This is a genomic window from Pseudonocardia sp. Ae717_Ps2, from assembly GCF_001932475.1.
Taxonomy (GTDB): Bacteria; Actinomycetota; Actinomycetes; order Mycobacteriales; family Pseudonocardiaceae; genus Pseudonocardia.
On record NZ_MCIS01000001.1, the window covers coordinates 4,478,281 to 4,534,588 of the forward strand.

General features: G+C 74.0%; 52 protein-coding genes and 2 tRNA genes (2 of these 54 running past the window's edge). 20 read left to right on the top strand and 34 right to left on the bottom strand.

Annotation, left to right across the window (positions count from 1 at the left end; translation table 11 throughout):
• Positions 1 to 463, bottom strand: partial view of a 3-isopropylmalate dehydratase large subunit gene (gene leuC / locus Ae717Ps2_RS20610; protein WP_020625106.1) — the 5' portion only. Its footprint begins 965 nt before the window's first position; 463 of the gene's 1,428 nt are visible here — the first part of the coding sequence; the start codon lies at positions 461 to 463; its stop codon lies beyond the left edge, outside the window.
• 65 nt (positions 464 to 528) lie between these two features.
• On the opposite strand from leuC, the gene Ae717Ps2_RS20615 reads away from it, so the two are divergent.
• The 4 genes from Ae717Ps2_RS20615 (at position 529) to Ae717Ps2_RS20630 (ending at position 5,030) form a co-directional block, all read left to right on the top strand.
• The gene (locus Ae717Ps2_RS20615; RefSeq protein WP_051050238.1) at positions 529 to 1,233 is read left to right on the top strand and encodes an IclR family transcriptional regulator; all 705 of its coding nucleotides are present in this window, start codon (positions 529 to 531) and stop codon (positions 1,231 to 1,233) included.
• Between the two features lie 133 nt (positions 1,234 to 1,366).
• On the top strand, positions 1,367 to 3,130 hold the full coding sequence (locus tag Ae717Ps2_RS20620) for an Hsp70 family protein (RefSeq protein WP_075334335.1): 1,764 nt from the start codon (positions 1,367 to 1,369) through the stop codon (positions 3,128 to 3,130).
• A 62-nt stretch (positions 3,131 to 3,192) separates the two neighbouring features.
• Positions 3,193 to 3,633, top strand: coding sequence for a MarR family winged helix-turn-helix transcriptional regulator (locus tag Ae717Ps2_RS20625; protein ID WP_043279813.1), 441 nt, complete (start codon positions 3,193 to 3,195; stop codon positions 3,631 to 3,633).
• Positions 3,630 to 5,030: an MFS transporter gene (locus Ae717Ps2_RS20630; protein ID WP_075310678.1), complete on the top strand. Its 1,401-nt coding sequence runs from the start codon at positions 3,630 to 3,632 to the stop codon at positions 5,028 to 5,030. The genes Ae717Ps2_RS20625 and Ae717Ps2_RS20630 overlap by 4 nt, the downstream gene beginning before the upstream one ends.
• Before the next feature lie 90 nt (positions 5,031 to 5,120).
• On the opposite strand, the gene Ae717Ps2_RS20635 is transcribed toward Ae717Ps2_RS20630, so the two are convergent.
• The 3 genes from Ae717Ps2_RS20635 to gltX all read right to left on the bottom strand — a co-directional run bounded on the left by Ae717Ps2_RS20635 (position 5,121) and on the right by gltX (position 6,902).
• Positions 5,121 to 5,187, bottom strand: a tRNA-Glu gene (locus Ae717Ps2_RS20635).
• Positions 5,188 to 5,296: 109 nt separating this feature from the next.
• A tRNA-Gln gene (locus Ae717Ps2_RS20640) sits at positions 5,297 to 5,368 on the bottom strand.
• Between the two features lie 55 nt (positions 5,369 to 5,423).
• Positions 5,424 to 6,902: a glutamate--tRNA ligase gene (gene gltX, locus Ae717Ps2_RS20645; RefSeq protein ID WP_075333785.1), complete on the bottom strand. Its 1,479-nt coding sequence runs from the start codon at positions 6,900 to 6,902 to the stop codon at positions 5,424 to 5,426.
• A 122-nt stretch (positions 6,903 to 7,024) separates the two neighbouring features.
• On the opposite strand from gltX, the gene Ae717Ps2_RS20650 reads away from it, so the two are divergent.
• Entirely contained in the window at positions 7,025 to 7,333 is a 309-nt protein-coding gene (locus Ae717Ps2_RS20650; RefSeq protein WP_020625275.1) for an EthD family reductase, read from the top strand.
• A gap of 43 nt (positions 7,334 to 7,376) precedes the next feature.
• On the opposite strand, the gene Ae717Ps2_RS20655 is transcribed toward Ae717Ps2_RS20650, so the two are convergent.
• Complete coding sequence (locus Ae717Ps2_RS20655) at positions 7,377 to 8,417, bottom strand: 3-isopropylmalate dehydrogenase (protein ID WP_020625276.1); 1,041 nt, start codon at positions 8,415 to 8,417, stop codon at positions 7,377 to 7,379.
• A gap of 242 nt (positions 8,418 to 8,659) precedes the next feature.
• Between Ae717Ps2_RS20655 and Ae717Ps2_RS20660 the strand changes: the two genes are divergently transcribed.
• Positions 8,660 to 9,670, top strand: a complete 1,011-nt coding sequence (locus tag Ae717Ps2_RS20660; protein ID WP_075312899.1) for an LLM class flavin-dependent oxidoreductase — start codon at positions 8,660 to 8,662, stop codon at positions 9,668 to 9,670.
• A 28-nt stretch (positions 9,671 to 9,698) separates the two neighbouring features.
• Here the strand turns inward: Ae717Ps2_RS20660 and Ae717Ps2_RS20665 are convergent, their stop codons facing one another.
• The 5 genes from Ae717Ps2_RS20665 to Ae717Ps2_RS20685 form a co-directional block, all read right to left on the bottom strand.
• Positions 9,699 to 9,959, bottom strand: coding sequence for a hypothetical protein (locus tag Ae717Ps2_RS20665; RefSeq protein ID WP_020627336.1), 261 nt, complete (start codon positions 9,957 to 9,959; stop codon positions 9,699 to 9,701).
• A gap of 85 nt (positions 9,960 to 10,044) precedes the next feature.
• Entirely contained in the window at positions 10,045 to 11,655 is a 1,611-nt protein-coding gene (serA, locus tag Ae717Ps2_RS20670; protein ID WP_075310674.1) for a phosphoglycerate dehydrogenase, read from the bottom strand.
• Positions 11,656 to 11,914: 259 nt separating this feature from the next.
• Positions 11,915 to 12,919 (bottom strand): ketol-acid reductoisomerase, encoded by a 1,005-nt coding sequence (gene ilvC / locus Ae717Ps2_RS20675; RefSeq protein WP_075310672.1) that lies wholly within the window; start codon positions 12,917 to 12,919, stop codon positions 11,915 to 11,917.
• 54 nt (positions 12,920 to 12,973) lie between these two features.
• A complete protein-coding gene (gene ilvN, locus Ae717Ps2_RS20680; RefSeq protein ID WP_060712994.1) occupies positions 12,974 to 13,483 on the bottom strand; it encodes an acetolactate synthase small subunit in 510 nt (169 codons plus the stop codon).
• Entirely contained in the window at positions 13,480 to 15,276 is a 1,797-nt protein-coding gene (locus tag Ae717Ps2_RS20685; RefSeq protein WP_233147791.1) for an acetolactate synthase large subunit, read from the bottom strand. The genes ilvN and Ae717Ps2_RS20685 overlap by 4 nt, the downstream gene beginning before the upstream one ends.
• Before the next feature lie 426 nt (positions 15,277 to 15,702).
• On the opposite strand from Ae717Ps2_RS20685, the gene Ae717Ps2_RS20690 reads away from it, so the two are divergent.
• The 4 genes from Ae717Ps2_RS20690 to Ae717Ps2_RS20705 all read left to right on the top strand — a co-directional run bounded on the left by Ae717Ps2_RS20690 (position 15,703) and on the right by Ae717Ps2_RS20705 (position 20,776).
• Positions 15,703 to 16,251: a PH domain-containing protein gene (locus Ae717Ps2_RS20690; protein WP_075333786.1), complete on the top strand. Its 549-nt coding sequence runs from the start codon at positions 15,703 to 15,705 to the stop codon at positions 16,249 to 16,251.
• 178 nt (positions 16,252 to 16,429) lie between these two features.
• Positions 16,430 to 18,271, top strand: a complete 1,842-nt coding sequence (gene ilvD, locus Ae717Ps2_RS20695) for a dihydroxy-acid dehydratase (protein ID WP_020627342.1) — start codon at positions 16,430 to 16,432, stop codon at positions 18,269 to 18,271.
• 68 nt (positions 18,272 to 18,339) lie between these two features.
• On the top strand, positions 18,340 to 19,338 hold the full coding sequence (locus Ae717Ps2_RS20700; RefSeq protein ID WP_075310668.1) for an aldo/keto reductase: 999 nt from the start codon (positions 18,340 to 18,342) through the stop codon (positions 19,336 to 19,338).
• A gap of 55 nt (positions 19,339 to 19,393) precedes the next feature.
• Entirely contained in the window at positions 19,394 to 20,776 is a 1,383-nt protein-coding gene (locus Ae717Ps2_RS20705; protein ID WP_075310666.1) for an NAD-dependent succinate-semialdehyde dehydrogenase, read from the top strand.
• 19 nt (positions 20,777 to 20,795) lie between these two features.
• Here the strand turns inward: Ae717Ps2_RS20705 and Ae717Ps2_RS20710 are convergent, their stop codons facing one another.
• The 9 genes from Ae717Ps2_RS20710 to Ae717Ps2_RS20750 all read right to left on the bottom strand — a co-directional run bounded on the left by Ae717Ps2_RS20710 (position 20,796) and on the right by Ae717Ps2_RS20750 (position 29,903).
• Positions 20,796 to 22,028: a glycosyltransferase 87 family protein gene (locus Ae717Ps2_RS20710; protein ID WP_075310664.1), complete on the bottom strand. Its 1,233-nt coding sequence runs from the start codon at positions 22,026 to 22,028 to the stop codon at positions 20,796 to 20,798.
• Between the two features lie 75 nt (positions 22,029 to 22,103).
• Entirely contained in the window at positions 22,104 to 22,766 is a 663-nt protein-coding gene (locus tag Ae717Ps2_RS20715) for a response regulator transcription factor (protein ID WP_139320104.1), read from the bottom strand.
• Positions 22,763 to 23,962 carry a sensor histidine kinase gene (locus Ae717Ps2_RS20720; protein ID WP_075333787.1) on the bottom strand — a complete coding sequence of 400 codons (1,200 nt, stop codon included), beginning with the start codon at positions 23,960 to 23,962 and terminating at the stop codon, positions 22,763 to 22,765. Before Ae717Ps2_RS20720 ends, Ae717Ps2_RS20715 begins: the two co-directional genes overlap by 4 nt.
• The gene (locus Ae717Ps2_RS20725) at positions 23,955 to 24,842 is read right to left on the bottom strand and encodes an aminoglycoside phosphotransferase family protein (protein ID WP_075310662.1); all 888 of its coding nucleotides are present in this window, start codon (positions 24,840 to 24,842) and stop codon (positions 23,955 to 23,957) included. The genes Ae717Ps2_RS20720 and Ae717Ps2_RS20725 overlap by 8 nt, the downstream gene beginning before the upstream one ends.
• A complete protein-coding gene (locus Ae717Ps2_RS20730; RefSeq protein WP_075333788.1) occupies positions 24,839 to 25,441 on the bottom strand; it encodes a DoxX family protein in 603 nt (200 codons plus the stop codon). The genes Ae717Ps2_RS20725 and Ae717Ps2_RS20730 overlap by 4 nt, the downstream gene beginning before the upstream one ends.
• A gap of 71 nt (positions 25,442 to 25,512) precedes the next feature.
• Positions 25,513 to 26,772 carry an MFS transporter gene (locus tag Ae717Ps2_RS20735; RefSeq protein WP_075310658.1) on the bottom strand — a complete coding sequence of 420 codons (1,260 nt, stop codon included), beginning with the start codon at positions 26,770 to 26,772 and terminating at the stop codon, positions 25,513 to 25,515.
• Positions 26,769 to 27,782: a histidinol-phosphate transaminase gene (locus tag Ae717Ps2_RS20740; RefSeq protein WP_139320106.1), complete on the bottom strand. Its 1,014-nt coding sequence runs from the start codon at positions 27,780 to 27,782 to the stop codon at positions 26,769 to 26,771. Before Ae717Ps2_RS20740 ends, Ae717Ps2_RS20735 begins: the two co-directional genes overlap by 4 nt.
• The gene (locus Ae717Ps2_RS20745; RefSeq protein ID WP_075310656.1) at positions 27,779 to 29,017 is read right to left on the bottom strand and encodes a cytochrome P450; all 1,239 of its coding nucleotides are present in this window, start codon (positions 29,015 to 29,017) and stop codon (positions 27,779 to 27,781) included. Before Ae717Ps2_RS20745 ends, Ae717Ps2_RS20740 begins: the two co-directional genes overlap by 4 nt.
• Before the next feature lie 49 nt (positions 29,018 to 29,066).
• Positions 29,067 to 29,903: a TauD/TfdA family dioxygenase gene (locus Ae717Ps2_RS20750; protein ID WP_075333789.1), complete on the bottom strand. Its 837-nt coding sequence runs from the start codon at positions 29,901 to 29,903 to the stop codon at positions 29,067 to 29,069.
• 163 nt (positions 29,904 to 30,066) lie between these two features.
• Here Ae717Ps2_RS20750 and Ae717Ps2_RS20755 point away from each other — a divergent pair, with 163 nt between their 5' ends.
• Positions 30,067 to 31,083: a methyltransferase gene (locus Ae717Ps2_RS20755; RefSeq protein ID WP_075310652.1), complete on the top strand. Its 1,017-nt coding sequence runs from the start codon at positions 30,067 to 30,069 to the stop codon at positions 31,081 to 31,083.
• Between the two features lie 11 nt (positions 31,084 to 31,094).
• On the opposite strand, the gene Ae717Ps2_RS20760 is transcribed toward Ae717Ps2_RS20755, so the two are convergent.
• The 4 genes from Ae717Ps2_RS20760 to Ae717Ps2_RS20775 are packed head-to-tail and all read right to left on the bottom strand — an operon-like array spanning position 31,095 to position 36,118.
• Positions 31,095 to 32,411: an NAD(P)/FAD-dependent oxidoreductase gene (locus tag Ae717Ps2_RS20760; protein WP_083695213.1), complete on the bottom strand. Its 1,317-nt coding sequence runs from the start codon at positions 32,409 to 32,411 to the stop codon at positions 31,095 to 31,097.
• Positions 32,408 to 34,084 carry a prenyltransferase/squalene oxidase repeat-containing protein gene (locus tag Ae717Ps2_RS20765; protein ID WP_075310650.1) on the bottom strand — a complete coding sequence of 559 codons (1,677 nt, stop codon included), beginning with the start codon at positions 34,082 to 34,084 and terminating at the stop codon, positions 32,408 to 32,410. Before Ae717Ps2_RS20765 ends, Ae717Ps2_RS20760 begins: the two co-directional genes overlap by 4 nt.
• The gene (locus tag Ae717Ps2_RS20770; protein WP_233147640.1) at positions 34,081 to 35,097 is read right to left on the bottom strand and encodes a UbiA family prenyltransferase; all 1,017 of its coding nucleotides are present in this window, start codon (positions 35,095 to 35,097) and stop codon (positions 34,081 to 34,083) included. Before Ae717Ps2_RS20770 ends, Ae717Ps2_RS20765 begins: the two co-directional genes overlap by 4 nt.
• Entirely contained in the window at positions 35,087 to 36,118 is a 1,032-nt protein-coding gene (locus Ae717Ps2_RS20775; protein ID WP_233147641.1) for a polyprenyl synthetase family protein, read from the bottom strand. The genes Ae717Ps2_RS20770 and Ae717Ps2_RS20775 overlap by 11 nt, the downstream gene beginning before the upstream one ends.
• A gap of 412 nt (positions 36,119 to 36,530) precedes the next feature.
• On the opposite strand from Ae717Ps2_RS20775, the gene Ae717Ps2_RS20780 reads away from it, so the two are divergent.
• Entirely contained in the window at positions 36,531 to 37,730 is a 1,200-nt protein-coding gene (locus Ae717Ps2_RS20780; RefSeq protein WP_075332982.1) for an IS701 family transposase, read from the top strand.
• Complete coding sequence (locus Ae717Ps2_RS38395; protein ID WP_170917006.1) at positions 37,727 to 37,894, top strand: hypothetical protein; 168 nt, start codon at positions 37,727 to 37,729, stop codon at positions 37,892 to 37,894. Before Ae717Ps2_RS20780 ends, Ae717Ps2_RS38395 begins: the two co-directional genes overlap by 4 nt.
• Here Ae717Ps2_RS38395 and Ae717Ps2_RS20785 read toward each other — a convergent pair whose 3' ends face one another.
• On the bottom strand, positions 37,895 to 38,758 hold the full coding sequence (locus tag Ae717Ps2_RS20785) for a 2-hydroxyacid dehydrogenase (protein ID WP_075333790.1): 864 nt from the start codon (positions 38,756 to 38,758) through the stop codon (positions 37,895 to 37,897).
• A gap of 55 nt (positions 38,759 to 38,813) precedes the next feature.
• Here Ae717Ps2_RS20785 and Ae717Ps2_RS20790 point away from each other — a divergent pair, with 55 nt between their 5' ends.
• Positions 38,814 to 39,911 carry a sorbosone dehydrogenase family protein gene (locus Ae717Ps2_RS20790; RefSeq protein WP_233147642.1) on the top strand — a complete coding sequence of 366 codons (1,098 nt, stop codon included), beginning with the start codon at positions 38,814 to 38,816 and terminating at the stop codon, positions 39,909 to 39,911.
• Positions 39,912 to 39,956: 45 nt separating this feature from the next.
• On the opposite strand, the gene Ae717Ps2_RS20795 is transcribed toward Ae717Ps2_RS20790, so the two are convergent.
• The 4 genes from Ae717Ps2_RS20795 to gatC all read right to left on the bottom strand — a co-directional run bounded on the left by Ae717Ps2_RS20795 (position 39,957) and on the right by gatC (position 44,381).
• On the bottom strand, positions 39,957 to 40,913 hold the full coding sequence (locus Ae717Ps2_RS20795) for an ABC transporter substrate-binding protein (protein WP_075333791.1): 957 nt from the start codon (positions 40,911 to 40,913) through the stop codon (positions 39,957 to 39,959).
• 137 nt (positions 40,914 to 41,050) lie between these two features.
• Positions 41,051 to 42,553 (bottom strand): Asp-tRNA(Asn)/Glu-tRNA(Gln) amidotransferase subunit GatB, encoded by a 1,503-nt coding sequence (gene gatB / locus Ae717Ps2_RS20800; protein WP_020622202.1) that lies wholly within the window; start codon positions 42,551 to 42,553, stop codon positions 41,051 to 41,053.
• On the bottom strand, positions 42,550 to 44,058 hold the full coding sequence (gene gatA, locus Ae717Ps2_RS20805) for an Asp-tRNA(Asn)/Glu-tRNA(Gln) amidotransferase subunit GatA (protein WP_075333792.1): 1,509 nt from the start codon (positions 44,056 to 44,058) through the stop codon (positions 42,550 to 42,552). Before gatA ends, gatB begins: the two co-directional genes overlap by 4 nt.
• Positions 44,055 to 44,381, bottom strand: a complete 327-nt coding sequence (gene gatC / locus Ae717Ps2_RS20810; RefSeq protein ID WP_020622204.1) for an Asp-tRNA(Asn)/Glu-tRNA(Gln) amidotransferase subunit GatC — start codon at positions 44,379 to 44,381, stop codon at positions 44,055 to 44,057. The genes gatA and gatC overlap by 4 nt, the downstream gene beginning before the upstream one ends.
• Before the next feature lie 333 nt (positions 44,382 to 44,714).
• Here gatC and Ae717Ps2_RS20815 point away from each other — a divergent pair, with 333 nt between their 5' ends.
• Positions 44,715 to 45,371: an amino acid-binding protein gene (locus Ae717Ps2_RS20815; protein WP_075310640.1), complete on the top strand. Its 657-nt coding sequence runs from the start codon at positions 44,715 to 44,717 to the stop codon at positions 45,369 to 45,371.
• Between the two features lie 59 nt (positions 45,372 to 45,430).
• Here the strand turns inward: Ae717Ps2_RS20815 and Ae717Ps2_RS20820 are convergent, their stop codons facing one another.
• Positions 45,431 to 46,150: a 3-keto-5-aminohexanoate cleavage protein gene (locus Ae717Ps2_RS20820; RefSeq protein WP_075333793.1), complete on the bottom strand. Its 720-nt coding sequence runs from the start codon at positions 46,148 to 46,150 to the stop codon at positions 45,431 to 45,433.
• A 246-nt stretch (positions 46,151 to 46,396) separates the two neighbouring features.
• The gene (gene ligA, locus Ae717Ps2_RS20825; protein WP_075310638.1) at positions 46,397 to 48,841 is read right to left on the bottom strand and encodes an NAD-dependent DNA ligase LigA; all 2,445 of its coding nucleotides are present in this window, start codon (positions 48,839 to 48,841) and stop codon (positions 46,397 to 46,399) included.
• Positions 48,842 to 48,899: 58 nt separating this feature from the next.
• Here ligA and Ae717Ps2_RS20830 point away from each other — a divergent pair, with 58 nt between their 5' ends.
• From Ae717Ps2_RS20830 to Ae717Ps2_RS20845, 4 genes are read left to right on the top strand one after another with little or no spacing between them, the layout of a single operon-like run.
• Complete coding sequence (locus Ae717Ps2_RS20830) at positions 48,900 to 49,283, top strand: ankyrin repeat domain-containing protein (protein WP_020627726.1); 384 nt, start codon at positions 48,900 to 48,902, stop codon at positions 49,281 to 49,283.
• 3 nt (positions 49,284 to 49,286) lie between these two features.
• Positions 49,287 to 49,685, top strand: coding sequence for a VOC family protein (locus Ae717Ps2_RS20835; protein WP_075333794.1), 399 nt, complete (start codon positions 49,287 to 49,289; stop codon positions 49,683 to 49,685).
• A 9-nt stretch (positions 49,686 to 49,694) separates the two neighbouring features.
• A complete protein-coding gene (locus tag Ae717Ps2_RS20840) occupies positions 49,695 to 51,326 on the top strand; it encodes a peptide chain release factor 3 (RefSeq protein WP_020627724.1) in 1,632 nt (543 codons plus the stop codon).
• Positions 51,327 to 51,360: 34 nt separating this feature from the next.
• Positions 51,361 to 52,200 (top strand): DMT family transporter, encoded by an 840-nt coding sequence (locus Ae717Ps2_RS20845; protein ID WP_255407973.1) that lies wholly within the window; start codon positions 51,361 to 51,363, stop codon positions 52,198 to 52,200.
• A 74-nt stretch (positions 52,201 to 52,274) separates the two neighbouring features.
• On the opposite strand, the gene Ae717Ps2_RS20850 is transcribed toward Ae717Ps2_RS20845, so the two are convergent.
• The gene (locus tag Ae717Ps2_RS20850) at positions 52,275 to 52,682 is read right to left on the bottom strand and encodes a hypothetical protein (protein ID WP_075310632.1); all 408 of its coding nucleotides are present in this window, start codon (positions 52,680 to 52,682) and stop codon (positions 52,275 to 52,277) included.
• Between the two features lie 105 nt (positions 52,683 to 52,787).
• Here Ae717Ps2_RS20850 and Ae717Ps2_RS20855 point away from each other — a divergent pair, with 105 nt between their 5' ends.
• Positions 52,788 to 53,567: an isocitrate lyase/phosphoenolpyruvate mutase family protein gene (locus Ae717Ps2_RS20855; RefSeq protein ID WP_075310630.1), complete on the top strand. Its 780-nt coding sequence runs from the start codon at positions 52,788 to 52,790 to the stop codon at positions 53,565 to 53,567.
• Positions 53,568 to 53,718: 151 nt separating this feature from the next.
• On the opposite strand, the gene Ae717Ps2_RS20860 is transcribed toward Ae717Ps2_RS20855, so the two are convergent.
• From Ae717Ps2_RS20860 to mnmA, 3 genes are all read right to left on the bottom strand, one after another.
• On the bottom strand, positions 53,719 to 54,753 hold the full coding sequence (locus Ae717Ps2_RS20860) for a methionine synthase (RefSeq protein WP_075312891.1): 1,035 nt from the start codon (positions 54,751 to 54,753) through the stop codon (positions 53,719 to 53,721).
• A 409-nt stretch (positions 54,754 to 55,162) separates the two neighbouring features.
• The gene (locus Ae717Ps2_RS20865) at positions 55,163 to 55,621 is read right to left on the bottom strand and encodes a nitroreductase family deazaflavin-dependent oxidoreductase (RefSeq protein WP_075310628.1); all 459 of its coding nucleotides are present in this window, start codon (positions 55,619 to 55,621) and stop codon (positions 55,163 to 55,165) included.
• Positions 55,622 to 56,154: 533 nt separating this feature from the next.
• A protein-coding gene (gene mnmA / locus Ae717Ps2_RS20870; protein WP_075333795.1) for a tRNA 2-thiouridine(34) synthase MnmA crosses the window boundary here: on the bottom strand, positions 56,155 to 56,308 show its 3' portion. Its footprint extends 929 nt past the window's final position; only the last 154 of its 1,083 coding nucleotides appear in the window; the start codon falls outside the window, past its right edge — the gene reads right to left on this strand; the stop codon is at positions 56,155 to 56,157.

The following is a 56,308-nucleotide window of genomic DNA, read 5'->3' on the forward strand; positions in this document are numbered from 1 at the left end:
CCTCGGAGGTGCCGATGCCGAAGGCCATCGCGCCGAACGCGCCGTGGGTGGAGGTGTGGGAGTCCCCGCAGACCACCGTGGTGCCCGGCTGGGTCAGCCCCAGCTGCGGGCCGACCACGTGCACGATCCCCTGCTCGGGGTCGTTCATCGGGTGCAGCCGGACGCCAAACTCCGCGCAGTTGCGCCGTAGGGTCTCCACCTGGACCCGCGACACCTCGTCCGCGATCGGGGCGAGCACGTCGAGGGTGGGGACGTTGTGGTCCTCGGTCGCGATGGTGAGGTCCGGACGCCGGACCGGGCGGCCGGCGAGCCGGAGACCGTCGAACGCCTGCGGACTCGTGACCTCGTGCACCAGGTGCAGGTCGATGTAGAGCAGGTCGGGCTCGTCACCCTCGCCCTTGCGGACGAGATGCCGGTCCCAGACCTTCTCGGCCAGCGTGCGCGGCTTGTCTGCGGTGGTCACGCCCGCCTCCCTCTGTGATCTGATCGCGGTGGACTTCCCAGATCGTGGGAAGTTAGTATCGGAACGTGGGACAGTCTAGCGGGATCGGCGTGCTCGACAAGGCCGTGGGGGTTCTCCGGGCGACGGCGGAGGGGCCGTGTGGCCTGGCGGAGCTCTGTGAGCGCACCGGGCTGCCCCGGGCGACGGCGCACCGGCTCGCCGTCGGCCTGGAGGCACACGGGATGCTGCTGCGCACCCCGGACGGGCGCTGGCACCCCGGCCCCACCCTCGGCCAGCTCGCCGGCGGGCGGCCGGACCCGCTGCTCGACGCCGCGGCCGCGGTCCTGCCCCGGCTGCGCGACATCACCGGCGAGAGCGTGCAGCTCTACCGCCGCGACGGGATCCACCGGATCTGCATCGCGCACGCCGAGCCGCCGTCCGGGCTGCGCGACACCGTGCCCGTCGGCTCCCGGCTGCCGATGACCGCGGGCTCGGGGGCCAAGGTGCTCGCCGCCTGGTGCGACCCGGCCACCCAGCGCCTCATCCTTGCCGACGCCAGCTTCTCCGAACGCGTCCTCGTCGACGTCCGCCGCCGCGGCTGGGCACAGAGCGTCGCCGAACGGGAGGCCGGTGTGGCGTCGGTGTCGGCCCCGGTGCGCGACGCGGCGGGCCAGGTCGTCGCCGCGGTCTCGGTGTCGGGACCGGTGGACCGGATCGGGCGCCGGCCGGGGGTCCGCTGGGCCGCCGACCTGCTGGCCGCCGCGGACGCCCTGCAGCACCGGCTCGTCTAGGGGGCGCCCCTGCCGAGCCGCACCCCCTCCCACGTCCCGAGTCGGTCGAGGTCGTGGTTCCGGGCTCCACTACCGTGTGGTGGTCCGGCACCGGGCCGGACCCTTCGGACATGGTCGGCACACCGGGGAGACGATGGGTTACCTGCTGGGCATCGACGTCGGCACCACTCGGACGGCGGCCGCGGTCATCCACGCCGGCACCGTCGAGATGGTCACGCTCGGTGACCACTCGGTCGACATCCCGTCCGTGGTCTACGTGGCACCGGACGGCGGGCTGCTGTTCGGCGATGCCGCCGAACGCCGGGCCCTGACCGAGCCGGACCGCGTCGCACGCGAGTTCAAGCGGCGCATCGGCGACCCGACGCCGATCCCGCTGGGTGAGCAGTCCTTCGCCCCCGAGCAGCTGTCCGCGCTGCTGGCCGAGCACGTCGTCGACGTCGTCGCACGCACCGAGGGCGGCGCACCCGACCGCATCGCGGTGACCCACCCGGCGTCCTGGGGAATGCACAAGTGCGACCTGTTCGCCGCCGCCCTGGCCGAGCGCGGCCTGACCGTCACCTTCCTCACCGAGCCGCAGGCCGCCGCCCTGCACTACGCGACGAACGAGCGGGTCGAGCCCGGCGCGACGGTCGCCGTCTACGACCTCGGCGGCGGCACCTTCGACGCCGCCGTCGTCCGCAAGGAGGCCGCGGGCGGCGGGTTCACCCTGCTCGGCAGGCCCGAGGGTGTCGAGCAGCTGGGCGGCGCCGACTTCGACCAGGCCGTCGTCGACCACGTGCGCGACGCCGTCCCGGCCGCCTTCGAGGGCCTCGACGAGACCGACCCGAACGCCCTGTCCGCGATGGCCCGGCTGCGCCGCGACTGCCGCGAGGCCAAGGAGGCCCTGTCGGCCGACACCGAGGTCTCGATCCCGGTGTGGCTCGGCGAGGTCCGCACGACGGTGCGCCTGCACCGCAGCGACTTCGAGGAGCGCATCCGGCCCCGCCTGGAGGAGTCGGTCGAGGCGTTGCAGCGCGCGATCGCCTCGGCCGGGCTGGCCGCCTCCGGGCCGTCGGTGGTGCTGCTCGTCGGCGGGTCCTCGCGGGTCCCGCTGGTCGCCGAGCTGGTCTCCACCGGCCTCGGACGTCCCGTACAGGTCGACGCGGACCCGAAGAACACCATCGCGAAGGGCGCCGTCGTCGCGCTCGGACCGCCCGACCCCGTGCCCGGCACCGGCTCGGGCGGGTTCGGCGCGGTGTCGACGAGCAGCGGTCTCGCGCTGGCCCCCGACCCCGGCCCGCTGCCCTGGGAGAACCCGGACCCGGTCACCGACCGGATGCCGACCGGCGGCACGACCCAGCTCGACGGCGACCGCACCGCCTACCTGGAGAGCGCCCGCGCCGACCCGCCCACCGACCGCCTCCCCGTCGTCCCGCCGGTGGGCTACGACCAGACCGCCGTGCACGGCTACGGCGGGTACGGCGGTTACGACGACGGCGAGACCACCATCGCCCCCGGGCCGGCACCCGTCCGCCGCTCCCCCGCGCTGCTCATCGGCGCCGGCGGGGTCGTCGCGGCGCTGGCCGTGCTGGGCACGGTGTTCTTCTGGCCGCAGGACCGCACGATCAGCAACGCGACGCCCGAGCTGCCGGCGATCCCGACGACGACCCAGGCCCCGCCCCCGACGACCGTCGATCACGAGCCGGTGCGACAGCCGGAACGGACCCGGGAGCGGCCGACCGAGGCCGTCCCGACGACGACCGACGCGCCGATCCCCGAGCCGCCGCCGGTCGTCATCACCACGACGTCCGCTCCGCCTCCGCCGAGCTCGTCGTCCTCGTCGTCCTCGGCACCGCCCCCGCCGAGCAGCTCGACGCCGAACCCGCCGGAGGGGAACCCGGTCCCGCCGGGAACCTGATCCCACCGACAGATCGACAGTTTGGATTGATTAATCCGGACTGTCGACCTATCGTGGGTTGCATGTCGCAACCACCTACGGGGACCGCCGCCTCCACTGCCCGCGCGGTCCGGATCGGCGTCGGCCGGCTGCGCCGCCGCATGCGCGAGCACTACGACCGCGACCAGCTGACGGCGTCGCAGATCGCGCTGCTCGGCCGCCTCGACCGCGGTGGCCCCAGCACCGCCGCCGCACTCGCCGCCGCGGAGGGCGTCCGCCCGCAGTCGGTCGCGATGTCGATCGCCGCCCTGGAGGAGCGGGGCATGGTCGAGCGCCGCCCGGATCCGTCCGACGGGCGCCGGCAGATCGTCTCGGCCACCGACCTCGGCCGGCGGTTCACCGCCGACGCCCGGTCCGCCGGCGAGGACTGGCTCGCCGGGGCGCTCGCCGACCGGCTCAGCGCCGACGAGCTGCGCACCGTCGACGAGGCCATGCGGCTGCTGGAACGGGTGACCGAGCGATGACGCCGCGCCGGGGCCGCCGTACCGGGCCGTCCACGTTCGACCGCCGGCTGCTCCTCCCCATGATCGGCGGGGCCGTGCTGAACCCGGTGAACTCGTCGCTGATCGCGGTCGCGCTGGTGCCGATCGGGCTCGCCCTCGGGGCCCCCGCGACCGAGACCGCCTGGCTGGTGTCCGGGCTCTACCTCGCGACCGCGGTCGGCCAGCCCGTCACCGGACGCCTGGTCGACCTGTACGGGCCGCGGCCGCTCTACCTGGCCGGCGCCGTGCTGGTCGGTGTCGGCGGGGCCCTCGGAGCGCTCGCCCCGGACATCTGGTGGCTGGTCGCGGGGCGGGTCGTCATCGGGCTCGGGACGTGTGCGGGCTACCCGGCGGCGATGGCGCTGATCCGCGGCGAGGCCGACCGCACCGGCACCGACAGCCCGGAGGGCGTGCTGACGGTGCTCTCGATCGCGACGTCGACGATCGCCGTCGTCGGGCCGAGCCTGGGAGGTCTGCTCCTCGGGGTCTCGGGCTGGCGGGCGGTGTTCGTGGTGAACATCCCGCTGGCCCTGCTGTGCCTGGTGCTCGGTGCGCTGCGGCTCCCCCGTACCCGGGTCGCCCACCGGGGCGTGCGGGCCGCGCTGCGCCGGGTCGACCCGCCGGGCATCGCGCTGTTCGCGGTCACCACCGTCGCGCTGCTGCTCGCCCTGCTGCACCCCGACGCCGGCGCGGTCGCCCCCGCGCTGGTGGCCGTCGCCGCCGGGGCGGGGCTGGTGGTGCGCGAGCTGCGGACCCCCGAGCCGTTCCTGGACCTGCGGGTGCTCGGCGGGAACCTGCCGCTGCTGCTGACGTTCGTCCGGGCGCTGCTCACCGCGACCGTGTCCTACTGCGTGCTCTACGGCTTCACCCAGTGGCTGGAGCAGGGCCGCGGGCTCACCCCCGCGACGGCCGGGCTGGTCCTGCTGCCGATCTTCGTCACCGGGATCGGGGTGACCGCGCTGACCGGCAGGCGGCGCGCGATCCGGGGCAAGCTGCTCGTCGGCGGGGTGGCGCAGGTGCTGCTCGCCGCCCTGCTGTTCGCCCTCGGGCCGGCCAGCCCTGTCTGGGTCATCGTCGTGGTCGCGCTGCTCGCCGGGCTGCCGCAGGGCCTGAACAACCTCGCCGTGCAGAACGCGGTCTACCGGCAGGCCGACCCGGAGCGGGTCGCGTCCTCGGCCGGGCTAATGCGCACCTTCTTCTACCTGGGCGCCATCGCCGCCTCGGCCGCGGGCGGGATCGCCTTCGGCGGCAGTACGGCGGGCGACGGCCTGCCGGTCCTCGCCGCGGTGATGCTCGTCGCCTCGACGCTGTTCGTCCTGCTCACCCTCGCCGACCGTTCACTGGCCCGGCTCGCCGGGCCGGAAGGAGCACCGTCGTGACCGACCGACCGGCTCCCCGGGCTGCTCGGCGCGACCTGACCCGGACACGACGAAGGCCCCGCTCCGGAGAGCGGGGCCTTCGTGGAGTAGTCCCGACGGGATTTGAACCCGCGCTACCGCCTTGAGAGGGCGGCGTCCTAGGCCGCTAGACGACGGGGGGGGGGGGGGGGGGGGGGGGGGGGGGCCTAGGCCGCTAGACGACGGGACCTTGGACGAGACCGTGCCGATTGTCAGAAATCGTCATTCCGAAGAAGTCGCGATTTCCGCTGGGGTACCAGGACTCGAACCTAGACTAACTGAACCAGAATCAGTCGTGCTGCCAATTACACCATACCCCATCGAAAAGCGGGCCTCGTTCCGGAGCGAGGCCCGCTCTCCGTTGATGTCAGTACTCTAACCCATGCTCCGGGAGCGTCGGACACCGGCCCCCAGGCGGGCGAGCGACCGCTCGCGGCCCAGCAGCTCCATGCTCTCGTAGAGCGGGGGGGACACCGTGCGGCCGCTGATCGCGACGCGGACGGGGGCGAACGCCTTCCGCGGCTTGAGCTCCAGACCGTCCACGAGCGAGGTCTTGAGCGACTCCTCGATCGCGGGGGCCGACCACTCCGGCAGGTCCGCGAGCCCGGCGACCGCGGCCTCCAGCACCGGGGCCGCGTCGGAGCCGAGGTTCTTCGCGGCGGCGTCGTCGTCGGGGGTGAAGGCCTCCTCGTCGCGGAAGAGGAAGGCCAGCATCCGGGCCGCGTCGGACAGGACCTGGCTCCGCTCCTGCACCAGCGGCGCGGCGGCGGCGAGCACCGAGCGATCGGGGTCGGTGATCCCCTCGGCCGCGAGGTAGGGCACGACCCGCTCGGCGAAGTCGTCGGGGGCGAGCAGGCGCAGGTGCGCGGCGTTGATCGCCTCGGCCTTCTTCAGGTCGAAGCGGGCGGCGTTGCTCGACACCCGGGACACGTCGAAGGCGGCGACCATCTCGTCGAGGGAGAACACGTCGCGGTCCTCGGCGATCGACCAGCCGAGCAACGCGAGGTAGTTGAGCAGCCCCTCCGGTACGAACCCGCGGTCGCGGTAGTGGAACAGGTTCGACTGCGGGTCCCGCTTGGACAGCTTGCGGCTGCCCTCACCGGTGACCAGCGGGAGGTGGGCATAGGTGAAGGGGCCGTGGCCGATGCCGACCCGGGCCAGCGCCTCCAGCAGCGCGATCTGCCGCGGGGTGGACGCCAGCAGGTCCTCCCCGCGCAGGACGTGCGTGATCTCCATCAGCGCGTCGTCGACCGGGTTGGTCAGCGGGTACAGCGGCGTGCCGTCACCACGGGCCAGCACGAAGTCGGGCACCTGCCCGGCCTTGAACGTGATCTCGCCGCGGACGAGGTCGGTGAAGGTGATGTCGTGGTCGGGCATGCGCAGCCGGTAGACCGGCGCCCGGCCCTCGGCACGGAAGGCGGCGCGCTGCTCGTCGGTGAGGTCGCGGTCGGCGTTGTCGTAGCCGAGCTTCGGGTCGCGGCCCGCGGCGCGGTGCCGGGCCTCGATCTCCTCGGCGCTGGAGAAGGACTCGTAGACCTCCCCGCCGTCGATCAGCCGGCGCAGCGCGTCGGCGTAGACCTCGCCGCGCTCGCTCTGCCGGTACGGCCCGTGCGGACCGCCCTTCTCGACGCCCTCGTCCCAGTCGAGGCCGAGCCACTCCAGCGCGTCGAGCAGGGACCGGTAGGACTCGTCGGAGTCACGGGAGGCGTCGGTGTCCTCGATCCGGAACACCAGTGCCCCACCGTGGTGACGGGCGTGGGCCCAGTTGAACAGGGCGGTGCGGATGAGACCGACGTGCGGGGTACCGGTGGGCGACGGGGAGAACCGCACCCGGACCTGGGCTGGAGTACTCATGGTCGGTCCAGCGTATCGACCCCGTCCGGAGGGGTGGTGCACGCGGGCGCCGGATGGGCCAGGGTGGAGGGTGCCGCGGCGCAGCGAGGCGCCGCACGACGCCCCCTCAGGAGGGAACACCCGTGTTCCAGCTGACCGCCCTGTACAACCACCCCGAGGACGCCGCCGCGTTCGACAAGCACTACGACGAGGTGCACGCCCCGCTGGCGAAGAAGATCCCCGGCGTGGCCCGGGTCACCGTCTCCCGTCCGGTCCCGGGGCCGGACGGCGCGCAGCCGCCGTACCACCTCGTGGCGGTCCTGGAGTTCCCGGACGCCTCGGCGTTCCAGGCCGGGATGGGCGGCCCCGAGGGCCAGGCCGCCGTCGCCGACCTCGACAACTTCGCCGGGGCCGGGGTGACCCTGCTGACCGGGCCGTCGAACCAGGTCTGAGCCGGTGGGTGGCCGCCGGGACCCGGCGGCCACCCGTACCGCGTCAGTTGGTGGCGACCTCGCGGCTCGACACGAGCGCGGCGAGCCGGTCCCCGATCGACGACGTGTTGCCGGTCGCCGCGTGGTCCCGGGTGGCCAGGTCGAACGCGACCGCGGCCTCGATGCGGCGGGCCGAGTCGCGGTCGCCCATGTGGTCGAGCAGCAGCGCGACCGACAGCACGGCGGCCGTCGGGTCGGCGATGCCCTGGCCCGCGATGTCCGGGGCCGAGCCGTGCACCGGCTCGAACATCGCCGGGTGGGTACGGCTGGCGTCGATGTTGCCGCTCGCCGCGAGGCCGATGCCGCCGGTGACCGCCGCCGCCAGGTCGGTGAGGATGTCGCCGAACAGGTTGTCGGTGACGATCACGTCGTACCGGCCCGGGTCGGTGACCAGGTGGATCGTGGTCGAGTCGACGTGCTGGTAGGCCACCGACACCTCGGGGTACTCCAGCGACACCTCCTCGACGATCCGCGACCACAGCGCGCCGGCGAAGGTCAGGACGTTGGTCTTGTGGACCAGCGTCAGGTGCTTCTTCGGCCGCCGCTGGGCGCGGGCGAACGCGTCGCGCACGACCCGGTCGATGCCGAACGCGGTGTTCTGGCTGACCTCGGTCGCGATCTCGTGCGGGGTGTCCTTGCGGAGCAGGCCGCCGGTACCGACGTACGGGCCCTCGGTCCCCTCGCGCACGACCACCAGGTCGATCTCCGGGTTGCCGGCCAGCGGGCCGCGCACCCCCGGGTAGAGCCGCGCGGGGCGCAGGTTCACGTGGTGGTCCAGCTCGAAGCGCAGGCGCAGGAGCAGGCCGCGCTCGAGGATGCCGCTGGGCACCGACGGGTCGCCGACAGCGCCCAGCAGGATCGCGTCGTGCTGCTTGATCTCGGTCAGCACCGTCTCCGGGAGCAGCTCGCCCGTGGAGTGCCAGCGGGCGGCACCGAGGTCGTACTCGGTCGTCTCCACGTCGCGGGCGACCTCGCCCAGGACCTTGAGTGCCTCGTTGATCACTTCCGGGCCGATGCCGTCACCGGGGATGACCGCAAGGCGCATGACCTCGTCCTCTCGTCGTACTGCTGGCCGCACGCTACCGCCTGCCGACGCAGGGTCATCGTTCGGCCACCCACTGGGGTGGTCCCGTCCGGGTGAGGTGTGCGCCGCACGCGGTCGGAGTACCCCCGACACACGGCCGTTCCGGGGACACCGGCGCGTGTCGAGGGGTGCGACGACGACCGCGACGGTCACCCGTCCGGGTGACGGGGAAGAAGCGCGACGACGGCGTCGTTGCCCCGGACGTGCCCACGCCCGACCGCCCGCTGCGTCGCCTCGGCTTCCTCACCATCGGCTCCTTCGACGGCGACGACCCGCGCCCCGGACACGAGACGACCCTGGAGATGATCGCCCTGGGCGAGCGTCTGGGCTTCGACTCGGCCTTCGTCCGGCACCGTCACCTGCAGTTCGGCATCTCCTCGCCGGTCGCGGTGCTCGCCGCGGCGACCCAGCGGACCTCACGGATCGAGCTCGGGACGGCCGTGGTCCCGCTCGGCTGGGAGAACCCGCTGCGTCTCGCCGAGGACCTGGCGACCGTCGACGTGCTCTCCGGCGGCCGGCTCAACCCGGGCGTCTCGGTCGGGCCGCCGATGCAGTGGGAGCACGTGCGGGACGCGCTCTACCCGGACACCGCCGACGTCGAGGACTTCGGCCGCGAACGGGTGTCGAGGCTGCTGCGCCTGGTCCGCGGGGAGCGGGCGAGCACCTTCTCCGGGACGGTCGGGATCGAGTCCTTCTCCGAGCGGGTGCAGCCGCACTCCCCCGGTCTGGCCGGACGCATGTGGTACGGCGCGGGCAGCGACTCCTCCGCCGTCTGGGCCGCGGAGCAGGGGCTCAACCTGCTCACGAGCAACGTGGTCCGCAGCGGCGGGGAGAGCGACTTTGCCGCGATCCAGTCCCGGCAGATCCGCGCCTACCGCGCGGCGAACCCGGCGGGACGGGTGTCGCAGGGGCTGGTCGTCGTCCCCACCGACTCCGCGACGCCCGCCCAGCGCGAGCGCTACGCCGCCTACGCCCGGGAACGCGACGCCAGGGTCGGCGTCCCGCAGGGCCCGGCCGGGCTGCTGTTCGCCCGCGACCTGGTCGGCACCTCCGCCGAGATCGCCGAGCGTCTGTGGGCCGACGCCGGGTTCCGGGAGGTCGACGAGGCGGTGTTCGCGCTGCCGTTCGGCTTCCCGCACGACGACTACGTCCAGATCGTCACCGACATCGCCGGCGCGCTCGGACCGGCACTGGGCTGGACCCCGCGCGGCTGACCCGCCCCGGCGGGCGGCCGCCCCGGGCTCAGTGCCCGGCGCGCGGCAGCGACCGGCGGGCCCGCACCCGGCCCGGCGCCTCGATCAGCCCGACGAGCGCGGCGAGGACCACGAGCATGCCGGGGCCGATCGTCATCGTCGCCGACGGCGGCCCGGTCACGATCGCCATCACCGACACGACGTAGGGCACGGTCAGCGACAGCCCGGTGACGAACCCGACGCCGAGCAGCACCAGGCACGCGACGCCGATCGCCGCACCGGCCAGCACCAGCGCCCGCAGCCAGCTCACTGGAGTACTCCCTCTCGACGTGGCGAGCGGACACGATCCCACGCCGGGCCCGGCCGGCACAGGTCCGTTCCCGCGATCCGGGACGTCAGTCGTCGAAGGAGATCAGCCGGATCGTCCGGGCGCCGACCGAGGCGCCGATCGGCTCCAGCACCGCCGGGTCGATCTGGCGGTCCACCCGCAGCAGCATGATGGCGTCGGTGCCGTCGGTGGTCTGCGAGATCTGGGCGGCCTCGATGTTGACCGCGGCCTCCCCCAGCAGCGACCCGACCCGGCCCATCACGCCGGGGCGGTCGGCGTACTCCAGCAGCACGACCTCGCCCTCGGCGCGCAGGTCGAAGTGCCGTCCGTTGATCTCGACGAGCTTCTCGACCTCGGCACGGCCGGTCAGGGTGCCGGACACGGTGACCTTCTCGCCGTCGGGCATGGCACCGCGCAGCTGCACCACGCTGCGGTGGTTGGCGCTCTCCGGACTGGTGGTGATCTCCACGGCGACCCCGCGCTCCTCGGCGAGCTGCGGCACGTTCACGAAGGTCACCTGGTCCTCGACGACGTGGGTGAACACCCCGCGCAGCGCGGCCAGGCCGAGGACCTGGACGTCCTCGCTGGCCAGCTCGCCCGCGACGTCGACGGTGACCGAGGTCGGGGTCCGCCCGGCGACGGCGTGCAGCGTGGTGCCCAGCTTCTGCACCAGCGGCAGCCAGGGCCGGACCTCCTCGCCGACGGCGCCGTGGATCTGCACGTTGACCGCGTCCGGCACGAACTCCCCGGCAAGCGCCAGCTGCACCGAGCGGGCCACGTCGGTCCCGGCCCGGTCCTGCGCCTCGGTGGTGGAGGCACCCAGGTGCGGGGTGACGACGACGTTCTCCAGCTCGAACAGCGGGCTGGACGTGGTCGGCTCGGTGACGTAGACGTCGATCCCGGCGCCACCGACGTGCCCGGAGCGGACCGCCTCGGCCAGGGCGTCCTCGTCGATCAGGCCACCGCGGGCGGCGTTGACGAGGAGCACCCCGGGCTTGGTGAGCGCGAGCTGGTCCTTGCCGATGAGCCCGAGCGTCTCCGGGGTCTTCGGCAGGTGCACGGTGATCATGTCCGCGGTGCGGAGCAGGTCGTCGAGGTTCAGCAGCTCGATGCCGAGCTGGGCGGCGCGCGACGGCGCGATGTAGGGGTCGTAGGCGACCAGCGTCATGCCGAACGCGGCGAGGCGCTGCGCGACGAGCTGCCCGATCTTGCCGAGACCGACGATGCCGACGGTCTTGCCACCCAGTTCGACCCCGCCGTAGGACGAGCGCCGCCACTCGCCGGACCGCAGCGCGGCGTCCGCCGCCGGGATGTGGCGCGCGGTCGCGAGCAGCAGCGCGATGGCGTGCTCGGCGGCGGAGACGATGTTGGAGGTCGGGGCGTTGACGACCATCACCCCGCGCGCGGTGGCGGCGGGGACGTCCACGTTGTCCAGGCCGACCCCGGCACGCGCGACGACCTTGAGCCGGCCGGCCGCGGCCAGCGCCTCGGCGTCGACCCGGGTGGCGGACCGGACCAGGAGCGCGTCGGCGTCGGCGAGTGCCGCCAGCAGGGCCGGACGGTCGGTGCCGTCGACGCGGCGGATCTCGACGCCGTCACCGAGCAGCTCGACGGCGGAGGGCGCGAGCGTCTCCGCGAGCAGGACGACGGGACGGTGGTCGGTGGCTGCGGTGCTCACGGTGTGCGAGTGCTCCCCGAGGTCGGTGCGCGAACGTCGACCATCCTAGGACCGCGCGGGCCGTCGCGGACCGGGACGGACGGACGGGTCGTCGCACGGCACACCCCGAACGCGCGAAACCCCCGCCCGGTGTCGCCGGTACGGGGGTTTCGCGTCGCCTGGTCCGGATGGGTGCGTCCGGACCCGGGCATCCGCGGGCCGTCTGGGGCCCGGGCGGATTCATCCTGCCGGACGCGTCCGGCAGAGGGTCATACGAGGGTCACTTGGCCTTCTCGCCGACCCAGCTCATCAGGCCGCGGAGCTTCTCGCCGACCTGCTCGATCGGGTGCTCGGCGCCCTGCTGCTGCAGCTTGGTGTAGTTGCCGCGGCCGGCCTCGTCCTCGGCCACCCACTCGCGGGCGAAGGTGCCGTCCTGGATCTCGCCCAGGATCTTCTGCATCTCGGCCTTGACCGCGGGCGTGATGACGCGCGGGCCGCGGGTGAGGTCGCCGTACTCGGCGGTGTCGGAGATGGAGAAGCGCTCGTTGGCGATGCCGCCCTCGTACATGAGGTCGACGATCAGCTTGAGCTCGTGCAGGCACTCGAAGTAGGCGATCTCCGGGGCGTAACCGGCCTCGGTCAGCACCTCGAAACCGGTCTGGACCAGCGCGGCGGCACCGCCGCAGAGCACGGCCTGCTCACCGAACAGGTCGGTCTCGGTCTCCTCCTTGAAGGTGGTCTCGATGACGCCCGCGCGGGCACCGCCGATCCCGGCCGCGTAGGAGAGCGCGAGTGCCTTGGCGTTGCCCGAGGCGTCCTGCTCGACGGCGATCAGGGCGGGGACGCCCTTGCCGTCGACGAACTGGCGGCGGACCAGGTGGCCCGGGCCCTTCGGGGCGACCATGGCGACGTCGACGCCTCCCGGGGGCTTGATCAGCTCGTAGCGGATGTTGAAGCCGTGCCCGAAGAACAGCGCGTCGCCGTCCTTCAGGTTCGGCTCGATGTCCTGGGCGTAGATGAAGCGCTGCTTGGTGTCGGGCGCCAGGACCATGATCACGTCCGCCCAGGCGGAGACCTCGGCCGGCGTGCCGACCTCGAGCCCCTCGTCGGCGGCCTTCTGCCGGGACTTGGAGCCCTCGGGCAGACCGATCTTCACCTCGACCCCGGAGTCACGCAGCGACAGCGAGTGCGCGTGCCCCTGGGAGCCGTAGCCGATCACGGCGACCTTGCGGCCCTGGATGATCGACAGGTCGGCGTCGGCGTCGTAGTAGATGTTGACACTCATGGCTCTGGGACGGTTCCTCTCAGGGGGTGTGTAGCCGTCGGCTACGCGGTCTGTCTAACGGACGGCCGCGGCGGTGATGGACCGGGGGCCGCGGCCGACGGCCACCATCCCGGACTTCACCATCTCGCGGATCCCGTAGGGCTCCAGCATGCGCAGGAGCGCGGTGAGCTTGTCGGCCGAACCGGTGGCCTCGACGGTCAGTGCCTCCGGCGAGACGTCGACCACCTTGGCGCGGAACAGCTGCACGGTCTCGACGACCTGGCTGCGCACCGTGGCGTCGGCCCGGACCTTGACCAGCAGCAGCTCGCGCTGCACCGAGGCGTCCGGCTCCAGCTCGACGATCTTGATGACGTGCACCAGCTTGTTGAGCTGCTTGGTGACCTGCTCCATCGGGAGCTCGTCCACCTCGACGACGATCGTCATCCGGGAGACGTCGGGGTGCTCGGTCGGGCCCACGGCGAGGGAGTTGATGTTGAACCCGCGCCGGGAGAACAGCCCGGAGACCCGGGCCAGCACGCCCGGCTTGTCCTCGACCAGGACCGAGAGGGTGTGGAGCTCGCTCACTTCTCGCCCTCCAGGGCCTGCTCGGTGACATCGGCGACCGCGTCGACCGAGGCGGCCAGCTCGTCGTGCTCGAACTCCGGCCGGATGTCGCGCCGGACGTTGATCTCGTCGTTGCTCATCCCCGCGGCGACCATCGGCCACACCTGGGCGTCGGCGCCGACGACGAACTCCACGACGACCGGCCGGTCGTTGATCTCCATGGCCTGGTGGATGACCCGGTCGACGTCGGACTTGGACTCGACCCGCAGCCCCTCGCAGCCCATCGCCTGCGCGAGCATCGGGAAGTCCGGGATGCGCAGCTTGTGGGTGTTGAGGTCGGTGTTGGAGTACCGCTCGCCGTAGAACAGGTTCTGCCACTGGCGGACCATGCCGAGGTTGCCGTTGTTGATGACGGCGACCTTGATCGGGATGCCCTCGATCGCGCAGGTGGCGAGCTCCTGGTTGGTCATCTGGAAGCAGCCGTCGCCGTCGATGCACCAGACGACGGTGTCCGGCGCGCCGACCTTGGCGCCCATCGCGGCCGGGACCGCGTAGCCCATGGTCCCGAGCCCGCCCGAGTTCAGCCAGGTCCGCGGCTTCTCGTACTTGACGAACTGGGCGGCCCACATCTGGTGCTGGCCGACCCCCGCGGCGTAGATCGCGTCGGGCCCGGCGATCGCGCCGATCCGCTCGATCACGTACTGCGGGGACAGCGCACCGTCGCTCGGCTCGTCGTAGCCGAGCGGGTAGCGGTCGCGCAGCCCGCCGACCTGCTTCCACCAGGAGGACAGGTCCGGCTCGCCGTGCTCGGCGCGGTCGGCACGGACGGCCTCGACCAGGTCGGCCAGGACCTCCTTGCAGTCCCCGACGATCGGCACGTCGGCGCGCCGGTTCTTGGAGATCTCGGCCGGGTCGATGTCGGCGTGGATGATCTTCGCCTCGGGGGCGAAGCTCTCCAGCTTGCCGGTGACCCGGTCGTCGAACCGGGAGCCGAGGGCGACCAGCAGGTCGGCGCGCTGCATCGCCGCGACCGCGGCGACGGTGCCGTGCATCCCGGGCATGCCCAGGTGCAGCGGGTGGCTGTCGGGGAACACACCGCGCGCCATCAGGGTGGTGACGACGGGCGCCCCGGTCAGCTCGGCCAGCTCCCGAAGCTCTTCGGCGGCCTCGGCCTTGAGGACGCCGCCGCCGACGTAGAGCACCGGCTTGGCCGACTCGCGGATGAGCCGGGCGGCCTCGCGGATCTGCTTGCCGTGCGGCCGGGTCGTCGGCCGGTAGCCGGGCAGCTGCAGCTCCGGGGGCCAGGAGAACGTGGTCTGCTCCTGCAGCACGTCCTTCGGGATGTCCACCAGGACCGGACCGGGCCGGCCGGTGGACGCCAGGTGGAAGGCCTCGGCGATCGCGCGCGGGATCTCCGTCGCGTCGGTCACCAGCATGTTGTGCTTGGTCACCGGCATGGTGATGCCGGTGATGTCGGCCTCCTGGAAGGCGTCGGTGCCGATCAGCGGCCGGGTCTGCTGACCCGTGATGGCCACCAGCGGCACCGAGTCCATGTGCGCGTCCGCGATCGGGGTGACCAGGTTCGTGGCCCCCGGTCCGGACGTCGCCATGCAGACCCCGACCTTGCCGGTGGCCTGCGCGTAACCGGTCGCAGCGTGTCCGGCGCCCTGCTCGTGGCGGACGAGGATGTGACGCACCTTCGTCGAGTCCAGGAGCGGGTCGTAGGCGGGCAGGATCGTCCCGCCGGGCAGCCCGAAGACGACCTCGCAGCCGATCTCCTCGAGCGAACGCACCAGGGACTGGGCGCCGGTCATGGGCTCGTCCACGATCCGCGGACCGGGGACGGCAGTGTCGGCGAGCGCAGAGGTGTGACTGCGGGACGTCGTGGTGCCGGCCGGAGCGGCGGACCGGCCGGGCGGCGGGCCCGGCTTCGGGCCGGACGAGCCGGACTTGGCGGGGACGGTGGTCATCTGGGTCTGCCTCGCTGGAGATCGTGTCGATCAGATGCCGGACATGGGCTGGACATGAAAAAAACCCCCGCCGCCCGGTTGCTCCGGGCGCTGCGAGGGTGAGCGCGTCGTCGTTCGAGATGGTCGAACTCAGGCGACGACGCGCCCAAGAAGTACGAGAATTCGAACGGCGAACATGCGTCGACGCTAGCACGCGTCCCACGGACGGAGTCAAACGACCCCACCCGTCCGGGCCGCCGTCACCCCGCCCCCGTTTGCCACACTGGGGTCGTGAGCAGCACCGACGACCACGCCGTCCCCGCCGACACCACCTCCGCCGCCGCGCCGCGGGCCACGGCGGCGTCCCAGCAGGTGGACAGCGAGCTGGCGTGGACCCCACGGGTCCGCGACGAGGGCCGCAAGCTCCGCGTGGGCTCGCGCGCGCTGGTGTTCAAGCCGAGCCGGCTGACCATCTTCGCCATCCTGGTCGCGGTCGTCGGGTCGACGCCGCTGGTGTTCAGCCTGCCGTGGTTCTGGGTCGTGCTCGTGCTCCCGGTGGCGGCGATCGCCTGGATCCTGCGGGTCCGCACCACCGTGGACCCGGAGACGCTGACCGTGCGCAGCGCGTTCTCCTCCCGCACCGTGGACTGGGACGACGTGCGCGGTCTGCGGATCGGCTCGCGCTCGCGGGTCAGCGCGGTGCTGGGTGAGGACGACGACCTCGTCCTGCCCGCGGTGCACGCACGCGACCTGCCCGCGCTCTCGGTCGCCAGCGGCGGCCGCTTCGCCGACCCGGCCGCGATGACCGAGCCGGAGGAGGACCCGGCCGAGGGTCACTGACGACACCGACGCCCGTCGCGGGGCGTACGGTTGCGGGCGATCGGCCCGCCGGCCGACGGGACGCGACCCGCCCCGCCGCCGTCGCGCCGCACCCCGGGCGGCTCGCGCCCACGCTCCGCGACGCGCCCACCGGGGTCCCCTCACGAACCACCACGGAAGACCCGGCTGGAGAAGACCGATGCCCGCCCTGCGTTCCCGCGTCACCACCCACGGTCGCAACGCCGCCGGAGCGCGTTCGCTCTGGCGCGCGACCGGCATGGGTGACGACGACTTCGGCAAGCCGATCGTCGCGATCGCCAACTCCTACACCCAGTTCGTGCCCGGCCACGTGCACCTCAAGGACATGGGTGACCTCGTCGCGGGCGCGATCAAGGAGGCGGGCGGGGTCGCCAAGGAGTTCAACACGATCGCCGTCGACGACGGCATCGCGATGGGCCACGGCGGGATGCTCTACTCGCTGCCCAGCCGCGAGATCATCGCCGACGCGGTGGAGTACATGGTCAACGGCCACGCGGCCGACGCCCTGGTCTGCATCTCCAACTGCGACAAGATCACGCCGGGCATGCTGAACGCCGCGATGCGGCTGAACATCCCGACCGTGTTCGTCTCCGGCGGGCCGATGGAGGCCGGCAAGGCGGTCGTCGTCGGCGGCGTCGCGCAGGCCCCCACCGACCTGATCACCGCGATCTCGGCGTCCGCGTCGTCGGAGGTGGACGACGCCGGCCTGGCCGAGGTCGAGCGCTCGGCCTGCCCGACCTGCGGGTCCTGCTCCGGGATGTTCACCGCGAACTCGATGAACTGCCTCACCGAGGCCCTCGGGCTCTCGCTGCCGGGCAACGGCTCCACCCTCGCCACCCACGCCGCGCGCCGCGAGCTGTTCCTGAACGCGGGCCGCACCGTGATGGACCTGGCGACCCGCTGGTACCGCGACGACGACGCCTCCGCGCTGCCCCGCAACATCGCCACCCGCGAGGCGTTCGAGAACGCGATGGCCCTCGACGTCGCGATGGGCGGCTCCACCAACACGGTGCTGCACATCCTGGCCGCCGCCCAGGAGGGCGAGATCGACTTCGACCTGGCCGCGATCGACGCGATCTCCCGGCGGGTGCCGTGCCTGTCCAAGGTCGCGCCGAACTCGGACTACCACATGGAGGACGTCCACCGGGCCGGTGGCATCCCCGCCCTGCTGGGCGAGCTGTGGCGGGCCGGGCTGCTCAACACCGGGGTGCACGCGGTGCACTCCCCCTCGCTGGAGCAGTGGCTCACCGAGTGGGACATCCGGTCGTCGGCACCGTCGGAGACCGCGATCGAGCTCTACCACGCCGCGCCGGGCGGGGTCCGGACCACGCAGGCGTTCTCCACCGAGAACCGCTGGTCGAGCCTCGACACCGACGCCGCGGGCGGCTGCATCCGCGACATCGAGCACGCCTACTCCGCCGACGGCGGCCTGGCCGTGCTGCGCGGCAACCTCTCGGTCGACGGCGCCGTGATCAAGACCGCGGGCATCCCCGAGGACATCTGGGAGTTCGAGGGCCCGGCCGTGGTGCTGGAGAGCCAGGAGGAGGCCGTCTCGGCGATCCTCAAGAAGGAGATCAAGCCCGGCGACGTGCTGGTCATCCGCTACGAGGGCCCCGCAGGCGGGCCGGGTATGCAGGAGATGCTGCACCCGACCGCGTTCCTCAAGGGCGCCGGGCTGGGCAGGGTCTGCGCCCTGATCACCGACGGCCGGTTCTCCGGTGGCTCGTCGGGCATCTCGGTCGGCCACGTCTCCCCCGAGGCGGCCGCCGGCGGCACGATCGGCCTGGTCGAGAACGGCGACCGGATCCGGCTCGACGTCCGCGCCCGGTCCCTGGAGCTGCTCGTCGATCCCGAGGTGCTCGCCGACCGGCGCGCCAAGATGGAGTCCTCCGAGCGGCCGTGGCAGCCCGTGGACCGGCAGCGCGTCGTGTCGAAGGCGCTGCGCGCCTACGCCCACATGGCGACCAGCGCCGACACCGGGGCGGTCCGCCGCATCCCCTGATCCGCACGTCACGACGGCCCCGGTCCGCGCCCTGCGGACCGGGGCCGTTCGCGTCTAGGTTGATTGGCATGGCTACCGGAACCGGCCTCGGAACCCGTCGACTCGGCGATCTCACCGTCTCCGCCCAGGGCCTGGGCTGCATGGGCATGAGCCAGGCCTACGGCGACACCTCCGACCGCGCCGAGTCGATCGCGACGATCCACCGCGCCCTCGACCTGGGCGTCACCCTGCTCGACACCGCGAACGTCTACGGCGACGGCGCCAACGAGGAGCTCGTCGGCGCCGCGATCGCCGACCGGCGCGACCGCGTGGTCCTGGCCACGAAGTTCGGCATCACCCGCGACGCGGACGGCAACCAGGGCGCCCGGGGCGACGCCGCCTACGTGCGGCAGTGCGTCGAGGAGTCGCTGCGGCGCCTGCGCGTCGACCACATCGACCTGTACTACCAGCACCGGGTCGACCCGGACACGCCGATCGAGGAGACCGTCGGCGCGCTCGTCGGGCTGATCGAGGAGGGGAAGATCCGCCACTACGGCCTGTCCGAGTGCGGCGCGGACACGCTGCGCCGCGCGCACGCGGTGCACCCGCCGGCCGCGGTGCAGTCGGAGTGGTCGCTGTGGACGCGTGACATCGAGCGCTCCGTCGCGCCCACCTGCGCGGAGCTCGGTGTCGGCATCGTGCCGTTCTCCCCGCTGGGCCGCGGCTTCCTGACCGGCGCGATCACCTCGACCGGCCAGTTCGGCGAGGGCGACATGCGCCGCGGCCTGCCCCGCTTCTCCGAGGAAAACCTGGCCGCCAACCTCGCGATCGTCGACGCGCTGAAGGCCGTCGCGCAGCGCCGTGGGGTCACCGCCGGGCAGCTCGCGCTGGCCTGGGTGCAGAGCCGCGGGGAGCACGTCGTCCCGATCCCGGGCACCAAGCGCCGGACCTACCTGGAGCAGAACGTCGAGGCGGCGACGCTGGAGCTGACCGCGCAGGAGCTCGCCGAGATCGAGGCCGCCGCACCGGCGTCCGCGGTCGCGGGCGAGCGCTACCCGGAGCACCTGCAGCGCAACGTCGGGCGTTGACCCTGCGATGACTCTGCGATGTTTGCCCGTTTCCGAGGAAGGACACCCGTCGTACATGACCTCCTACGTCACGACCAACCCCGCCACCGGGAAGACCGAGAACGAGTTCCCCGAGCTCACCGACGCCGAGGTCGGTGACGTCCTGCGCCGGGTCACCGAGGCGTTCCCGTCCTGGCGTTCGACCCCGGTCGGGGACCGGGCGCAGATCCTGGTCCGGGTCGCCGAGGCCTACGAGGCCCGCCGTGACGAGCTCGCCACCCTGATCGCGACCGAGATGGGCAAGCCGGTCCGGGAGGCCGCGGGCGAGGTGGCGCTGGCGGCGTCGATCTACCGCTGGTACGCCGAGCACGGCCCGGAACTGCTGGAGCAGGAGACGCTCGACCCGCAGGGCGCCGCGGAGTCGGTGGTGCAGACCGAGCCGGTCGGGCCGCTGATCGGCGTCATGCCGTGGAACTTCCCCTACTACCAGGTGGCGCGCTTCGTCGCGCCGAACCTGATGGTGGGCAACACGATCGTCCTCAAGCACGCCCCGATCTGCGCGGCGTCGGCCGCGGTGATGGCCGAGATCTTCCACGACGCCGGCGTCCCGGCCGACGTCTACGTCAACGTGTACGCGACCAACGACCAGATCGCGGAGATGATCGCCGACCCGCGGGTGCGCGGGATCTCGCTGACCGGCAGCGAGCGGGCCGGTGCCGCGGTCGCCGAGACCGCGGGCCGGAACCTGAAGAAGGCCGTGCTGGAGCTGGGCGGCTCGGACGCCCTCATCGTGCTCGACGACGCCGACATCGCCCGCACCGCGAAGGTCGCCGCCCGGGCCCGCCTGATGAACGCCGGCCAGGCCTGCAACTCCCCGAAGCGGATGATCGTGCCGAACGACAAGGTCGAGGAGTTCGTGTCGGTGCTGGTCTCGACGTTCGAGTCGACCGAACCGGGCGACCCGACCGACCCCGGCACCCGGCTCGGCCCGCTGTCCTCGGTCACCGCCCGCGACGGCGTCGCCGAGCAGGTGCGTCGCGCCGTGCAGCAGGGCGCCACCCTGCACACCGGCGGCGACGTCGTCGACGGCGACGGCGCCTTCCTCCGCCCCGCGGTCCTGACCGGCGTCACGAAGGACATGGACGCCTACTCCGAGGAGATCTTCGGCCCGGTCGCGGTGGTGTACGGCGTCGACTCCGTCGACGAGGCCGTCTCCCTGGCCAACGACGTGGACTTCGGGCTCAGCGGGTCGGTGTGGAGCACCGACTCCGACCGCGCCCGGGAGGTCGCCGACCGCCTCGATGTGGGCATGGCCTACGTCAACGAGCACGGCACCACGCTGCCCGGACTCCCCTTCGGCGGGGTGAAGCGCTCCGGCTTCGGCCGCGAGCTGGGCCGCTGGGGCATGGGCGAGTTCGTCAACACCCGGCTGCGCCGTACGGCCGAGGCCCGCGACTGAGGGCACGCCGAGAGGCACCTCAGGGCCGTCCGCGGACGCGCCCGGCAGCCGTGGGGTGCCTCTCGGCGACCGTGTCCCGGCGCAGGGACCACGCGATCGCGACGAGGACGGCGAGTCCCCAGAGCGGCAGATTGGCGGCGACCAGCTGGTCCAGCACACCGCCGCTCCCGTTCCGGACCAGCCAGTGGGGCCCGATCGCGAACAACGGCACACCGGCGAGGAGCACCCCGCACAGCGCTCGGGAGCGGCTCCGCCGCGCGTGCTCGACCAGGACGGGCCCGAAGGCCAGGACCCAGACCCAGTGATGCGACCACGAGATCGGCGAGACCAGCGCCCCGGCGACGGCCAGTACCGCCGCCCCCACCAGCGGGAACCCCTCCCGTATGCAGCGCCGGGCCAGGACCAGTGCAGCCGCGCCCACCGCGGCGGCCGCCACGCACCACAAGCCGATCGTCACGGTGCCGGTCGCACCGGACCGGACCAGGATCCCGCGCAGGCTCTGGTTCTCGACGTAGCCGAGATCGAGCGGGATCCCGACCCCGCTGAGCCGCTCGGACCAGAAGGCGACCGAGTCCGCCGGAGCGAGCACCGCACCGAGCACGATCGACGCCGCGAAGGTGGCCAGCGCGACGACGGCCCCCCGGCGGTCACCCCGCATGACCAGCCAGACCACGAAGACCAGCGGCGTCAGCTTGACCGCCGCCGCGAGCCCGATCGGCACCCCGCGCCACCGGTCCCAGAACGCACCCCGGGCGAGCAGCCCGGCAGCGACCAGGCCGACCAGGAGGATGTTGACCTGGCCGAGGAACAACACCAACCGGACCGGGTCGGTCAGCAGCACCACCGGAGTCGCCGCCGCGAGCCACCGGGCCCGGACCGGTCGGCCCACCGCGCGCTGCATCGCCGCTCCCACGACCGGCACCAGCGCGGCCGACACCACGGTCAGCAGCGTGGCCGCGAGCGGCATCGGCACCGACGTGAGTGGGACGAACAGCACCGCCGCGATCGGCGGGTACACGAACGGCAGGGGCTCGCCGTACCCGGTCGGGAACACCTCGGTGTAGAGCGGTCGTCCCGTCAGCCACGCCTGGGCCGCCTGGCGGTACACGTCGAGGTCGATCCGGTACTGGGCCGTCCACCCGGTCGACAGGAGCCCGATGCCCTCGATCCCGTGCAGGAACAGGAAGGCCACGCCCACCGATGCGGCGAACGTCGCGAGCGGGAGCAGCGGTCCGTGGCGCGAGAGCAGCATGACGGCACCCTCCGGTGGTGGAGGGGGCCGAGGCGTCACCCCGGGGCGGGAACCCCGTCCGGCTCTCCAGGGGGATCAGCGCCCCGGTTCGACCAGTCCGCTCTCGTAGGCGACCACGACGGCCTGGGCCCGGTCGCGCAGGTGCAGCTTGGAGAACAGCCTCCCGACGTGCGACTTGACCGTCTCCTCCGCGACGACCAGGTCGGCGGCGATCTCGCGGTTCGACAGGCCGCGGGCGATCAGCCGCAGCACGTCCCGTTCACGGGAGGTGAGTGCGGCCAGGCGTGCGGTCTCCGCGCGTGACGGCGGGCGGTGGGCCGCGAACCGCTCGATCATCCGGCGCGTCACCGACGGCGCCAGCAGTGCGTCGCCTGCGGCGACCGTGCGCACCGCGGTGGCGAGCACGTCCGGCGGGGCGTCCTTCAGCAGGAACCCGCTCGCCCCGGAACGGAGCGCCTCGTAGACGTAGTCGTCGACGTCGAAGGTCGTCAACACGACGACACGGGGGCGATGGCCACGCGCGTCCGCCAGCAGCTCCCGGGTGGCCGCGATGCCGTCGAGGACCGGCATCCGGACGTCCATCAGAACCACGTCGGGACGGCGGTCCCGGACGACGGCGACCGCTTCCCGTCCGTCGGCCGCCTCGCCGAGGACGGTGATGTCCGGTTCCGCGTCCAGCAACGCCGCGAAGCCGGCACGCACCATGGCCTGGTCGTCCACCACCACGACACCGATCACGTCGTCCCCCACGGCAGACGGGCCCGGACGACGAACCCGCCGTCGTCGGTCGGGCCGCTCTCCAGCGTCCCGCCGAGCAGACGGGCACGCTCGGCCATGGCACGCAGCCCGGTCCCCGCCCCCGGTGCCGGCACGGGCGGTGCCGGCGGGCGGGCGTTGGTGACCTCGATGCACACCGGTCCGCCGGGCGTGGCCGTGACCCGGACATCGATCGCGGCGCCCGTCGCGTGCCGGACGGCGTTGGCCAACGCCTCCTGCACGATCCGGTGCACCGAGACGGCGACGACGTCGGGGACGCGGTCGCCGCCGTCCACGTCGAGGGTGACCGGGCAGCCGGCTCCCCGGGTGGCCTCGACCAGGGCCGGCAGGTCGGAGAGACCGGGCTGGGGCGCGTTCCCGGCCCGGTGCGGATCGTCGTCCGGGTCGTCGTCGCGCAGCACCCCGACCAGGCGACGCATGTCGGCGAGAGCGGACCGGGACAGGGCGGCGAGCTCGTCGAACTCGACGGCGGCCGAGTCGGGGACGCCCGGGATGCGTCGGGTCGCGCTGGCCGAGCGCACCGCCAGGACCGACAGGTGGTGGGCGACGACGTCGTGCAGCTCCCGCCCGATACGGTCCCGCTCCGTCCGGAGTGCCCGCGTCCGGAGCTCCTGCTGCTCGTCCACGAGTGCCGACCACCGGTCCCGGCTCCGGATCCCCACCGCAGCGGCCAGCAGCATCGAGACGACCCACAGCACGGCGAGCGACCACTCTGGGCCCGTCCATTGCCCCGAGTCCGGCGAGACGACCGTCCGGAGCGTCGCGGCGAGCGCCATCAGACCTCCCAGGACGGCGGTGCTCCGCGGCCGCAGCGCCGACGCCGCGACGAGCAGGATCGCCGCCTGGGAGAGATGGGTGTCCACCATCCAGGGGAGCGGTGCACCGCCGGGTCCCGGCCACGGAAGCTGCAGGAGCACCGTGGCCGCGAGTGCCCACCCCGGGCGGTCGCGGGCCACCACCAGGGCGATCGCGAAACAGACCGCCCGTGCGAGCAGCAGAACGTCGTCGAGCTGCTGGAAGGTGAGGACGGCCAGGGCCGCCACGCCCAGTGCCGCCGGCAGGAACGGCCATCGCGGCCAGACCCGGCGGCCGCTGTCCGGCCACACCGGCACCCGCGCCGACCGCACGTCCGACCACAGGCCGCCCACGTCACCCACCCACGATCGCGCCGAACTCGTCCAGCGCCGCGGTCACCACGGCGACCATGGAGGTGGCCCGGTCGCCCGGCTGGTGATCGGCGGCGAACGACAGGTACTGCACGTGGGCCTGGGCTCGCGCCCACGCGGTCTCGGCAGCGACCATCGCGGGCGGGTCCGGTGCGCCCAGAGCGGCGTGGAGCGTGTCCCGGTAGACCACGGGGACCGGCGCCGCCGGTGCGTCGGCGGGCCCGTCGGCGGGCGGCGCGGTGAGCACCACCACGTCGAGCGACCCGGCCGCGACGCGGGCGTTGCCCCAGTCCAGCAACGTCGCCCCGGACGGGCCGACGAGGACGTTCCCCCGGTGGGCGTCGCCGTGGCACAGGGTGCGGGGCAGGACGCGCAGCGCGGTGCGGGCGCGCTCGTCGTCCGCCCACCTCGCGACGAGGTCCGCCCCGTCGTGCCCGGCGGTGCGCAGGCGCTCGGCGGCGTGCCCGCACCGGGCCGCCCACCAGGCGTCGTCGACGACAGGGATGCCGCGTGGGCGGTTGCGCCGCCAGTGCGCGTGCACCAGCGCGAGGGTGCGCCACACCTCGTCGGGGACGGGGGCGTCGTCGGGCAGCGGGGTCCCGTCGACGTGCTCCAGCAGCACCCAGCCGTCGCCGGAGGCGAGCAGCCGCGGGAGCCGCACGGGGCCGTTGACCACCGCGACGGCGCGCAGCGCGGCGGCCTCGACCGCACCGGTCCGCTTGAGGACGACCGCGGTGCCGTCGTCGAGGTCGATCCGTTCGGCACCGCCGGAGCCGTATCCGCCGCTCAGCGGGGTCCGGTCGCGGACCGCGACCGTACGCCGGCGGCGCCGGGCGAGCGGGCCCAGCCAGGCCTGGTCGGGAACGGTCACCGCCGCAGCACGAACAGGACCAGCAGCGCCACCGCGACGCCGACGACCAGCGACAGCACCGCCCACGGCAGCGGGCGGCGCTGGTAGGTGCGTCCGGCGTCGAGCGCGATCCGCCCGGCCCCGGCAAACACCAGCGCCGCGGCCCCGGCGCCGAGCAGCAGGTCCAGCTCCAGGGAGTTCGCGCCGTCCGAGGCGAACAGCGGCACGCTGGTCACCGGCACCAGCGCGACCGTCACCGCGACGATCTTCGTGGCCAGCAGGCCCGCCGCGGCGAACGGGGTCAGCAGACCCAGTACGAGCAGCACGCCGGACACCAGCTGGCCGACCGCGAGCACCCACGCCAGCGGCCCGGCGAACGCGACGAACCCGGCGTCGGCGAGTGCGGCGGCGCTCGCGTCGAGACCGATGCCGCCCGCGACGCCGAAGAGCTTCCGCGCACCGGCCGCGGCGAACGAGGCGCCGACGACCAGGCGCAGCACGAGCAGCCCGATGTCGGAGGAGACGTGCGCGGGCACCGGGAGCCGCTCCGGCCGGGTCGACTCCGGCGGTGCGTCGCCGGAGATGTTGCCCCAGTCGTAGTGCTGCGTGGGCCCGCTCATGGCGCCGGACCCTACCGGGACACCGGTCGTCTCCCCCGGCGCCGCGCGGCCCCGAGTGGCGCCGGGCCCGCTCAGCGCACCGACCGGACGAACATCACCGTCACGACGGCCGCCGCCACCAGCCCGGCCGCGACCGTGTACAGCAGCGGGTAGCTGTCGCCGGAAGCCGCCAGCACCGAGACCGCGACCACCGGTGCGAGGGACTGCGAGACCGTCCCGGCGACGTTGTACAGCCCCAGGCCGAAACCGCCGTGGGCGTCGCCCTCCGGGAGCACCTCGGTCGCCAGCGCGAGGTCCACGGCCAGGAAGACGCCGTAGGCGACGAAGCCGACCGAGGCGCCCAGCACGAACGTCGTGACGTCCTGCGCCAGCGCGATCAGCAGCATCGACACCGCGAACAGCGCCGCCGAGCAGCCCACCAGCACCCGGCGCCTGCCGAGCCGGTCGGACAGCCAGCCGGCCAGCGGGGCCACCACGAGCTTCAGCACCGCGCTGAGCGTGCTGTTCAGCGCCACCACCGAGGTCGCGACCGCGACGGTCACGCCCAGGTGGTCGGTCAGGGTGTAGAGCTGGAAGTTGAAGAAGATGTAGTAGCCGGTGAGCAGCAGGAACCGGCCCGCCCAGACGAACCCGAAGTCGCGGTAGCGCGCCAGCTGGGCGAGGCGCTCGCCCCACGGGACGCGCCCGGCCGGGGCGCGCGTCCCGGGTCCGGCCGACCGGTCGGGCAGCACGACGAGCAGCGCCGCGGTCGTCAGCACCGCGAACGCGGCCGGGCCGAGGAACAGCGCGACCGGCTGGTTCCCCAGCCAGACCGCGCCCCAGGTCCCGGCGCTCAACCCGGCCTGCAGGGCGACCCCGATCCAGCCGGAGACCCGGCCGCGCCGATCCGGCGGGACCTGGTCGGCGAGCACCGCGAACAGCGCCGAGAACGCCAGGTTGAGGAACAGCGACGCGATCGACCAGCCGAGCACCATCCCCCAGCGCTCCGGCACCAGCGCGATCACCAGCAGGCCCGCGACCCCACCCAGCAGGCCCAGCACCAGCCACGGCCGGCGACGGCCCCAGCGGGAGACGGTGCGGTCGCTGAGCCAGCCGCCCAGCGGCTGGGCGACCGAGGCGAACACCGTGCCGATCGCCAGGGTGGTGGCGAGGACGGCGGTCTTCTCCTCGCCGTAGAGCTGCTGGGCGCGCAGGGCGAGCGTCACCGCCACGGGGGTGGCCGTCGTCGCCATCAGCCCGGCGAACGCGAGGAGGTAGAACGGCATGAACAGCCGCGACGTCCGAGGGGCCGGTGCGGCGGTCTCCTGCCGGGTGCCCGGGCTGGTGGTCACGGCGCGGTTCCGCCCGGAGCGGGGTCGAAGCCGGCGGCCGCGGCGAGGACGGCGTCGTTCGCCGGGGGAAGGCCGGTGCTGACCCGCACCCCGAGCCCGTCCTGGTCGCGGACCGCGATCCCGGCGGCGGCGAGGCGCTCCACGAACGCCCGGCTGCGCCCGCCGAGGCGGACCCACACGAAGTTGCCGCCGCTGGGCGGCACGTCGAAGCCGAGCGCCAGCAGTCCGTCGCGGACCCGGTCGCGTTCGGCGGCCACCGCACGGCACTGCTCGCGCATCCGCTCCTCGGCGTCCATGGCGGCCAGCGCGGCCGCCTGGCCGAGGGTCGGCACCCGGTAGAACGGCGTGCTGGGCCGGATCGGTGCGGTGACCCGCTCGGCGGCGACGAGGTAGCCCACCCGCAGGCCCAGCAGCCCGTGCGACTTGGAGAAGGTGCGGACCACCACGACCCGGTCGTCGTGCGCGGCCAGGCCGAGCACGTCGGCGACCGCGTCCGGGTCGGCGAACTCGCGGTAGGCCTCGTCGACGAGCAGCAGGACGTGCGGGGGCAGGTCGTCGAGCAGCTGCTGCACCGCCGCGGTGCCGAGTACCTCACCGGTGGGGTTGTCCGGGTTGCAGAGCACCACGACACGGGTGTCGTCGGTGACCGCCTTCGCCACCCCGGCGAGGTCGCTGCCGTCGGGGCCGTCCGGCACGGCGACGGCCGTCGCGCCGGTGTTGCGGATCAGCAGCGGGTACATCGCGAACGACGGCGCGGTGTGCACGACCGTCGTGCCGGGGGTGCAGTGCGCGGCGAGGAACTGCTGGAGCAGCGCGCCCGATCCCGCGCCCGCGACGACCCGGGTCGCGGGCACCCCGAGCCGCCGGGCGATCTCGGCGGTGAGGCCCTCGGACAACGCGTCGAGTGTGTGGCCGATCGTGTCCAGCGACCCGGTCAGCGCCTCGCGCACCCCGGGCAGGACGGGCCAGTGGTTCTCGTTGAAGGACAGCTGGTGGACGACGGGGGTCACGCTCGTCGCTCCTGTTCCTGGTCGGGGGTGGGGCCCAGCAGCACAGGGAAGGTCCGCGGGGCGTGGACGTGCACGCTGCGCCGGAAGGTCAGCTCGTCCTCCGCCGCGGTGGCCCGCAGCTGCGGGAACCGGCCGAACAGCGCGGTGAGCGCCACGTCGGCCTCCAGCCGCACCAGCGCCGCACCGAGGCAGCGGTGGATGCCGTGGCCGAAGGCGACGTGCCCGGCGGTGTCCCGGTCGGGGTCGAGCCGCGTCGGGTCGTCGAACCGGCTCGGGTCACGGTTCGCGGCCCCGGTGGACAGGGTCACCGACGCGCCGCGCGGGATCGCCGTCCCACCGATCTCCATGTCCTCGGTCGCGAAACGCAGCGAGGCGTTCAACGCCGGCGACGCCCACCGCAGCAGCTCCTCGACCAGCGCGGGGGCCGTCTCCGGCGAGGCGAGCCGCCGCCGGGCGTCCGGCTCGGTCAGCAGTACCCGGACACTGTTCGTCACGAACACCGCCGTCGTCTCGTGCCCGGCCATGAGCAGCAGCATCGCCATCGCGACGATCTCGATGTCGGAGAGCTGCTCGCCGTCCTCGGAGGCGGCGATCAGGCCGGAGAGCAGGGCCTCGTCGGGGTCGCGGCGACGCGCGGCGACCAGGCCGCCGAGGTAGTCGGCCATCTGGTTCGACGCCCGGACCAGCTCCGGCTCGGGGCACTCGTCGATCAGCACCGTCGACCAGTGGGCGAAGTCCTCGCGGTCCAGCTCGGGGACCCCGATCAGCTCGCAGATGACCTCCATCGGCAGCGGGATCGCGTACCGGCCGACCAGGTCGACCGGCTCGTCGACGGGGAGCGCGTCGAGCAGGTCGTGGGCCAGCTTCTCGACCCGCGGCCGCAGCGCCGCGATCCGCCGGGCGGTGAACGCCTGGGTCACCAGCCGGCGCAGCCGGGTGTGCTCCGGCGGGTCGAGCGAGGTCAGCATGTGCGACATCGGGGCGGGCAGCCCCGGCGGCGCCGCGGCGCGCTCGGCGGGCGGCAGCGACGCCCGCCAGTCCTTGGCGAGGCGCTCGTCGGCCAGCCCCGCCCGGACGTCGGCGTAGCGGGTGACCAGCCAGGTCGGGCCGGTCTCGAAGGTGACCTCGCGGACCGGGCAGTCCCGGCGGGCCCCGGCCAGTGCGGTGTGCGGGTCATGCCAGTAGGTCTCGAGGAACTCCTCGGACCCGGCGCTCGTGGTGGTCGTCTCGCTCATGGCGGTCTCCCCTGCTGCGGTGCCGGTCGGTTCGTGCCGGTCGTGCCGGTCAGTCCTTGACGGCCGTCGCGCTCATCCCGGCGGCCTGGTGGTGCGGCCAGCGCGCCGGCTCGCCCTTCGGGTGGTCGCCGAGCACGGTGACGCGGCGGCCGACCCGGCGGCCGGTGTAGTCGTTGACGGCGTAGTGCTGGGTGGCCCGGTTGTCCCAGATCGCGACCCCACCCTCGCTCCAGCGGTAGCGGCAGACCCGCTGCGGGCTCTCGGAGACGTCGAACAGGTGGGCCAGCAGCGCGGTGCTCTCCCCCGGGGTCAGCTGCGGGATGCGCCGGGTGAACATCCGGTTGACGTACAGCGAGCGCCGCCCGGTGTCCGGGTGCACCCGGACGACCGGATGCTCGGCCTCGCTGCGGTAGGAGCCGTTCGGGTGCTCGAAGACGTGCAGCACGGTGAGCCCGTCGAGCAGCTCCCGCAGCGGGGCGGACAGCGCCTCGTAGGCGAGGTACTGGTTGCTCCACATGGTGTCGCCGCCGACCTCGGGGCCCTGCACGATCTGCAGCACCGACGCGATCGGCGGGGTCTGGGAGAACGTGACGTCGGTGTGCCAGACGTCGGCCTTCGCCCCCTGGTCGGAGTCGAGGAGGACGATCTCGTCGTGCCCGTCCAGCTTCGGCAGGAACGGGTGGACCTCCAGTGGGCCCAGCCGCCTGCCGAACGCCTCGTGGTCGGCCGGGTCGAGACCGGCGTTGTCGGGCAGGAAGAGCACGAGGTGGTCGAGCAGGAGCCGGTACAGGTGCGCGAACACCTCGTCGTCCACGTCGGCGAGCGCGAGCCCACGCACCTCGGCCCCCAGCGCTCCGGAAACCGGACGGACGTCGAGCGAAACCATGTGAAAACCTTTCCGTACGCATTGTTCGACCGCCGTACCGCGCCGGCGGAATCGGTCGGGGAAATGCTGTGTCGAATTGTCACGGACCCTTGTCGGAATCCGCTCCGAACTGCCATCGTCAGTGGCGGACCGACTTCCCCTCCCGTTCGTCGAAAGGAACTCCGTGACCAGTCCGACCACGCAGGACGGCACCGCCGCTCTCGCCGCACTCGTCGACCTGGCGACCCCGTTCGCGGTGCGCACCGCGGTCGCCCTGCGGCTGCCGGAGCTGGTCCGGGACGGTCGAACCGACGCCGGTGAGCTCGCCGCGGCCTCCGGTGCCGATCCCGACGCGCTCGTCCGGCTGCTCCGCCATCTCGTCTCGGCCGGACTGTTCGCCGAGCCCGCGCCGGGCCGGTACGCGCTGACCCCGGTCTCCGAGGCGTTGCTGGACGACCGCAACGCACTGCTGCGTGCCTGGCTCGACGCCGACGGGCCGGGCCTGCGGATGGACCTCGCCTACGGCGGGATGCTGCACGCGGTCCGCACCGGCCGCTCGGCCTACCCCGCGGTGCACGGCCGAGAGTTCTGGGCGGACTACCGCGCCGACGAGCGGCTGCGCCTGTTCTTCGGCGCGACGATGGCCGGCTTCGCCTGGCAGACCGGTCCCGAGGTCGCCGCCGGGTACGACTGGGCGCCGGTCTCCTCGGTGCTCGACGTCGGCGGCGGCACCGGGGCGCTGCTCCACGCGGTCCTGTCCGCGCACCCGCACCTGCACGGCGCCGTGCTCGACCTGCCGGAGGTCGCCCCGGAGGCCGAGGAGTTCCTGTCCGGGGCCGGGCTGGGCGAGCGGGCCCGCTTCGTCGGCGGCAGCTTCCTGGAGCCACTGCCCACCGGCTACGACGTGCTGCTGGTGTCCCGGGTGCTCACCGACTGGCCCGACGAGGACGCCGTCCGGATCCTGCGCCGCTGCGCCGAGGCCGTCGCGCCCGACGGCCGGGTGCTGGTGGTCGAGGTGCTGGCCGGGGAGGAGCACGCGAAGAACAACGCGTCGTTCGACCTGCAGTCGCTGACCCTGCTGGGCGGCCGGGAGCGGGCACCGGAGGCCTTCGACGTCCTCGCGGCCGAGGCCGGTCTGGTCGCCCGGGGTCGCCGGGACGGCGCGAACGGTCTGGTCGTGCTGGAGTACGCCAGGGCGTGAGGTCCGTGGGGTCATCGGGCCGCCGCACCCGACCCGCGGACCGTCCGGGCCCAGCCGGGTAGCCGGGCGGCCCGCGGGTCGGGGAGCAGCCCGATCTGGTGCAGGCGGTCCACCGGGGTCAGGCGCCGGATCCCGAGTCCGGACATGGTGTGCATGACCTCGTGCCGGATCCGGTCGTTGGCACCGGTCCCGGTCAGCGCGCGGTCCCCGATCCAGGACCGTCCGGTGATCATCCGGGCGGCGTTGTGGCTGGTCCGGCCGATGTGGTGCAGGTCGTGGCGGCGTGCGGTGTCGTAGCGGCGCAGCGCGTGGTCGACGACGTCGGCCTGCAGCGAGCCGCCCTGCCGGAGCATCGCGGCCAGGGTGTGGGCGTCGGCGATCGAGCTGTTCATGCCCTGCGCCGCCATCGGGTGCACCAGGTGTCCGCTCTCCCCGACCAGGGCCAGCCCCGGCACCGTCAGCGCCGGCGCGAGTGCCCGGGACACCGGCAGCACCTGACGGTCCGCGACACCCGCGCGGAACGCCTCGGCCACCGGGTCGAGCCCGGGGCAGCCGCGCAGCACCCGGTCGCTCCAGGCGCGGAGCCCGTCCGGCCCGAGCCCGCGCAGCTCGTCCGCGGCGACCTGGACGTACAACCGCACCCGGCCCCCCGGGAGCGGGTACCGCAGCCGCAGCCCGCCGTCGGTCACGTAGGCGGAGAAGTCCGGCGGGACGGTGCCCGCCAGCTCGAAGGCGGCGAGCCGGTGCGGGTAGTCGGAACGGGGCGCGGTCAGCCCGGCCTCGCGCCGCAGCCGCGAGGAGACGCCGTCGGCGGCGACGACCAGCGCGGCCGTGACCGCGGTGCCGTCGCACCGGACGCCGGTGACCCGGTCACCGGTCCGGACCAGTCCCTCGACCAGCGCCCCGCGCCGCACCTCGACGCCAGGGGGCAGGGAGTCGCCGAGCGCCCGCAGGATCGTCGGGTAGTCGTGGGCCAGCAGCCAGGGCTGCGGGGTGGGCAGGTGCCCGTAGTCCAGCCGCATCCGGGGCGTCCCGTCGGCGGCCCGGGCGACCAGGTGCTCCAGCCGCAGCGCACCCGCCGCCTCCAGCCGGTCCGCCACGCCCCACTCCCGCAGGATGCCGAGGGATCCCGGCTGCAGCACCTCGCCCTTGGCGACCTGCTGCGGCTCCGGGCGCTTCTCCAGCACCAGGACCCGGTGCCCGAGCCTGCCCAGCGCGCAGGCCGCGGCCAGACCGGCCACCCCGGCGCCGCACACCACCGCGTCGTACTCGGTGTCGTAATCGGTGTCGCAGTCGGCGTCGTAGTCGGTGTCGTGTCCGTGGCTCACGTCAGGGCCTTCCGGTAGCGGCCGAGCGCGCGCAGCGCCATCCCGTGGGTGAACCCCGGGTTGGCGTAGCGGCTCACCCGGCGGACGTACTCGTGCACCGGCGCGGCCGGCCAGCCGCCGTCCGGCAGGCGGGCCGCCAGCAGCCACCGCACGGCCGGTTCCACCTCCGCCGGGGCCGCACCGGCGGCGAGCAGTGCCGCGACCGCCCAGCCGGTCTCCTCCACGGTTCCCGGGGCGCCGTGGCCGTCGCCCCAGGACCCGTCGGGGTTGCGGGTGCGCTCCAGCAGGGCCCTGGCGCGGACCGCGGGCCCGTCCCCGCCGCGGCCGCAGCGGGCGAAGGTCTCCAGCACCGCGGCGGTGCCCATCGTGTGCTCGCGGTACCAGACCGACTCGAAGCCACCACCGGTCAGCTGGGCCCGGCCCAGCCAGCGCAGCGCGCGACGGACCCGCCGGTCGTCGGCCGGCACCCCGGCGTCGAGCAGGGCGTCGAGCGCCTGCGCGGTCGTCGTCGGGCAGGGGCCGCTGTTCGCGACCCTGGTGTTGCGCACGCACAGCCCCCAGGAGCCGCGGGAGTCCTGCCGGTCGGTGAGCCAGCCGACCCCCTCGGCGACGGCGGCGCCCTGCACGGTGCCGGGGAGCCTGCTGAGCACGGACACGATCTCGCCCGTCTCCAGCACCGCGGGCCAGCCGCGCCCTGCGGTCCAGCCCCAGAAGCCGGGCGGGCAGCCGAAGGCGAGGAAGGGCCGGTGCTGTTGCAGGCCCAGCAGTGCGTCCCGGGAGGCGACCAGGCGCTCGTCGTCGCCGTAGCCGGCCTCGACCAGGCCCCGTACCGCGTACATCGTCCAGGCCGCGTCCAGCGGGGTCGTGGCCCACGAGCCGTCCGGGTGCATGGACCGGCGCAGCCAGCCGACGGCGGCGTCCACCATGTCCTGGCCGACGCCGGCGCGGGCCAGCCCGGTGCAGACCAGGCCGGTCACCCAGGCGTCCTCCGACCAGGATCCCGCGGATCCCTCGTGCTCGTAGGTCTGGCGGATCACGCGCAGCGCGTTCGGTTCGGCCAGCCGGGACAGCGTGCGCTGCACCCGGGTCATCCGGCGGTGCCGGGTCTGGGCGAGCCCCAGCGCCGAGGCCATCGGCAGCCGCAGGTCGAACAGCCGCCGGTACAGGCCGGGCAGCAACGCCAGCTCCAGCGGGAAACGCCGCATGTCGGCCGGCGCGATCCAGCCGACGAACCCGTAGAACTGCCGGCACCAGAGCACGACCTCCGGGTGCGGGATCGCGGCGAGGCCGCCGTAGCGCTCCATCCACCGCCGCCCGGCCGCGACCTGCTCGGCGGACCCCGCCGGGTCGACGAGGTGCAGCGCGGCGGCCGACACGGCGGTCGGGCCCGGCTCCGCGGGCAGACCGGGCACCATCGCCCAGCCGCCGTCCTCGGTCTGGGTGCGACGCAGCCGTGCGGCCCCGGCGGCGATCAGGTCGGCGGTCCCACCGGGATCGGCGAAGTGCAGCGCGGTGACCGCACCCGCCGTCGCGAGGGTGGACCGCAGGCTGTCGGCGCCGTAGTCGAACACGCCGTCGTCGCGGCGCGACCGCAGCAGCGCCTCGGCCCCTCCCGCGATCGCCTCCGCCACCTCGTCGGCGAGCCGGCCGGTCCCGGCGTGGGCCGGTGTCATGGTGTGTCCTCTCCGTCCCCGGCATCGGCCGGGAACTCGTGCCGGGCCCGCATCCGGGCCTGCATGACCAGCGATGAGACGAGTGCGGGCAGCACCACCGCCCCGGCCACGAGCGGCCCCGCGGCACCCGCGACGACGGCGCCCGCGAGCAGCATTCGTTCGGCGACCAGCACCTCGTGCGAGCGCAGCGCACGACGGGGCGTCACCGTGCCGGGGCGCACCACGACGAAGGCACAGCCACCGACGAGCACCGCCAGTGCCAGACCACCGAACTGGGCGGCAGGCCGGTCCGCGACGACGGCGCCCACCCCGACCGCGACCATCGCCGACAGCCAGAGCACGGCCGCGGTCCGGACCGCCGTCGCGGTGCCGTGCCGGACCGGCACCGACCGGTAGCCACCCGCGCGGTCGCCGTCGACGTCGCGCACCGTCCCGATCAGGTTGGACGCGGTGTCGTGCAGGGCGAAGCCCAGCGCGGCGGGCAGCAACGCCCAGGGGGGCCACGGCGCGACGGCCATCGCCCCCACGACCATCGCGAGCGCGGAGAGCACCCCGCGGTTGAGGTTGCCGGCCAGCCCCCGCTGCTTGAACAGCCGGCTGTAGGTGATGATCCCGGCGACCGCGCAGGCGAACACCGGCAGCGTCCGCCAGTTCACCACGGTGGTCAGCACCAGCGAGCCGGCGACGCAGGCGATCCCGCAGGTCAGCGCGGCCCGGGGGGTGAGCCTGCCGGACGGGATCGGGCGGTGCGGCTTGGCGATCGCGTCCAGGTCCCGGTCGAAGTAGTCACCGAGGTAGTGCCCGGCCAGCCAGCCGAGCACCGGGGCCAGCACCGCGACGGCGAGCGGCCCCGGGGAGCTGCCGCCCGCCACCAGCGCCCCGGCCAGTCCCAGCAACGCCGGGTGCCAGGTGGTGTACGGCCGCCAGGTCTCCCAGTGCGCCTGCCAGGTCCCCCCGCCCCGCCGCGGTGCGGCACGGGCGTCGGCGCGCAGGGTGCGCCCGTCAGCGGTCACGGTCGACGGCGATCGCGGCGATCCCGGCGAGCCGGCGTGCCGCCTCGGCACCGGGGAGCTCACCGAGGCGGGCCACGGCCCGGTCGGCGTGGCCGCGCGCCCCGCACCGCGCCGCGTCCCAGAGGTCGTCCGCGGTCACCGCCGCGCGGAGCATCTCGTGCGCCTCGCTCGGGCCGAGATCCCCGGACAGGGCGGTCTCCACCGCCCGCCGCACGGCGGGTCCACCGTCGCGGTGTGCCAGCAGGACCGGCCAGGTGGGCCGCAGGTTGGCGGCGTCGCTGGTCGCGGGCTTGCCCGTGACCACGGCGTCGTCGAGGTAGGGCAGCAGGTCGTCGAACAGCTGGAACGCGACCCCGGTGTGGTGGCCGTAGTCCCCGAGCAGGTCGACCTGCCCGGCGTCCCCGCCGCCGAGCGCGGCGCCCGCCCGGCACGCCCCCCGGAACAGGGCTCCGGTCTTGAGAGCGGCCACCTCGAGGTAGTCGTCCAGTGTGCTTCCCGGTCGGCCGGGTCCGGGCGCGACGAGCTGGGACTCCTGGACCTGTCCGCGGCACAGGTCGCTACCGGCACGGGCCAACTCGGCGACGGCCGTGACGACGGCCTCCGGCGGGGCCGCACACTCGGCGACGACGGCGAACACCTCGAACAGCAGCGCGTCGCCGGTCACGATGGCGTCCGGGACGCCGTAGCGGGCGTGCACCGACGGCCGGCCGCGACGCAGGTCGTCGTCGTCGATGATGTCGTCGTGCACCAGTGAGGCGACGTGCAGGTGCTCGACCGCCGCGGCGGCGGGGAGCACGTCCTCGCGCCGGCCGCCGACGGCCTCCGCCGCGGTGAGCAGCATGAGCGGTCGCAGGAGCTTGCCCGGCGCGAGCAGCGCGTAGCGGGTCATCTCGTCGAACCGGGAGCCGGTGTCCGGACGACGCTCGGCGAGCGCGGAGCGGACGAGGCCGCGGGCCACCGCGTCGTCCCGGGCGGTGTCGCCGTCGGTGAGCGACAGCGCCCGGCTCACTGTGCCCGGCACAGGGCAGGTCTCCGACAATTCCTCGTCGAGCATTGCGGGCGAGCGGTCCGGATCATCAGGCAGAACCTCCCCGAGAGCGGCACAGGCACGATCGGTGCCGTGTCAGCCGGTGAACGCGGCCCGAACGTACGATTACGTCATAGGTCGGGCAAGCGCTTGCGGCGCCGGCCGGACATCGCTTAACACCCGAACTCCGGGGTTTTCACCAGACTCTGCGACCGCGTTCTCCGCAGCCGCCGACACCGCCCTCGGGGCAGGAACGACTCCGCTCAGTACGCCCCGGTCACCAGGTTCGGAGGCTCCTCGCCCCGGACGAACGCCGCCAGCTGCTCGGCCGCGACGCCGTAGTACTGCAACGGCAGTTCGGCGTGTGGTGAGAGGCTGACGGCCGTTCGGCGGTGATGATCACCGCGTGGTTGATCTTGCCGGGTGGGTGGCCTCGTTGGATGCGGTGGTGGAGCTGATCTCTGGCCGTTTCCGCAGGGTCGAGCCGCGCCGGCGGGTCGGAACCTACCTGCGAGGCCTGCTCGCGGGGCTCGAGCGGAAGAACGGCTGGACCCTCGCCGAACACGCCGGGGCGATGTCGCCGGACGGGATGCAGCGGCTGCTGCGCACCGCGGACTGGGACGTCGACGGGGTCCGCGACGACCTGCGCGGCTACGTCCTGCAACATCTCACCGACACCGCGTCGGGGGTGTTCATCGTGGACGAGACCGGGTTCATCAAGAAGGGCCTGTGTTCGGCCGGGGTGCAGCGCCAGTACACCGGCACCAGCGGGAAGATCGACAACTGTCAGCTCGGTGTGTTCCTGGCCTACGCCTCGAAGCGGGGGCGGGCGTTGATCGACCGGGAGCTCTACCTGCCGACCTCGTGGACCGAGGACCGCGAACGCTGCGAGCGCGCGGATGTCCCCGATGACGTCGAGTTCGCCACGAAACCGCAGCTGGGGACGGCGATGCTGGCCCGCACGTACGCCGCTGGGGCACTCACGTCCGGGTCGTGGGTGACCGCGGACGAGGTCTACGGGCAGAACCCGGGCTTTCGCGACTGGCTCACCGAGCGGGAGATCCCGTTCGTGTTGGCCACCCGCAATGACGACATGCTCACCAGCCCGGACGGGAATCGTCGCCCGGCCAAGGCCCTGGCCACGATCGCCGGGGCGCGTGATCTCGACACCGGGCACGACGGGTGGGAGCGCCGCGCGATCGGGCCGGGCGCGCACGGGATGCGGGTCTATGACTGGACCGCGGTTGCGCTGGCCATCGACGGCCTCCCGGCGGGTTGGGGGCACTGGCTGCTGGTGCGCCGCCAGACCGAGCCCGCAGAGGGCAAGACCATCCGTGAGCTGGCGTTCTACCGCTGCGCCGCCCCGGCGAACACGCCGCTGCGCGACCTCGTTCGAGTCGCCGGGGCGCGGTGGGCGATTGAGGAATGCTTCCAGACCGCGAAGAACGAGGCCGGCCTCGACCACTACCAAGTCCGCTCCTACCGAGCCTGGCACGCCCACATCACCCTGGCCATGCTCACCGCGGCCTACCTCGCCGTCACCCGCGCCGCCGAACACGCACGCGAGGCCGAAAAGGGGGATCCTCAGCCAGCCGGCGCGCATTGATTCAGCTGTCGGGCAACGAGATCCGCCGTCTCCTCGCCGCGCTCGCCTTCACCCCGCTCACCTGCATCGACCACGTCATGCACTGGTCGACCTGGCGCCGTGAACGCCAACAACAGGCCCGCGACTGCCACTACCGCCGACGCGGCGAACGACCCCCGAGCTGATCAACTGCCGTTGCAGTAGTAGGCCCGGCGCATCGCCATCGGCACGGTCCCCCCGACGTGCGGCGTCAGCAGGAGCCCGGGTGCCGACCAGAGCGGGTGCCCCGGCGGCAGCGGCTCGGGGTCGGTGACGTCGACGGCGGCCCGGATGCGGCCCGAGGTGAGCTCGGCGAGGAGCGCGTCGGTGTCCACCACCGGTCCGCGGGCGCCGTTGACCAGGAGCGCCCCGTCGGGCATGGCGGCCAGGAAGTCGGCGTCGACCATGCCGCGGGTCTCGTCGGTGAGCGGGACGATCAGCACGGTCGCGTCGTACCGCGGGAGCAGGGCGGGCAGCTCGTCCCAGCCGTGGACGCCGTCGCGGGCGGTGCGACCGACCATCGCGGTCTCCACCTCGAAGGGCTCCAGACGGGCCCGGGTCTTCTGCCCCACGTCGCCCGCGCCCACGATGAGGATCTTCTTGCCGGCCAGCTCCTCGGTCTGGTGGTAGTCCCACTCACCGCGGTCCTGGGCCCGCACGAACCGGTCGAGGTGGCGGTAGACGGCGAGCAGCACCGACACGACCCACTCGGCGGTCGCGCCGCCGTGCGCGCCACGGCCGTCGGAGAGCGCGACACCGTCGGGCAGCCGTCCGATCCACGCCTCGGCCCCGGCGGTGAGCAGCTGCACCAGCTCCAGGTGCGGCATCTGCTCGGTCATCGCGACGGCCTCGGAGGTCGCCAGGAACGGGGCGACCAGGACCCGGGCCCGCCCCGCCTCGTCCGGCAGCGGCTTCTCCGGGTCGTAGACGACCGGCTCCAGCCCGTCCACCTCGGACAGGATCTCGGCTCCGGCGGCGTGCGGCACGAGGACGGTCACGGGACTGCTCATGGCGTCCGACCGTACTCACCGGGCACTCACCTCGCGGGGCCTAGCCTGGCTCCTCGTGACCGCCCGGCTGCTGCTGATCGTCGCGACGCTCGTCGTGCTGCTGGCCGGTTGCGCCACCTTCCCCGACGCGGGCACGCGCGACTGGCGACCCCAGGCCGAGGGCGCCGGCGAGCTGGGCGGGCCGCCCCGGATCGCCCCGGAGGAGCAGGCACCGCCGTCGGGCCGGCCGCCGTCGCCGCAGCAGCAGGGGCCCGCGGCGGCCCCGCAGCCGTGCGTCGACCCGGACCCCCAGGTCGTGGCCGCGTGCCTGGGGCCGGTCGGGGCGGTGGCGGTGCTCCCGCAGGGCGACCACGCACTCGTCGCCGAGCGGCGGACCGGACGGGTGCTGGAGGTCCGCCGCAACGCCACGCCGCGGCCGGTCGCGACGGTGCCGGTCGATCCGGCGGGTGGGCTGACCGGGCTGGTCCTCTCCCCCGGCTACGCCGAGGACCGCCTGCTCTACGCCCTGTCCGAGGGCCGGGTCTGGCGGATCGCACCCGGTGAGGCGCCGAAGCCGGTGCTGGCGGGGCTGCCCCCGGGAGGGGCGCTGGCCGTCGACGCCGACGGCTCCTCGCTGTTGGTCGCCACGCCCGCCGGGGCGGGTCCGCTCGCCGGGGCGGTGCTGCGGATCGACACCCTGGGCCGGCCGGCCCCGGGCAACCCCGACCGCGCCTCGCCGGTCCTGGCCCGCGGGCTCACCGCACCGGGCGGGGTGTGCGTCGACCCGGCGGCACGGACCACCTGGGTCACCGACCGGACGGCCGGGCGCGACGTCCTGTACCGCGTCGCCCCGGGCGCGCTCGGTGCGCCGGCGTGGACCTGGCCGGACCGTCCCGGAGTCGCGGGGTGCACGGTGCTGCCGGGCGCGGTCGTCGTCGCCCAGAGCACCGGGAAGGCGCTGTTCGTGCTCAACCCGGGTCCCGAGGGCACCTTCACCGGTGACCCGAAGCCGGTGCTGGAGGACACCTACGGCCGCATCGGCCCGGTCACCCTCGCCCCGGACGGCCTGCTCTGGCTGGGCACCGTGAACCGCGACGGCGGCGCCCCCGGCAGCACCGATGACCGGGTGGTCCGCATCCAGCCGCCGACCGGCGGCGGGGCCAGCGCGATCTGACACCGGCTCGGCGCGGGCCCGTCTCCGGCCGAGCGCCCCGGACGCTCAGCCGAGCAGCGCGTACAGCGCGTCCAGGTCGCGGGCGACCTGCATCGCGCTGTAGACGCTGCCGTAGTTGACGTTGCCCGTGGTCTCGACGACCTTCCCGGCCCGCACCGCGGGGAGCTCGCGCCACACCGGGACGTCACGCATCGTCGCGAGCGCCCGTTCGGTGCCGGTGTTCTGCAGGTAGAATCCGTCGGCGTCGCGGAACCGGCTCATCTCCTCCAGCGGCACCTCCTGGTCCGCGGCGTAGGCGCGTTCCTCCCCGGCCAGCGAGCCGCCCAGGTCGGTCAGCACCTGCTGCTGCAGCCTGCCCGCCGTGTTCACCACGAACGTGCCCGCCTCGGGCCGCCACTGGGCGACGACGATCCGCCTGGTCGCCAGCGCCCCGCGGCGGCGCTCCCGGACCCCGGCGGCGACCGCGTCGTACTCGGCCAGCACCCGGTCCAGTGCGTCGCGCCGGTCGAGCTGGGTGGCGATCGTGGTCAGGTCGGTGCGCCACGGCACGTCGAACGAGGTCGGGACGACCGGCGCGATCCGCTGCAGCCGGGCGGTCGGCCAGTACTCACCGTCGTTCTCGGCGGAGCAGACGATCAGGTCCGGGCGCAGCGCGAGGACCTCCTCGTCGACGATCGGACCCTTCAGGACCGGCAGCCCCGGCGGGGCCGGGACCCACGCGGCCGGGGGACGCAGGCTGGTCGCCGACACCGGCAGGCCGAGCGCGACGGCGGTCTCCAGGTCGACCCGCGAGTCGACGGCCAGCACCGACACCGGCGCGACCGGGACGTCGTAGGTGCCGAGCGAGGTGGTGACGCTGCGGGTCGCGCCCGCCGGGGCCGCGCCGACGGGCGCCGACGGGCGACCGCAGGCGGCGAGCAGGCCGGTGGCGCCGACGGCGGCGAGCAGTTGGCGGCGGGTGGCGTTCTCGACGACGGGGCGCTCGAGCAGTGCAGTGGACACGGGCCCTCCGGAGGCGTGGGATCTCCGGTGAGCTTAGCCTCGCCTCACTTGGCGGTCGCGTGTCGCGGACGAGGAACGGGCCCCGGTCCGGTCGGTTGCTCCGACCGGACCGGGGCCCGTCACGCGTGCCACTCCGGTCAGGCCCCGACCCGCTCGACGATCAGCTCGCGGACCCGCTTGGCGTCGGCCTGGCCCTTCGTCGCCTTCATGACCGCGCCGACGATGGCCCCGGCCGCCTGGACCTTGCCACCGCGGATCTTCTCCGCGACGTCGGGCTGCTCGGCCAGCGCCGCGTCGACGGCGGCGACCAGCGCGCCCTCGTCGGAGACGACCTTCAGCCCGCGGGCGGCGACGACCTCGTCCGGGCCGCCCTCGCCGTCGAGCACGCCGTCGACGACCTGGCGGGCGAGCTTGTTGGTCAGCTCCCCCGCCGCGACCAGCTCGATCACCCGGGCGACCTGTGCCGGGGTGATCGCGAGCTCGGCGAGCTCGACCGAGCGGGTGTTGGCCTGCTGGGCCAGGTAGGACACCCACCACGAGCGGGCCTCCTGCGACGGCGCACCGGCCGCGACGGTGGCCTCGACCAGCTCCAGCGCCCCGCCGTTGACCAGGTCGCGCAGCTCCTCGTCGGAGATGCCCCAGTCGCTCTGGATGCGCTTGCGGCGCTCCCACGGCAGCTCGGGCAGGGTGCCGCGCAGCTCCTCGACCCACTCGGCGGACGGGGCGATCGGGACCAGGTCGGGCTCCGGGAAGTACCGGTAGTCCTCCGAGGTCTCCTTGCGTCGCCCGGCGCGGGTGTGGCCGGTCGCCTCGTCGAAGTGCCGGGTCTCCTGGACGATCTCCCCGCCCGCGTCGAGCACGCCGGCCTGCCGGCTCATCTCGTGCCGGACCGCGCGCTCGACCGACCGCAGCGAGTTGACGTTCTTCGTCTCGGTGCGGGTGCCCAGCGGGCCGCCCTTCGGCGACAGCGAGAGGTTCACGTCGGCACGCATCGAGCCCTGGTCCATCCGGACGTCGGAGACGCCCAGGGACCGGATCAGGTCGCGCAGCGCGGTGACGTAGGCGCGGGCCACCTCCGGGGCACGGGCCCCGGTGTCCGGGATCATCGTCGTGACGATCTCGATCAGCGGGACGCCTGCCCGGTTGTAGTCCAGCAGCGAGTGGTCGGCGCCGTGGATGCGACCGTCGGAGCCGCCGACGTGCAGCGACTTGCCGGTGTCCTCTTCCATGTGCGCGCGCTCGATGCCGATCCGGACGACCTCGCCGTCGTCGAGGGTCAGGTCCAGGAACCCGCCCGTGGCGATCGGCTCGTCGTACTGGGAGGTCTGGAAGTTCTTCGGCATGTCCGGATAGAAGTAGTTCTTCCGGGCGAACCGGCCCCACGGCGCGATCGAGCAGTTCAGCGCCAGGCCGATCCGGATCGCCGACTCCACCGCGGCCCGGTTGACCACCGGCAGCGCGCCGGGCAGCCCCAGGCAGACCGGGCAGACCTGGGTGTTGGGCTCGGCCCCGAACTCCGTCGGGCAGCCGCAGAACATCTTGGTGTTCGTCGACAGCTCGACGTGCACCTCGATGCCCAGGACGGGGTCGTACCGGGCGACGACATCGTCGAAGTCGACCAGCTCCACGGCCGCGGTCATGCCCTCACCTCAGCAACGTCCGGGACGCGGGCGATCAGCGGACCGCCCTCGTCGGCGTCGCGGGCGGCCTCGAACGCCGCCCCGACGCGGTACATGACGGCCTCGCCGAGCGCGGGGGCCATGATCTGCAGGCCGGTCGGGAGCCCCTCGGAGATCCCGTTGGGCACCGACATGCCGGCCACCCCGGCCAGGTTCGTCGGGATGGTGGCCAGGTCGTTCAGGTACATGGCCAGCGGGTCGTCGACCTTGTCCCCGATCGGGAACGGCACGGTCGGCGCCGTCGGCGACACGAGCACGTCGGCCTGGGCGAACGCCGCGGCGAAGTCCCGGCTGATGAGCGTGCGGACCTTCTGCGCCTGGCCGTAGTAGGCGTCGTAGTAGCCGCTGGACAGCGCGTAGGTGCCGAGCATGATCCGCCGCTTGACCTCGGGCCCGAAGCCCTGCTCGCGGGTGTTGGCCATGACCTCCTCGGCGGAGCGGCCCTCGGAGGCGCGCAGGCCGTAGCGCATGGCGTCGAACCGGGCGAGGTTCGACGACACCTCACTGGGGAGGATCAGGTAGTACGCGGCCATCCCGTACTCGAAGTGCGGGCAGGCGACCTCGACGATCTCGGCACCCAGCTTCTCCAGCCGGCGCAGCGAGGCGTCGAACGCCGAGCGGACGCCGGGCTGGTAGCCCTCGCCGCCCAGCTCGCGCACGACGCCGACCTTCAGCCCGGACAGGTCCCCGGTCGCGCCCTGGCGTGCCGCCTCGACGACGGCCGGGACCGGCCAGTCGATCGAGGTCGAGTCGAGCGGGTCGTGGCCGGCGATGACCTCGTGCAGCAGCGCCGCGTCCAGCACGGTGCGCGCGCACGGCCCACCCTGGTCCAGCGACGACGCGCAGGCGACCAGCCCGTAGCGGGACACCTGGCCGTAGGTGGGCTTGACGCCGACGGTGCCGGTGAACGCGGCGGGCTGGCGGATCGAGCCGCCGGTGTCGGTGCCGATCGCCAACGGCGCCTCGAACGCGGCCAGCGACGCCGCCGACCCGCCGCCGGAGCCGCCCGGCACCCGGGTGGTGTCCCACGGGTTGCGGGTGACGCCGTACGCCGAGTGCTCGGTGGAGGAGCCCATCGCGAACTCGTCCATGTTGGTCTTGCCGAGGATCGTGATCCCGGCGGCGCGCAGGCGCGTGGTGACCGTCGCGTCGTAGGGCGGCTGCCAGCCGTCGAGGATCCGCGAGCCGCAGGTGGTGGGCATGTCCGAGGTGGTGAACACGTCCTTGAGCGCCAGCGGCACCCCGGCCAGCGGGGACTCCGGGACCTCGCCCGCGGCGATCCGCTCGTCGACCAGCGCGGCGGCGGCCACCGCGGCCTCGGCGCCGACGTGCAGGAACGCGTGCACCTCACCGTCGACGGCGGCGATCCGGTCGAGGTGGGCCTGGGCGACCTCGACGGCGGAGACCTCGCGGGAGTGGATCTTCTCCGCGAGCTCGGCCGCGGTGAGGCGGATCAGGTCGCTCACTGCTCCTCCCCCAGGATCCGCGGGACGCGGAAGCGCCCGTCCTCGGCGGCCGGGGCGCCGGCGAGCGCCTGCTCCTGGCTCAGGCCGGGGCGGCGCTCGTCCGGGCGGAAGACGTTCTCCAGCGGGACGGCGTGCGAGGTCGGCGGGATGTCGTCGGCGGCGACCTCTCCGACCCGGGCCACCGACCCGATGATCACGTCGAGCTGCGACGCGAAGGTGTCCAGCTCGGAGTCGGTGACGGCCAGGCGGGCCAGCCGGGCGAGGTGTGCGACCTCGTCCCGGGTGATGACCCCGCCCGTCCGCTCCGCGGAATCGGCGGTCATGCCCCTCCTCTGGGATGGTGTCCGATGATGACGACGGCGGGTGGACGGTCGCGACGACGGTGCGGCGACGACGGTGCGACCGCCGGTCCGGCTGCCGACACGACCCGGCCGCTCCCGCGCGCGCCGGTCCATCGGGCGAGTCTATTCCCGCCGGTCCACCGGCCGATCGCCCCCCGGTGACCAGGTACGCACACCATGATGCGGGTGGCGGGTGACCGACGGCCCCGAGGGTGGCAGGATCATCGTTCCCGCCCGGAACCGCCCCCCGCCACTCCGGTGCGGTGCACACGCGTGCCGATGAGGCGCTCGCTGTCGAGGGAGAGGATCCACTCCGTGTCGTTCCTGCTCCGGGTCGTCCTCCCGGACAAGCCCGGCAATCTCGGGGCCGTCGCCTCCGCCCTCGGCGGGGCGGGGGCGGACATCCTCAGCGTCGACGTCGTGGAGCGCGGCGACGGACAGGCGGTCGACGACATCGCCGTGGAGCTGCCGACCAACCGGCCGCCGGACGTGCTCATCACCGCGGCCGAGTCGGTGCCCGGGGTGTCGGTGGAGTCGGTGCGCCCGCACACCGGGCAGCTGGACACCCACCGCGAGCTGGAGCTGCTCGACGAGATCGCCGGCGACCACGCGCACGGGCTCGACCTGCTCGCCGGCGAGGTGCCGCGGCTGTTCCGCGCCGGCTGGGCGCTGGTCGCGGTCAGCGAGAACGGTCGTTCCTTCCGGATCGCGGAGAGCGCCGCGGCGCCCGAGACCCGGTCCGGGGACCTGCCCTGGCTGCCGCTGGACCGGGCGATCGCCCTCGACGACAGCCACTGGGTGCCCGAGCCGTGGCGGGCGATGGACACCGAGCTGGCCGCCGCGCCGTTCGGGACCGGGGAACCGCCGAAGACGCTGGTGGTCGGACGGCCGGGTGGCCCGGTGTTCCGGCCGTCGGAGCTGGCGCGGCTGGCGCACCTCGCGGGGATCGTCGCGACGGTGCTGAAGGCCTGACCCCCGCCGCCCGCCCCGGTCCACCCGGGTCGCCGGGGCGCGGGTGCGGCGGATCCAGGTCAGACCCGGATCGACAGGGCGGTGCGGACGAGGTCGTCGTTGCCGGTCGCGAGCCAGCCGTCGGGGCGCACCAGTACGTCCTCGAAGCCGATCCGGGTGTCGATGTTGACCCGGGTCGCGTACTCCAGCACCGGCCAGGCGCCCTCCTCCTCGCCGTGCAGCAGCACGGGAACGGGGGGCTGGCCGAGCGCGCGCAGGATCCGGATGCCCTCGGCGACGGCGGTCTCCGGGTCGATCACCGTCGACTCCGCGATCACCCGGCGGGTGCCCGGGGGCAGCCCGTTCTGGCGGAGGGTGACGGCGTCACCGCTGGTCCAGACACCGAGCTCGACGGCGATGCCGACCGACCACGCGGCGTGGCAGATCTCGGTCCAGCCGAGCTCGTGCACATTGACGCCGCACACGTCGGGCTTGCCGGAGCCGAGCCGGCCCCAGGACAGGACGGTCTCGACGCGGTCCTTGGGGTCGGGCTGGATCCAGCGACCGGTCGGGACGCCGATCTCGATGCCAGGGGCCTCCTGGCGGATCAGCGACACGACGTCGCCGACCACGGCGGGCTCGATCGTCTCGGCGCCGCTGTCGTCGCGCGGGTGCACGTGCACCGAGGTGACGCCGAGCCGGGCGACGGCCCGGGCGTCACGGGCGAGGTGGCGGGCCAGGGTCGGCAACGCCGGGTGCGCGTCCGCCGGTCGTGAGCCGTTGAGCGCCGCCTGCAACACCGTGTGTTCCCCGATCCGAGTGGTCGTCCTCCCGCCGGGACGACCCCGGCGTGCGACCGAGGGTAGGCGGTGATCGTCCGCGGCCCGGCGTCCGGGCGCGGACGCGTCCGGGCGACGTCGGCGTCCGGACGCCGGGCCGCGCCGGACGCCCGACACGCCCGGTGAGTGGTCGCTCACCGTCGGCGTGCTGCAGGTCCGGCCGCCGGGCGGATTCCCCGGTCACGCGGCGGACCGGACTCCGGGCCGTCAGGCGTCGGCGGCCTGCTCCCGCGCCGCGTCGGGGCCGCGGTCGAGCAGGACCTCGAACCCGGCCTCGTCCAGCACCGGCACCCCGAGCTCGACGGCCTTGTCGTACTTCGAGCCGGGCGCCTCCCCCGCGACGACGAAGGCCGTCTTCTTCGACACCGACCCGGCCGCCCGCCCGCCGCGGGCCATGATCGCCTCCTTGGCCTCGTCGCGGGACCAGTTCTCCATCGAGCCGGTGATGACGATCGAGAGGCCCTCCAGGAAGCGGGGCACCGAGTCGTCGACCTCGTCCTCCATCGCGACGCCCGCGGCCCGCCACCTCTGCACGACCTCGCGGTGCCAGTCGACGGAGAACCAGTCCCGCACCGCCGCGGCGATGGTCGGGCCGACGCCGTCGACCCCGGCGATCGGCGCGAGCGCCTCCGCGACGGCCTTCGCCCGGGCACGCGCCGCGGCCCGCTCCTGCTTCGCGGCCTCCACGGCCGCGGCGTCGGCGGCCCCGTCGCCGGGCGCCCCTTCACCGGGCGCCCCGTCGTCTGGCGCCCCGTCGCCGGCAGACCCATCACCGGCAGACCCGTCGCCGGGTGCCGCCTCCGCCTCGCCTGCGGCAACCGCCGCCTCCGCCTCGGCGGCCTCGACGTCGCCGGTCGCCTCGGCCGCGGCACCCTCGGGCGTCGACGCGGCGGCCTCGGCCGCGGCGTCGTCCTCCCCCGCCGTCCCGTCGGAGACGATCGCGACCCCGGCGGCCTCGGTGTCCGCCTTCGCCTGTGCCGCGGCGCGTTCGAGGGCCTCCATCGACCCGAACTCGCGGGCCAGCGCCTGCGCGGCGGTCGGCCCGACGTGCCGGATCGACAGCCCCACCAGCACCCGCCACAGCGGCCGGTCCTTGGCCGCCTCCAAATTCCTCAGCAGCTTGCGGCCGTTGACCGTCAGCTCGCCCTTCTGGTTGCGGAACAGCTCGGTCCGCAGCAGGTCGGCCTCGGTGAGGGAGAAGACGTCGCCCTCGTCGGTCAGCACGCCCGAGGTCAGCAGCGCCACCGCGGCCTCGTAGCCGAGCCCCTCGATGTCGAACGCGCCCCGGCCCGCGACGTGGAACAGCCGCTCCCGCAGCTGCGCCGGGCAGGAACGGGCGTTCGGGCAGCGCCGGTCGACGTCGCCCGACTTCTGCTGCACGAGCGCGGTGCCGCACTCGGGGCAGTGCGTCGGCATGACGAACTCGCGCTCGGAGCCGTCGCGCACGTCGGTGACCGGCCCCAGCACCTCGGGGATGACGTCGCCCGCCTTGCGGATGACCACCCGGTCACCGATCAGCACGCCCTTGCGACGCACCTCGTCGGCGTTGTGCAGGGTCGCCATCTCGACCGTGGACCCGGCGACCTTCACCGGCTCCATCACCGCGAACGGGGTGACCCGGCCGGTCCGCCCGACGTTGACCCGGATGTCGAGCAGCCGGGTGGTGGCCTGCTCCGGCGGGTACTTGTAGGCGATCGCCCAGCGCGGGAACCGGGAGGTCGCGCCGAGCCTGCGCTGCAGCGCCACCTCGTCGACCTTCACGACGACGCCGTCGATCTCGTGCTCGACGTCGTGCCGGTGCTCACCCCAGTACTCGACGTACTCGATCACCTTCTCGATCCCCTGGAGCACCCTGGTGCGCGGGGAGACCGGCAGGCCCCAGGCGACCAGTGCGTCGTAGGCGTGGGACTGGGTGTCGGGGGTGAACCCCTCCCGCTTGCCCAATCCGTGGCAGATCAGCCGCAGGTTGCGCGAGCCGGTGACCCGCGGGTCCTTCTGGCGCAGGGAGCCGGCCGCGGTGTTGCGCGGGTTCGCGAACGGCTCCTTGCCCGCCTCGACCAGCGAGGCGTTGAGCCGCTCGAAGTCCTCCAGCCGGAAGTAGACCTCGCCACGGACCTCGACGAGCGCCGGCACCGGGAACTCGTCGGTGCCGGTCAGCCGCTCGGGCACCTCGGCGAGGGTGCGCATGTTGAGCGTGATGTCCTCGCCGGTGCGCCCGTCGCCGCGGGTCAGGGCCCGGGTGAGCCGCCCGCCCTCGTAGAGCAGGTTGACCGCGAGCCCGTCGATCTTGAGCTCGCACAGGTAGTGCAGGTCCCCGCCGACCTCCTTCGTCACCCGCTCGTGCCAGGTGCGCAGGTCCTCGGGCGAGAAGGCGTTGTCCAGCGACAACATCCGCTCGAGATGGTCGTAGGAGGTGAAGTCGGTGGAGAAGGTCCCGCCGACGCGCTGGCTCGGCGAGTCCGGCGTGACCAGCTCGGGGTGGGCCTCCTCCAGCGCGAGCAGCTCGTGCCACAGCTCGTCGAACTGGCCGTCGGAGACGACCGGGGCGTCCAGCACGTAGTAGCGGAACTGGTGGTCGGCCACCTCGGCCGCCAGCTGCGCGTGGCGCTCGCGGGCCTGCTGGGCGTCGGACTGGGAACTCACGAGGCGCAGGTTAGCCGCGCCCCCCGACAGTCATGCGCAACCGAGCAGGGGAATCTACGGTCGGGGGATGGACCAGGCTGCCGTGGAGCTCGCGCACCGGATGTTCGACCTGGCCCGCGAGGGCGCGGCGGACCGGCTGGGCGCCTACCTCGACGCGGGCGTCCCGGTCGGCCTGACCGACCCCAAGGGCGACACCCTGCTGATCCTCGCCGCCTACTACGGCCACGACGCCGTCGTCGCCGACCTGCTGGCCCGCGGCGCGGAGCCGGACCACACCAACGACCGCGGCCAGACCGCGCTCGCCGCCGCGCTGTTCGCCCGGTCGGCGCCGTCGGTCACCGCGTTGCTGGCCGCGGGCGCCGACCCGCACCACGGCAGCCCGTCGGCGTGGGCGACCGTCGAGCACTTCGACCTGCCCGACATGCGGGCGCTGCTGGAAGCGGGGGCCTGAGCCGTGCTGAGGCTCGGGTTCCCGGTGGTCGGCGTCGTCGACCTCGACCGGGCCGCCGCGTTCTGGGCCGCCGCGCTGCACCTGCACGTCTCCGACGAGTGGTCGAGCCCGTCCTGGCGCACCCTGACCGGCTCCGACGGCGAGCGGGTGCTCGGCCTGATGCGCAGCGCGTCCCCGCCCGAGCCCAGACCCCGGCTCCACCTGGACCTCCTGGTCGACACCACCGACGAGCAGGACGCCGAGGTGGCGCGGCTGACCTCGCTGGGCGCGACCCGGCCGGCCTGGGACGACTACCCCGCCGCGCCCGACTTCGTCGTCCTCGCCGACCCCGACGGCAACGTCTTCTGCGTGGTCGACCTGAGCCGGGCGCCGTCGTCGGGGGGTGTCGGTGGCGACGCCTAGAATGCAGGTGTGAGCACCATCGAGAACGTCACCCGGCAGACCGGCACCGCCACCGACGCGCGCGTCGTCGGCGAGACCGCCCGCCGCCGGACGTTCGCGGTGATCTCCCACCCCGACGCGGGCAAGTCGACCCTGACCGAGGCGCTGGCGCTGCACGCGGAGGTCATCGACTCCGCCGGTGCGGTGCACGGCAAGTCCGGCCGCAAGGGCGTCACGTCGGACTGGATGGAGATGGAGCGTGCCCGCGGCATCTCGGTGTCCTCGGCGGTGCTGCAGTTCTCCTATCGGGACTGCGTGATCAACCTGCTCGACACCCCCGGCCACGGCGACTTCTCCGAGGACACCTACCGGGTGCTCGCCGCCGTCGACGCCGCGGTGATGCTGCTCGACGCGGCGAAGGGTCTCGAGCCGCAGACCCTCAAGCTCTTCGACGTCTGCCGCTCGCGCGGCGTCCCGATCGTCACCTTCGTCAACAAGTGGGACCGGCCGGGCCGCGAGGCCCTGGAGCTGCTCGACGAGGTCGAGCAGACCATCGGCCTGCGCCCGATGCCCCTGACCTGGCCGCTGGGCATCGCCGGGCAGTTCAAGGGGCTCATCGAGCGCAGCACCGGCGAGTACACCGCGTTCACCCGGGCCGCCGGCGGCGCGACGAAGGCCACCGCACAGGTCGTCGACGCCGAGACGATCGCCGCGCAGGAGCCCGAGTACTGGCAGAACGCGCAGGACGAGCTGGGCCTGCTCGACGAGATCGGCGCCGGTTTCGACGAGGAGGGCTTCCGCTCCGGCACGGCCACCCCGGTCCTGTTCGGCTCGGCGCTGTCCAACATCGGCGTCGCCCGGCTGCTCGACTCGCTGGTCGACCTCGCCCCGCCGCCCGCCCCGCGGCCCGACGTGAAGGGCGAGGACCGCCCGCTGGAGGCGCCCACCTCCGGGCTGATCTTCAAGGTCCAGGCCGGCATGGACAAGGCGCACCGTGACCGCATGGCGTTCCTGCGGATCTGCTCGGGCCGCTTCGAGCGCGGCATGGTGCTCACCCATGCCGCGACGGGCAAGCCGTTCGCGACCAAGTACGCGCAGTCGGTGTTCGGCGCCGAGCGCACGACCGTCGAGGAGGCGTTCCCCGGCGACATCGTCGGCCTGGTCAACGCCACCGCCCTGCGTCCCGGGGACACCCTCTACGCGGCCGACCCGGTCGAGTTCCCCTCGATCCCGGCGTTCGCCCCCGAGCACTTCGCGGTGATCCGCGCGAAGGACGCGGGCAAGTACAAGCAGTTCCGCAAGGGGATCGAGCAGCTCGGCAACGAGGCGGTCATCCAGATCCTGCGCTCGGACCTGCGCGGCGACCAGGCACCGGTGCTGGCCGCGGTGGGGCCGCTGCAGTTCGACGTGGTCACCACACGGCTGGAGACCGAGTTCAACGCGCCGGTCACCCTCGACCGGCTGCCGTACCAGATCGCGCGCCTGGTCGACGCCGAGGCGGTCGAGAAGCTGGCCGGGCAGTCCGAGTGCGAGGTCCTGCGCCGCGACTCCGACGGCGAGCACCTCGCGTTGTTCACCAACAAGTGGCGGATGGACATCATCCAGCGCAAGTTCCCGGACATGCGGTTCGAGGCCATGCCCGCCGGGTCCTCGATCTCCTGATCCGCTGAACACCGTCGCCGCGGTCGGCGCCGCGCTGCTCTCGGCGCTGCTCTTCGCGCTCGCCGCCGTCGCGCAGCAGACCTCGGCGGCGGCGGACCCGCACGACCGGGGGCTGCGGATGCTGGCGCGGCTGGTCCGCGATCCGCGCTGGCTGGCCGGGTCGCTGGGTGACACGGCAGCGTTCGCGATGCAGGCCGTCGCGCTCGGGTTCGGGTCGCTGCTGCTGGTGCAGCCGATCATCGTCACCCAGCTGGTGTTCGCGCTGCCGCTGGCCGCGTGGTGGGCCGGGCGGCGGCCGTCCCGCCGGGAGCTGGCGTGGGCCGCGGTGCTGGTGGTGGCGCTGGTGCTGTTCGTGACCGTCGGGGAGCCGACCGCGGGTGTCGACCGGGCCGGGCTCACCGCGTGGGCGCCGACGGGGTCAGTGCTGCTGGTGCTGTTCGCCGCCTGTCTCGTGGCGGCCCGGTCGACGACGGGGACGGCCCGGGCACTGCTGCTGGCCGCGGCCACCGGCATCGCCTACGGCGTCGTCGCCGCGCTCACCCTGGGCGTGGTCGACACGCTGTCCGACGGGATCACCACGGTGCTGACCTCGTGGGAGACCTGGGCGCTGGTCGTCGCCGTGGTCGGCGGGACCCTGCTGCAGCAGGCCGCGTTCCAGGCCGGGGCGCTGGGGGCGTCGCTGCCCGCGGTGGTCGTCGGGGAGCCGGTGGTGGCCGCGGTCGTCGGCGTGACCGTGCTCGACGAGCGGCTGTCCACCGGCGGGGCCGGGTGGGCACTCGTCGCGGTGCTGGTGGCCGTGCTCGTGGTGGCGACGATCGCGCTGGCCCGGGCGAGCGCCGGGACCGAGGCGGAGAGCGGCGGGCGGGCGCCGTAGCAGCGCGGTGCCGTCGGGGTGCTAGGACGACAGGGTCCTCGGACGACGGGCCGAACGCGTCGCCGGGCCGCGGTTCAGGGGGTGTGGCAGACCCCGGGCCCGCAGGCCGGCGCGGTGCCGGCCCCCTGCACGGGCGGCGGTCCCGGCCCGGTGACGGCGAGCATCACGAACGCGGCCAGCCAGATCAGCCCGCCGGCCAGCCCGGCCACCGACAGCCCCGCGGCCGAGATAGCCGTCCGGGACCGGCCCGGGCAGGCACGGACCGCGCCCAGCGTGCCCAGCACCAGACCGCCGATGGCGAGGACGACCCCGGCGGAGGCGAACGCGAGACCGGCGACGGTCAGCGGCGACACCGCGGACAGCGCGATCGCGACGGCGACGGCGACGAACACCGAGCCCAGCGCTCCCAGCACCAGCGCGGACGACCCGAGACCACCCAGCGGGGTGGTCGGGTGTCGGACGTCGGACCGGTCTCGGAGCACGGCACAAGGATCAGGGGTCGGACGGCCCTGCCGCTGTCGGGGACACCGCAGATCCTCAGTTCTGGGTACGCGGCGGGGGCCCCGGAACCGGCCTACGGTGATCACATGACCTCCATCGCCGAGAAGGCCACGAAGCTGCAGGAGCTGCACGCCGCACCGGAGCTGCTGCTCGTCGTCAACGTCTGGGACGCGATCACCGCGAAGGTCGTCGCCGAGACCCCGGGCACGACGGCCCTGGCCACCGCGAGCCACGGGATCGCCGCGTCCCGCGGCTACCCCGACGGCGAGCACATCCCGCGCGACCTCATGATCGCCGAGGTCGGGCTGATCGCGGAGGTCGCCGGGGACCTGCCGGTGACCGCCGACCTGGAGGCCGGCTACGGCGACCCCGGTGGCACCGTCGCGCGCGCGATCGACGTCGGCATCGTCGGCTGCAACCTGGAGGACCAGGTCAAGCCGCTCACCGAGGCGGTGAAGGCCGTGGAGGCCGCCGTCGCCGCGGCCGAGAAGGCCGGGATCGACTTCGTGCTGAACGCGCGCACCGACGCCTTCCTCAAGGCCGGTGACAAGGACCCCGAGGCCGTGCTGGCCGACGCGATCGAGCGCGGGAAGGCGTACCTGGACGCGGGCGCGTCGAACTTCTTCGTGCCCGGCAAGCTCGACGAGACCCAGGTCGGACGCCTGGTCGAGGCGCTCGGCGAGCGCAAGGTCAACCTGATCGGCATCCCGGGGTCGATCCCGCTGGGGACCGCCCAGCAGCTGGGCGTCGCCCGCGTGTCCTACGGCCCGTGGAGCCAGAACGTCGCGCTGACCGCGCTGCAGGACCTCGCCACCGACGTCTACGCCGGCGGCGGGCTCCCCGAGGGCACCCGCAAGCTGAACTGAGTGGCCCGGGGAGAAGCACTCCGCCGCCGCCCGGCGCGCACTGATCCGCCCCGCGCACGGTGATCCGCCGGGCGCGCGGTGATCCGCTCGGCGCGCGCGTCCGGACGCACGCGCGGAACACGGAGGCGCGCGCGACGCCGATCATGCGGGGTCAGCGCCCGTCGGCGGGCGCGACCTCGTCCGGATCGGCGAAGGCCTTTCCCAGCTCGCGGGACAGGGCGAGCGCACGCTGCGCCCAGGCTGGGGAGGCCCCGGCGAGCCCGCAGGCGGGCGTCGGGACGGCGAGGCGGGCCAGCCGCGGCCGGTCGAAGCCCAGCCGGTCGGCGAGGTCGTAGCCGGCGCGGGCCAGGTCGCCGATCGCCGGTTCGCGGGACGGCGTGGTGCCGGGCAGCAGCCCGAGGAACAACGGGACGCCGCTGTCCCAGGTCTCGCCGATCGCGTCGAGGGCGCGCGGTTCGGCGGTGCTCCCGGTGAACGCCGGTCGGGTCGCGTCGATGCCGACCGCAGCCGCACCGGTGCCGGCGAGCAGCCGGATCGGCGCACGGTCCGCGCAGCAGTGCACGACGACCGGTGCGTCGACGCCGTCGACCAGGTCGCGGAGCAGGTCCTGGGCGTCCGGCGCGGCGATCGCGCGGACGGTGCCGTAGCCGGACGCGGTCGGCAACGACCCGGCGAGCACCGCGGGCAGACCGGGCTCGTCGAGCTGGACGACGACCGTCGCCCCGGTCCGTTGCGCGACCTCGGCGACGTGTGTGCGCAGCCCCTCGGTCAGGCTGGCGGCGAACTCGCGGACAGCCCCGCGGTCGGTGAGCACCCGGTGCCCGGACGCGAGCTCGACCGAGGCGGCGAGCGTCCACGGGCCGGTGACCTGGATCTTCACCCAGGACGGGCGGATGTGGTCGCAGGCGTCGTCGAAGGCGTCCAGATCGCCGGACATCAGGTCCCGGGACCGGCGCAGGTCGCGTCCGGGGTGCGCGGTGACCCGCCAGCCGGTCGGCACGACCTCGACGGCGAGGTCCACCAGCAGCCCGGCCGTGCGCCCGATCATGTCCGCGCCGACGCCGCGGGCGGGCAGCTCGGGCAGTGCCGGGAACTCGGGGTTCTCGCCGGTGACCAGCGCACACGCCTCGCGGATGTCGGTGCCGGGCAGTGATCCAACGCCGGTGCCGACGCCGGCGGGCCACAGGGCGCGGGGCGCGGCGGGCTCGGCGGGGGTGTCGTCGACGACCTCGATCCGGGGCTGCGGCGCGACGGTCTCGCCGGGACGGACGTCGCCGAGTCCGGCGGCGGCGAGCGCGGCGGCCAGCGGGTCGGTGGGGTCCGGGATGGTCACCCCCACAGTGTCCTCCGCGGTCCGGGCCCGACGCGTGCGGCCCCGGCCCGTCGGCGGCGGGCATGATCGCCAAATGTGGCGCGCGGAGGCGGGTGAGCCGCACCCGATGCTCCACAGTCGGCGATCACCGGAGGGATCACCGCAGAGCGATCACCCCCGAGCGGTCACCACGGAGCGATCGCCCCGGAGCGGTCACCGCAGGCCGAATGCTGCAGGGCGATCGCTGCAGGGCGAACGCTGCAGGGGGCGATCGCTGGAGTTCTCATTGCAGGGCGAACACCGGGTGGTGGGGTGCGGCGGCGGCCAGCTCGGCGTCGGACGAGGAGGCGTCGACACCGTCGAAGAACGCCCCGACCTCCCAGGCCCAGCGGCGCAGGTACTCCCGCAGCACCGGGACGGCGACGGCCGGGTCGGTCAACTCCGTCGCGGCCACCCGCTCGGTGCGACGGCCGACGGTCAGCTCGGCCTCCCCCGCGACGCGCAGGTTGCGCACCCACTGGGTCTCGCCGCGGGCGGCGACGAGGTACCGGACGCCGTCGTGGCGCAGCGGGTTGACCGGCGTGGTGCGGACCTCGCCGGAGCGACGGCCGCGGACGCCGAGCACCGCGGAGCCGGCCAGCGGGAGACCGAGCCGGGTCAGGCCGGCGACCAGCGGGTTCATCACGCGTCGGGTGAACCGGCCGGGGGCGAGGTAGCGGGACCGAGAGCGACGATTCGTCATGAGAGCAGTGTTCACCCTTCACTATGTTAAAGCAAGAGCAGTGCTCTCGCCGGAGGTGCGTCGAGATGCAGATCAGCGGGCTCCAGCGACGCGCGGGGCCCGCTGAGGTGCATCTCGGCGGACGGCGATCCGCCACGACAGCGCCGCGCCCCGGCGGTGGCGGCGCACTCCCGGCGGCCGAGTCCGGGCGGGCCCCGGCCGGACGTGGTCGGCCCGGGAGTACATGCCGGACGCTTCCGGTCGGGCGGTCCCGGTCGGGCGGTCCCGGTCGGGCGGACCAGGTCAGGCGGACCAGGTCAGGCGGACCAGGTCAGGCGGACCAGGTCAGGCGGACCAGGTCAGGCAGTCCCGGTCGGGCGGCCCCGGTCAGGCAGCGCCGGTCGGGCAGCGCCGGTTAGACAGCCCCGGCCAGGCGGTCCCGGTCGGGCAGTACGTGTCAGACGCTTCCGGTCGGGCGGACCCGGCCGGGCTGCCCCGGCCAGACAGTCCCGGCCAGGCAGCCCGGCCACACAGCCCCAGCCAGACAGCCCCGGTCAGACAGTCCCGGTGATCGTCGCCGACCCCAGGACGATGTCGCCGTCGCCGTCGGGGCGATAGAAGGCGACGGCCTGCCCCGGGGCGACCCCGCGCAGCGGCTCGGCCAGGTCCACCTGCACGGCGGAGCCGAGCGGGGTGACGGTCGCGGGT

What these genes read in the sequence shown, in the direction of transcription:
- Ae717Ps2_RS20620 (WP_075334335.1), top strand. Translation starts at nt 1,367, where the DNA reads ATGGGTTACCTGCTGGGCATCGACGTCGGCACCACTCGGACGGCGGCC.
- Ae717Ps2_RS20625 (WP_043279813.1), top strand. Translation starts at nt 3,193, where the DNA reads ATGTCGCAACCACCTACGGGGACCGCCGCCTCCACTGCCCGCGCGGTC.
- Ae717Ps2_RS20630 (WP_075310678.1), top strand. Translation starts at nt 3,630, where the DNA reads ATGACGCCGCGCCGGGGCCGCCGTACCGGGCCGTCCACGTTCGACCGC.
- gltX (WP_075333785.1), bottom strand. Translation starts at nt 6,902, where the DNA reads ATGAGTACTCCAGCCCAGGTCCGGGTGCGGTTCTCCCCGTCGCCCACC.
- Ae717Ps2_RS20655 (WP_020625276.1), bottom strand. Translation starts at nt 8,417, where the DNA reads ATGCGCCTTGCGGTCATCCCCGGTGACGGCATCGGCCCGGAAGTGATC.
- ilvC (WP_075310672.1), bottom strand. Translation starts at nt 12,919, where the DNA reads ATGAGTGTCAACATCTACTACGACGCCGACGCCGACCTGTCGATCATC.
- Ae717Ps2_RS20685 (WP_233147791.1), bottom strand. Translation starts at nt 15,276, where the DNA reads ATGACCGGCGCCCAGTCCCTGGTGCGTTCGCTCGAGGAGATCGGCTGC.
- ilvD (WP_020627342.1), top strand. Translation starts at nt 16,430, where the DNA reads ATGCCCGCCCTGCGTTCCCGCGTCACCACCCACGGTCGCAACGCCGCC.
- Ae717Ps2_RS20700 (WP_075310668.1), top strand. Translation starts at nt 18,340, where the DNA reads ATGGCTACCGGAACCGGCCTCGGAACCCGTCGACTCGGCGATCTCACC.
- Ae717Ps2_RS20705 (WP_075310666.1), top strand. Translation starts at nt 19,394, where the DNA reads ATGACCTCCTACGTCACGACCAACCCCGCCACCGGGAAGACCGAGAAC.
- Ae717Ps2_RS20710 (WP_075310664.1), bottom strand. Translation starts at nt 22,028, where the DNA reads ATGCTGCTCTCGCGCCACGGACCGCTGCTCCCGCTCGCGACGTTCGCC.
- Ae717Ps2_RS20730 (WP_075333788.1), bottom strand. Translation starts at nt 25,441, where the DNA reads ATGAGCGGGCCCACGCAGCACTACGACTGGGGCAACATCTCCGGCGAC.
- Ae717Ps2_RS20745 (WP_075310656.1), bottom strand. Translation starts at nt 29,017, where the DNA reads ATGAGCGAGACGACCACCACGAGCGCCGGGTCCGAGGAGTTCCTCGAG.
- Ae717Ps2_RS20750 (WP_075333789.1), bottom strand. Translation starts at nt 29,903, where the DNA reads ATGGTTTCGCTCGACGTCCGTCCGGTTTCCGGAGCGCTGGGGGCCGAG.
- Ae717Ps2_RS20765 (WP_075310650.1), bottom strand. Translation starts at nt 34,084, where the DNA reads ATGACACCGGCCCACGCCGGGACCGGCCGGCTCGCCGACGAGGTGGCG.
- Ae717Ps2_RS20785 (WP_075333790.1), bottom strand. Translation starts at nt 38,758, where the DNA reads ATGAGCAGTCCCGTGACCGTCCTCGTGCCGCACGCCGCCGGAGCCGAG.
- gatB (WP_020622202.1), bottom strand. Translation starts at nt 42,553, where the DNA reads ATGACCGCGGCCGTGGAGCTGGTCGACTTCGACGATGTCGTCGCCCGG.
- gatC (WP_020622204.1), bottom strand. Translation starts at nt 44,381, where the DNA reads ATGACCGCCGATTCCGCGGAGCGGACGGGCGGGGTCATCACCCGGGAC.
- Ae717Ps2_RS20830 (WP_020627726.1), top strand. Translation starts at nt 48,900, where the DNA reads ATGGACCAGGCTGCCGTGGAGCTCGCGCACCGGATGTTCGACCTGGCC.
- Ae717Ps2_RS20855 (WP_075310630.1), top strand. Translation starts at nt 52,788, where the DNA reads ATGACCTCCATCGCCGAGAAGGCCACGAAGCTGCAGGAGCTGCACGCC.
- Ae717Ps2_RS20865 (WP_075310628.1), bottom strand. Translation starts at nt 55,621, where the DNA reads ATGACGAATCGTCGCTCTCGGTCCCGCTACCTCGCCCCCGGCCGGTTC.